General features: G+C 74.9%; 58 protein-coding genes (2 of these 58 cut by a window edge). 26 read left to right on the plus strand and 32 right to left on the minus strand.

Going from position 1 to position 54,028, the window contains the following annotated elements; genetic code table 11:
* The 4 genes in view from IF27_RS17785 to IF27_RS17800 are tightly spaced (at most 54 nt apart) and all read left to right on the plus strand, a layout consistent with a single transcriptional unit that may run on beyond the window.
* A protein-coding gene (locus IF27_RS17785; protein WP_052850571.1) for an ABC transporter permease crosses the window boundary here: on the plus strand, positions 1–255 show its 3' end. The gene continues 681 nt to the left of window position 1, outside the view; the window shows 255 of its 936 coding nt (coding positions 682–936); its start codon lies beyond the left edge, outside the window; it ends in the stop codon at positions 253–255.
* Positions 252–1,055: an ABC transporter permease gene (locus IF27_RS17790; RefSeq protein WP_052850572.1), complete on the plus strand. Its 804-nt coding sequence runs from the start codon at positions 252–254 to the stop codon at positions 1,053–1,055. Before IF27_RS17785 ends, IF27_RS17790 begins: the two co-directional genes overlap by 4 nt.
* Complete coding sequence (locus IF27_RS17795; RefSeq protein ID WP_052850573.1) at positions 1,052–2,509, plus strand: ABC transporter ATP-binding protein; 1,458 nt, start codon at positions 1,052–1,054, stop codon at positions 2,507–2,509. The genes IF27_RS17790 and IF27_RS17795 overlap by 4 nt, the downstream gene beginning before the upstream one ends.
* Positions 2,510–2,563: 54 nt before the next feature.
* Positions 2,564–3,217, plus strand: coding sequence for a hypothetical protein (locus tag IF27_RS17800; RefSeq protein ID WP_223291091.1), 654 nt, complete (start codon positions 2,564–2,566; stop codon positions 3,215–3,217).
* Between the two features lie 27 nt (positions 3,218–3,244).
* On the opposite strand, the gene IF27_RS17805 is transcribed toward IF27_RS17800, so the two are convergent.
* Both IF27_RS17805 and IF27_RS32140 read right to left on the minus strand, forming a co-directional pair.
* Positions 3,245–4,129 (minus strand): glutathione S-transferase C-terminal domain-containing protein, encoded by an 885-nt coding sequence (locus IF27_RS17805; protein ID WP_052850574.1) that lies wholly within the window; start codon positions 4,127–4,129, stop codon positions 3,245–3,247.
* 151 nt (positions 4,130–4,280) lie between these two features.
* On the minus strand, positions 4,281–4,397 hold the full coding sequence (locus IF27_RS32140) for a putative leader peptide (RefSeq protein WP_476713126.1): 117 nt from the start codon (positions 4,395–4,397) through the stop codon (positions 4,281–4,283).
* A 224-nt stretch (positions 4,398–4,621) separates the two neighbouring features.
* On the opposite strand from IF27_RS32140, the gene fdhD reads away from it, so the two are divergent.
* The gene (gene fdhD, locus IF27_RS17810; protein ID WP_052850575.1) at positions 4,622–5,476 is read left to right on the plus strand and encodes a formate dehydrogenase accessory sulfurtransferase FdhD; all 855 of its coding nucleotides are present in this window, start codon (positions 4,622–4,624) and stop codon (positions 5,474–5,476) included.
* A 9-nt stretch (positions 5,477–5,485) separates the two neighbouring features.
* Here fdhD and IF27_RS17815 read toward each other — a convergent pair whose 3' ends face one another.
* A complete protein-coding gene (locus tag IF27_RS17815; RefSeq protein WP_052850576.1) occupies positions 5,486–6,502 on the minus strand; it encodes a bile acid:sodium symporter family protein in 1,017 nt (338 codons plus the stop codon).
* A gap of 178 nt (positions 6,503–6,680) precedes the next feature.
* On the opposite strand from IF27_RS17815, the gene IF27_RS17820 reads away from it, so the two are divergent.
* A complete protein-coding gene (locus IF27_RS17820; RefSeq protein WP_052850577.1) occupies positions 6,681–7,481 on the plus strand; it encodes an aldo/keto reductase in 801 nt (266 codons plus the stop codon).
* 54 nt (positions 7,482–7,535) lie between these two features.
* Here IF27_RS17820 and IF27_RS17825 read toward each other — a convergent pair whose 3' ends face one another.
* Both IF27_RS17825 and IF27_RS17830 read right to left on the minus strand, forming a co-directional pair.
* Positions 7,536–8,363 (minus strand): hypothetical protein, encoded by an 828-nt coding sequence (locus tag IF27_RS17825; RefSeq protein ID WP_052850578.1) that lies wholly within the window; start codon positions 8,361–8,363, stop codon positions 7,536–7,538.
* A 459-nt stretch (positions 8,364–8,822) separates the two neighbouring features.
* A complete protein-coding gene (locus IF27_RS17830; protein ID WP_052850579.1) occupies positions 8,823–10,925 on the minus strand; it encodes a phage holin family protein in 2,103 nt (700 codons plus the stop codon).
* A 138-nt stretch (positions 10,926–11,063) separates the two neighbouring features.
* Here IF27_RS17830 and IF27_RS17835 point away from each other — a divergent pair, with 138 nt between their 5' ends.
* Positions 11,064–11,840, plus strand: a complete 777-nt coding sequence (locus IF27_RS17835; RefSeq protein WP_052850580.1) for an MBL fold metallo-hydrolase — start codon at positions 11,064–11,066, stop codon at positions 11,838–11,840.
* On the plus strand, positions 11,837–12,520 hold the full coding sequence (locus IF27_RS17840) for a DedA family protein (protein WP_052850581.1): 684 nt from the start codon (positions 11,837–11,839) through the stop codon (positions 12,518–12,520). The genes IF27_RS17835 and IF27_RS17840 overlap by 4 nt, the downstream gene beginning before the upstream one ends.
* A gap of 24 nt (positions 12,521–12,544) precedes the next feature.
* Here IF27_RS17840 and IF27_RS17845 read toward each other — a convergent pair whose 3' ends face one another.
* Positions 12,545–13,552: an MBL fold metallo-hydrolase gene (locus tag IF27_RS17845; protein WP_052850582.1), complete on the minus strand. Its 1,008-nt coding sequence runs from the start codon at positions 13,550–13,552 to the stop codon at positions 12,545–12,547.
* Between the two features lie 179 nt (positions 13,553–13,731).
* On the opposite strand from IF27_RS17845, the gene IF27_RS17850 reads away from it, so the two are divergent.
* Positions 13,732–14,535, plus strand: coding sequence for a methyltransferase domain-containing protein (locus IF27_RS17850; RefSeq protein WP_052850583.1), 804 nt, complete (start codon positions 13,732–13,734; stop codon positions 14,533–14,535).
* A gap of 13 nt (positions 14,536–14,548) precedes the next feature.
* On the opposite strand, the gene IF27_RS17855 is transcribed toward IF27_RS17850, so the two are convergent.
* Together IF27_RS17855 and IF27_RS17860 are read right to left on the minus strand one after the other, a co-directional pair.
* Positions 14,549–15,031 carry an anthrone oxygenase family protein gene (locus IF27_RS17855; RefSeq protein ID WP_052850584.1) on the minus strand — a complete coding sequence of 161 codons (483 nt, stop codon included), beginning with the start codon at positions 15,029–15,031 and terminating at the stop codon, positions 14,549–14,551.
* Positions 15,032–15,155: 124 nt separating this feature from the next.
* Positions 15,156–15,896 (minus strand): CPBP family intramembrane glutamic endopeptidase, encoded by a 741-nt coding sequence (locus IF27_RS17860; RefSeq protein WP_052850585.1) that lies wholly within the window; start codon positions 15,894–15,896, stop codon positions 15,156–15,158.
* A gap of 146 nt (positions 15,897–16,042) precedes the next feature.
* On the opposite strand from IF27_RS17860, the gene IF27_RS17865 reads away from it, so the two are divergent.
* The gene (locus IF27_RS17865) at positions 16,043–16,654 is read left to right on the plus strand and encodes a TetR/AcrR family transcriptional regulator (RefSeq protein WP_052850586.1); all 612 of its coding nucleotides are present in this window, start codon (positions 16,043–16,045) and stop codon (positions 16,652–16,654) included.
* Positions 16,655–17,172: 518 nt separating this feature from the next.
* Here the strand turns inward: IF27_RS17865 and IF27_RS17870 are convergent.
* From IF27_RS17870 to IF27_RS17900, 7 genes are all read right to left on the minus strand, one after another.
* Positions 17,173–17,427 carry a hypothetical protein gene (locus IF27_RS17870; protein WP_052850587.1) on the minus strand — a complete coding sequence of 85 codons (255 nt, stop codon included), beginning with the start codon at positions 17,425–17,427 and terminating at the stop codon, positions 17,173–17,175.
* On the minus strand, positions 17,424–17,783 hold the full coding sequence (locus IF27_RS17875) for a hypothetical protein (RefSeq protein ID WP_052850588.1): 360 nt from the start codon (positions 17,781–17,783) through the stop codon (positions 17,424–17,426). Before IF27_RS17875 ends, IF27_RS17870 begins: the two co-directional genes overlap by 4 nt.
* 653 nt (positions 17,784–18,436) lie before the next feature.
* A complete protein-coding gene (locus tag IF27_RS17880; RefSeq protein WP_052850589.1) occupies positions 18,437–19,153 on the minus strand; it encodes an HAD family hydrolase in 717 nt (238 codons plus the stop codon).
* Positions 19,154–19,213: 60 nt separating this feature from the next.
* Positions 19,214–19,453 (minus strand): DUF1049 domain-containing protein, encoded by a 240-nt coding sequence (locus IF27_RS17885; protein WP_052850590.1) that lies wholly within the window; start codon positions 19,451–19,453, stop codon positions 19,214–19,216.
* Between the two features lie 114 nt (positions 19,454–19,567).
* Positions 19,568–19,984 (minus strand): CBS domain-containing protein, encoded by a 417-nt coding sequence (locus tag IF27_RS17890; RefSeq protein WP_052850591.1) that lies wholly within the window; start codon positions 19,982–19,984, stop codon positions 19,568–19,570.
* Positions 19,985–20,183: 199 nt separating this feature from the next.
* On the minus strand, positions 20,184–20,741 hold the full coding sequence (locus tag IF27_RS17895) for a DinB family protein (protein ID WP_052850592.1): 558 nt from the start codon (positions 20,739–20,741) through the stop codon (positions 20,184–20,186).
* 72 nt (positions 20,742–20,813) lie between these two features.
* A complete protein-coding gene (locus IF27_RS17900; RefSeq protein ID WP_223291092.1) occupies positions 20,814–21,317 on the minus strand; it encodes a hypothetical protein in 504 nt (167 codons plus the stop codon).
* Between the two features lie 280 nt (positions 21,318–21,597).
* Between IF27_RS17900 and IF27_RS17905 the strand changes: the two genes are divergently transcribed.
* Positions 21,598–22,011 carry an SRPBCC family protein gene (locus tag IF27_RS17905; RefSeq protein WP_052850593.1) on the plus strand — a complete coding sequence of 138 codons (414 nt, stop codon included), beginning with the start codon at positions 21,598–21,600 and terminating at the stop codon, positions 22,009–22,011.
* Here the strand turns inward: IF27_RS17905 and IF27_RS17910 are convergent.
* The 5 genes from IF27_RS17910 to IF27_RS17930 all read right to left on the minus strand — a co-directional run bounded on the left by IF27_RS17910 (position 21,983) and on the right by IF27_RS17930 (position 29,145).
* Positions 21,983–24,025, minus strand: a complete 2,043-nt coding sequence (locus IF27_RS17910) for a prolyl oligopeptidase family serine peptidase (RefSeq protein ID WP_052850594.1) — start codon at positions 24,023–24,025, stop codon at positions 21,983–21,985. The two genes, IF27_RS17905 and IF27_RS17910, sit on opposite strands and share 29 nt — an antisense overlap.
* A gap of 13 nt (positions 24,026–24,038) precedes the next feature.
* Positions 24,039–25,385, minus strand: a complete 1,347-nt coding sequence (locus tag IF27_RS17915; RefSeq protein ID WP_052850595.1) for a M20/M25/M40 family metallo-hydrolase — start codon at positions 25,383–25,385, stop codon at positions 24,039–24,041.
* On the minus strand, positions 25,378–26,214 hold the full coding sequence (locus IF27_RS17920) for a M55 family metallopeptidase (RefSeq protein ID WP_052850596.1): 837 nt from the start codon (positions 26,212–26,214) through the stop codon (positions 25,378–25,380). The genes IF27_RS17915 and IF27_RS17920 overlap by 8 nt, the downstream gene beginning before the upstream one ends.
* 40 nt (positions 26,215–26,254) lie before the next feature.
* Positions 26,255–28,621, minus strand: coding sequence for an ATP-binding SpoIIE family protein phosphatase (locus tag IF27_RS17925; protein WP_052850597.1), 2,367 nt, complete (start codon positions 28,619–28,621; stop codon positions 26,255–26,257).
* 77 nt (positions 28,622–28,698) lie between these two features.
* Positions 28,699–29,145, minus strand: a complete 447-nt coding sequence (locus IF27_RS17930) for an SRPBCC family protein (RefSeq protein ID WP_052850598.1) — start codon at positions 29,143–29,145, stop codon at positions 28,699–28,701.
* A gap of 252 nt (positions 29,146–29,397) precedes the next feature.
* Here IF27_RS17930 and IF27_RS17935 point away from each other — a divergent pair, with 252 nt between their 5' ends.
* Positions 29,398–30,417 carry an Rv2578c family radical SAM protein gene (locus IF27_RS17935; RefSeq protein ID WP_052850599.1) on the plus strand — a complete coding sequence of 340 codons (1,020 nt, stop codon included), beginning with the start codon at positions 29,398–29,400 and terminating at the stop codon, positions 30,415–30,417.
* A gap of 9 nt (positions 30,418–30,426) precedes the next feature.
* On the opposite strand, the gene IF27_RS17940 is transcribed toward IF27_RS17935, so the two are convergent.
* The 3 genes from IF27_RS17940 to IF27_RS17950 all read right to left on the minus strand — a co-directional run bounded on the left by IF27_RS17940 (position 30,427) and on the right by IF27_RS17950 (position 32,130).
* The gene (locus tag IF27_RS17940; RefSeq protein WP_052850690.1) at positions 30,427–30,804 is read right to left on the minus strand and encodes a VOC family protein; all 378 of its coding nucleotides are present in this window, start codon (positions 30,802–30,804) and stop codon (positions 30,427–30,429) included.
* Between the two features lie 106 nt (positions 30,805–30,910).
* Positions 30,911–31,444, minus strand: coding sequence for a hypothetical protein (locus IF27_RS17945; RefSeq protein WP_052850600.1), 534 nt, complete (start codon positions 31,442–31,444; stop codon positions 30,911–30,913).
* On the minus strand, positions 31,444–32,130 hold the full coding sequence (locus IF27_RS17950; protein ID WP_190233005.1) for a hypothetical protein: 687 nt from the start codon (positions 32,128–32,130) through the stop codon (positions 31,444–31,446). The genes IF27_RS17945 and IF27_RS17950 overlap by 1 nt, the downstream gene beginning before the upstream one ends.
* A gap of 195 nt (positions 32,131–32,325) precedes the next feature.
* Between IF27_RS17950 and IF27_RS17955 the strand changes: the two genes are divergently transcribed.
* A complete protein-coding gene (locus IF27_RS17955) occupies positions 32,326–32,634 on the plus strand; it encodes a hypothetical protein (RefSeq protein WP_190233006.1) in 309 nt (102 codons plus the stop codon).
* A 50-nt stretch (positions 32,635–32,684) separates the two neighbouring features.
* Here the strand turns inward: IF27_RS17955 and IF27_RS31960 are convergent, their stop codons facing one another.
* The 3 genes from IF27_RS31960 to IF27_RS17975 form a co-directional block, all read right to left on the minus strand.
* The gene (locus IF27_RS31960; RefSeq protein WP_338058211.1) at positions 32,685–34,979 is read right to left on the minus strand and encodes a hypothetical protein; all 2,295 of its coding nucleotides are present in this window, start codon (positions 34,977–34,979) and stop codon (positions 32,685–32,687) included.
* A 225-nt stretch (positions 34,980–35,204) separates the two neighbouring features.
* A complete protein-coding gene (locus IF27_RS17970; protein WP_052850603.1) occupies positions 35,205–38,360 on the minus strand; it encodes an ATP-binding protein in 3,156 nt (1,051 codons plus the stop codon).
* 21 nt (positions 38,361–38,381) lie between these two features.
* The gene (locus IF27_RS17975; protein WP_052850604.1) at positions 38,382–39,329 is read right to left on the minus strand and encodes a LysR family transcriptional regulator; all 948 of its coding nucleotides are present in this window, start codon (positions 39,327–39,329) and stop codon (positions 38,382–38,384) included.
* A 72-nt stretch (positions 39,330–39,401) separates the two neighbouring features.
* Between IF27_RS17975 and IF27_RS17980 the strand changes: the two genes are divergently transcribed.
* Complete coding sequence (locus IF27_RS17980) at positions 39,402–39,620, plus strand: hypothetical protein (protein WP_052850605.1); 219 nt, start codon at positions 39,402–39,404, stop codon at positions 39,618–39,620.
* A 23-nt stretch (positions 39,621–39,643) separates the two neighbouring features.
* Here IF27_RS17980 and IF27_RS17985 read toward each other — a convergent pair whose 3' ends face one another.
* Entirely contained in the window at positions 39,644–40,351 is a 708-nt protein-coding gene (locus IF27_RS17985) for an HAD family hydrolase (protein ID WP_052850606.1), read from the minus strand.
* Positions 40,352–40,374: 23 nt separating this feature from the next.
* Here IF27_RS17985 and IF27_RS17990 point away from each other — a divergent pair, with 23 nt between their 5' ends.
* A complete protein-coding gene (locus IF27_RS17990) occupies positions 40,375–41,172 on the plus strand; it encodes an endonuclease/exonuclease/phosphatase family protein (protein WP_052850607.1) in 798 nt (265 codons plus the stop codon).
* Between the two features lie 19 nt (positions 41,173–41,191).
* Here IF27_RS17990 and prcB read toward each other — a convergent pair whose 3' ends face one another.
* Positions 41,192–42,037, minus strand: coding sequence for a proteasome subunit beta (gene prcB, locus IF27_RS17995; RefSeq protein WP_052850608.1), 846 nt, complete (start codon positions 42,035–42,037; stop codon positions 41,192–41,194).
* A 144-nt stretch (positions 42,038–42,181) separates the two neighbouring features.
* On the opposite strand from prcB, the gene IF27_RS18000 reads away from it, so the two are divergent.
* The 8 genes from IF27_RS18000 to IF27_RS18035 all read left to right on the plus strand — a co-directional run bounded on the left by IF27_RS18000 (position 42,182) and on the right by IF27_RS18035 (position 48,626).
* Complete coding sequence (locus IF27_RS18000) at positions 42,182–42,709, plus strand: GNAT family N-acetyltransferase (RefSeq protein ID WP_223291093.1); 528 nt, start codon at positions 42,182–42,184, stop codon at positions 42,707–42,709.
* Positions 42,710–42,783: 74 nt separating this feature from the next.
* The gene (locus tag IF27_RS18005; protein ID WP_190233007.1) at positions 42,784–43,560 is read left to right on the plus strand and encodes a TetR family transcriptional regulator; all 777 of its coding nucleotides are present in this window, start codon (positions 42,784–42,786) and stop codon (positions 43,558–43,560) included.
* Positions 43,561–43,614: 54 nt separating this feature from the next.
* Positions 43,615–44,583 carry an HpcH/HpaI aldolase/citrate lyase family protein gene (locus IF27_RS18010; protein ID WP_052850609.1) on the plus strand — a complete coding sequence of 323 codons (969 nt, stop codon included), beginning with the start codon at positions 43,615–43,617 and terminating at the stop codon, positions 44,581–44,583.
* Positions 44,584–45,113: 530 nt separating this feature from the next.
* The gene (locus IF27_RS18015) at positions 45,114–45,761 is read left to right on the plus strand and encodes a phosphatidylserine decarboxylase (protein WP_052850610.1); all 648 of its coding nucleotides are present in this window, start codon (positions 45,114–45,116) and stop codon (positions 45,759–45,761) included.
* Positions 45,762–45,831: 70 nt separating this feature from the next.
* The gene (gene pssA, locus IF27_RS18020; RefSeq protein ID WP_223291098.1) at positions 45,832–46,602 is read left to right on the plus strand and encodes a CDP-diacylglycerol--serine O-phosphatidyltransferase; all 771 of its coding nucleotides are present in this window, start codon (positions 45,832–45,834) and stop codon (positions 46,600–46,602) included.
* 50 nt (positions 46,603–46,652) lie between these two features.
* Positions 46,653–47,297 (plus strand): MBL fold metallo-hydrolase, encoded by a 645-nt coding sequence (locus IF27_RS18025; RefSeq protein WP_052850694.1) that lies wholly within the window; start codon positions 46,653–46,655, stop codon positions 47,295–47,297.
* Between the two features lie 49 nt (positions 47,298–47,346).
* Complete coding sequence (locus IF27_RS18030; RefSeq protein ID WP_052850612.1) at positions 47,347–48,126, plus strand: exodeoxyribonuclease III; 780 nt, start codon at positions 47,347–47,349, stop codon at positions 48,124–48,126.
* 74 nt (positions 48,127–48,200) lie between these two features.
* Positions 48,201–48,626 carry a DUF6278 family protein gene (locus tag IF27_RS18035; RefSeq protein WP_052850613.1) on the plus strand — a complete coding sequence of 142 codons (426 nt, stop codon included), beginning with the start codon at positions 48,201–48,203 and terminating at the stop codon, positions 48,624–48,626.
* A gap of 8 nt (positions 48,627–48,634) precedes the next feature.
* On the opposite strand, the gene IF27_RS18040 is transcribed toward IF27_RS18035, so the two are convergent.
* On the minus strand, positions 48,635–49,399 hold the full coding sequence (locus IF27_RS18040) for a GntR family transcriptional regulator (RefSeq protein WP_052850614.1): 765 nt from the start codon (positions 49,397–49,399) through the stop codon (positions 48,635–48,637).
* Between the two features lie 71 nt (positions 49,400–49,470).
* Positions 49,471–50,214: a hypothetical protein gene (locus tag IF27_RS18045; RefSeq protein WP_052850615.1), complete on the minus strand. Its 744-nt coding sequence runs from the start codon at positions 50,212–50,214 to the stop codon at positions 49,471–49,473.
* A 235-nt stretch (positions 50,215–50,449) separates the two neighbouring features.
* Between IF27_RS18045 and IF27_RS18050 the strand changes: the two genes are divergently transcribed.
* From IF27_RS18050 to IF27_RS18060, 3 genes are all read left to right on the plus strand, one after another.
* A complete protein-coding gene (locus IF27_RS18050; protein ID WP_052850616.1) occupies positions 50,450–51,292 on the plus strand; it encodes a nitrilase-related carbon-nitrogen hydrolase in 843 nt (280 codons plus the stop codon).
* Positions 51,289–52,599, plus strand: coding sequence for an aspartate aminotransferase family protein (locus IF27_RS18055; RefSeq protein WP_052850617.1), 1,311 nt, complete (start codon positions 51,289–51,291; stop codon positions 52,597–52,599). Before IF27_RS18050 ends, IF27_RS18055 begins: the two co-directional genes overlap by 4 nt.
* A 139-nt stretch (positions 52,600–52,738) precedes the next feature.
* A complete protein-coding gene (locus IF27_RS18060) occupies positions 52,739–53,188 on the plus strand; it encodes a MarR family winged helix-turn-helix transcriptional regulator (protein WP_052850695.1) in 450 nt (149 codons plus the stop codon).
* Positions 53,189–53,215: 27 nt separating this feature from the next.
* Here the strand turns inward: IF27_RS18060 and IF27_RS18065 are convergent, their stop codons facing one another.
* Positions 53,216–53,797: a DUF305 domain-containing protein gene (locus IF27_RS18065; RefSeq protein WP_052850618.1), complete on the minus strand. Its 582-nt coding sequence runs from the start codon at positions 53,795–53,797 to the stop codon at positions 53,216–53,218.
* A 144-nt stretch (positions 53,798–53,941) separates the two neighbouring features.
* On the minus strand, positions 53,942–54,028 hold the 3' end of the coding sequence (locus IF27_RS18070) for an NmrA family NAD(P)-binding protein (protein ID WP_052850619.1). 765 nt of this gene lie beyond the right edge of the window; only the last 87 of its 852 coding nucleotides appear in the window; its start codon lies beyond the right edge, outside the window — the gene reads right to left on this strand; its stop codon occupies positions 53,942–53,944.

Below are 54,028 nucleotides of genomic sequence, written 5' to 3' on the forward strand. Positions count from 1 at the left end.
GCCGGGTTCCTGACGGTGCTGGGCATGACGGTGGGTGGGCTGCTCGCGGGGGCGGCCGTCTCCGAGGTGCTGTTCACCTGGCCGGGGATCGGCCGGGAGCTGATCGCGGCGATCGAGGCGCGGGACGTGCCGGTGATCCAGGGGATCGTGCTGCTGGCCGTGGCGGCGTACGTGGTGACGGGCGCGCTCGCCGCACCCGCCGCCGCCGCGATCGATCCGCGGCTGCGCGGGACGCGGGCGCGGGACGCCGCGTGAGGCGCCCCGGCACGCTCGCCGGGCTAGCACTGCTCGGCCTCCTGCTGCTGCTCGCCGGTCCAGCGCCGCTACTGTTGCCCGATCCCGATCTGCCCGATTACACCGACAAGCTGGCGCCGCCGGGCGACGGGCATCTCCTCGGCACCGACCAGGCGGGCCGCGACCTGGCGGCCAGGATCGCCGCCGGGGCGCGCGTGTCACTGGGGGCGGCAGGTCTGGTGTGGACGGCGTCGGTGCTCGTCGGCATGGCGGTCGGCCTGGCCGCCGCGCTCGGCGGCCGGTGGGCGGGCGCGGCGTGCGGGCGGCTGACGGACCTGGCGCTCGCGCTGCCGCACACGCTGGTCGCACTGGCCGTCGCCGGGGCGCTCGGCCCCGGGCTCGGCAACCTCGTGCTGGCCCTGTCCGTCACCGCCTGGGCGGGCACGGCCCGGCTCGCGGCGGCATACGCGCGCGGGGCACTCGCCCGCCCCGACGTGACGGCCGCCCTGATGGCGGGCGTCGGCCGCGTACGGGCGGTGCTGGGACATGTGGTGCCGGGCGCGGGCGTACGGGTGCTGGCGGTCGCGACGCTCGACCTCGGGCAGGTGCTGCTGGGCCTCGCCGGCCTGTCGTTCCTCGGCCTGGGCGCGCAGCCGCCGACCGCCGAGTGGGGCCAGATGCTGGCCGAGAGCCGCCACGACCTGATGACGGCGCCCTGGGTCGCCGCCGCGCCCGCCGTCGCCGTGTTCCTGACGGTCTGCACGGCCGCGCTGCTCGGCGACGCGCTGCGGGCGCGCGTGGAGCGGGGGGCCGCCGGATGACGCCGCGCGCAGAACGGGCCACGGTGCTCGACGTCCGTGGCCTCGGGGTCGAACGGCCGGGCGGCGTGCGGCCGTTGCGCTCGGTCGAGCTGCGGGTGCGCGCGGGCGAGTGCGTCGTCGTGGTGGGCTCGTCCGGCTCAGGCAAGACGACGCTGCTGCGCGCGCTGCTCGGCCTGCTGCCGCGCTCGGCGCGGGTGACGGGCAGCGCGCTCGTCGGCGGCACCGAGGTGGTGGGCGCCCAGGAGCGGACGTTGCGGCGGCTGCGCGGCGGGACGGTCGGGTACGTGGGCCAGGACCCGTTCGCGTCGTTCGACCCGCTGCGGTCGGTGGGCCACCACGTCGCCGAGGCGTGGCGCGCCCGGGGCGGCGCGCCGCCGGACGGGGCGGCCGTGGCGCGCCTCGCGGCCCTCGGCATCGCGGACGCGGCCGTGCGCGCCCGGCACCGTCCGCACGCCTGGTCGGGCGGCATGCTGCAACGGGCGTCGATCGCGGCGGCCGGGGCGCACGGGCCGCTGCTGACCCTGGCCGACGAGCCGACGAGCGCGCTGGACGCCGAGCTGGCCGACGACGTCCTCGCCGCGCTGCGGCGCGACAGCGGCGCGCTGCTGATGGTCAGCCACGACCTGCGGCTCGCGCGGACGGTGGCCGACCGCATCGCCGTGCTGCACGAAGGCCGGATCGTCGAGGACGGCCCGGCCGCCGACGTCCTGGGGCGGCCCGCGCACCCTGCGACGGTGGCGCTGGTGGAGGCGCTGCCCCGCCCGCGCGCCGCCGCACGCCGCACGCCGCCAGGCGGCCCGCCCGTCCTGTCGGCGCGCGGGCTGACCAGGCGCTACCCGGGCGCGGGGACGGTGCTGGCGGGGCTCGATCTGGACGTGCGGGCAGGGGAGTTCGTCGCGCTCACGGGCCCGTCGGGCGTGGGCAAGTCCACCGCGCTGCGGCTGCTGGCGGGCGTCGAGCGCCCCGACGCGGGCGAGCTGCGGCACGCGGGCGGGCCGGTCTGGCGGGACGGCCGCCGCTGGTCGCCGCGCGGCGGGTGGGTCATGCCCGTCCACCAGGACCCGCGCGCGGGCCTCGACCCGCGCTGGCCGGTGTGGCGGACGCTCGCCGAGCCGGGCGGCCCTCGCCGCCGCGCCGACGCGCTGGCCGCCGCCCGTGCCGCCCTGGACGCGGCGGGCCTGACCGGCGTCGATCCGCGCGCACGCCCCGGCGAGCTGTCCACCGGCCAGTGTCAGCGCGTCGCGATCCTGCGCGCCCTGGCGGCGCGGCCCGCGCTGATCGTGGCCGACGAACCGACCTCGGCCCTGGACACCGTGACGGCGGCGGCGGTGCTGCGGCTGCTGCGCGCGGCGGCCGACGCGGGCGCGGCGCTGCTCGTCGTCAGCCACGACACGGCGCTGATGTCCCGGGCCGCCGACCGCGTCGTCCGCCTGCCGGTCAGGACGCCGGACTGACCGGCGGGGCACGGAGGGAGGGCACGGGAGGAGGGCACGGCCGTCTCCCGGGGTATGCCGAGGACGACCGTCGGACACAGGGGGGTGCTCGTGCTGGCCGTGGTGATCTCCGTCGTGGCCGTGCTCGTCTCGGCCGGATCGCTGGGTCTGGCGTACGCGTCGGACCGCCGGTCCCACATGCCGGTGCTCCAGTTCCAGTGGGAGCACGCGCGGGAGCCGGACGGGGAGCCGCGCTGGTGGCTCGTCAACGTCGGGACGGGGCCCGCCACCAACATCGTCGTCGCGCAGACCCGGCGCACCTCGCTCACGCGCGGGCTGAACGGCGAGCTGTGGTTCAACCCGGTGCTCGTGCCGTCGATCCCGGCGGGCGGCAGGCTCGCCCTGGCGTGGCTGGGCGGCACCATGGAGCTCTCGCACGGTCTCGGCGCCAGCTACACGGACACCGGGCGGTACTTCTACACGACGAAATGCGGGGACGACGTGTCGATGTTCTTCGTCGGACTGCACGTGCCGCGCTGGCCGCTGCTGCGGGTGAACGGGGCGAAGGCCGTGCGGACGTGGTGGGGCGTCGAGGACCTGTCGGGTCCGCCGTGGTCGGCCGTCGGCGCGCGGCACGTCCGCAGGCGCCGGTGGCTTCCCGCGCGGTTCGGGATCAGCCGGCGGCTCGGCGGCTGGGCGGACCCCGTCCGCTCCTACCGGCCGAGGTGACTTGGCGGACGGCGCCGCGCCGCGCGGTCAGCGGCCCCGTGGCGCGTGGACCAGGTCGCCCGTGTCGCTCCAGTCGATGATCTGCACGGCGGCGCCCGCCGCTTCGAGCCCCGCGCACTGGTGGTGGTGCCGCCGCGTGATCTCCTCGGGCCGCAGCCGCCCGCCGAACGCGGGGTGGGCCAGGAGCCGCCGCGCGTAGGCCCACACGCGCGGGTGCGCGGCGACGCGGTGCACGGCGTCCGCGTCCAGGTGCCAGCGGTGCACCAGGTCGAGCTGCACCAGCGTCACCCACAGGTGCACGTCGGCCGCCGTCGGCGCGTCGCCCAGCAGCCAGGGCCCGTCCGCGAGCCACCGCTCCACCTGGTCGAGCGCGTCCATCAGCCGTTCACGGGCGGCCTCGCAGCCCGGTTCTGGGCCCACCTCCCCGGCGCGCTGCGCCGCCGCCGTGATGTCCTCGTCGCACAGCGCGGCGACGGAGGCGATCCGCGTCTCGCTCCCGCACGGGCGCAGCCCGGGGCCGTCGCCGGGGAAGCGGACGGCGAGGTCGTACGCGATGTCGGGCGCGTGGTTGCTGACGACACGGCCGGTCCAGCGGTCCACGAGCGCCGGGGCGGCGGACGGCCCGACGGACGGGTGGCTCGTCGCCGCGTACGCGTCGCGCAGCGCGCGGTAGCCGCCGTCGCGCATGTCGGGCACGGCGGGCAGGTGGGTGACGGGCAGCCGGTCGTCGAGGCCGAGCAGTGTGTGGGTGATCGCGACGCGCAGGCACTCCGGACAGGAGAGCGCCAGATAGAGGTGGTAGCGGTGCGGCGCGGGGTGGAATCCGTGGTCGGCGTCGGGTCCGATCCGGCCCCTGATGGCCTGCGGTTCGGCGCACGGCGGGACGGAACGGGCGGACGGGTGCTCGGACATGACACTCCCTCGGAGCTGCTGCGGACGGGACGGGGGCCGTGCGCGGTGGGGACGCGCGGCGGGCCGGGAGGGCGGCGCCGGGGCGTGCCGGGACGCCGGGGGAGGTGTGCGGAAGGGGGAACGCGCCCGTGGGGCCGCGTGCCGGGGCCGCTCAGCGGCGGGGACTGCCCGTGCTGCACACACGCAGCAGGTCGATGTGACGGCGGGAGGTCAGCAGCGGGAGCCGGGGCAGCGGGGAGTGGGCGGCCGACGGTTCTGTGCGGCTCATGGAACCCCCGTCCCCCTCCCTGTGCGTTCCGAGCCCGGTGTCCACCGGGGTCCGCGACGGATTGTCCGGTGGTGCCGCCGGGGCGTCAAGGGCGCGTCCCCGGGAGCATGTCCACTCCGGCGCCCGGCTAATCCGCCGGGCGCCCACCGGTTCGGCGCGGCCGGGATCGGCCGGACCGGCCCCCGTTCCGCGCCGTCCGTGCCGGGCGCGGGCATGATGGCGGCATGGGAAGGGTCACCGAACGCCGCCGCGTCGTCCGCATCAGGGACGGCGCCCTCTCCGAACGCGCCGACACCCTGGTGGGTGAGGAGCCGCTGGAGATCCGGGTGAACGGCCGCCCGATCGCCGTCACGATGCGCACGCCGGGCGACGACTTCGCGCTCGCGGCGGGCTTCCTCGTCTCCGAGGGCGTGCTCGCCGCGCGCGGGGAGGCGGCGCGCATCACCTACTGCGCGGGCGCGACGGGCGAGGACGGCGCCAACTCGTACAACGTGGTGGACGTGCGGCTCGCCGACGGTGTGCCGCTGCCCGACATCTCGCTCGAACGGAACGTGTACACGACCTCGTCGTGCGGCCTGTGCGGCAAGGCGAGCCTGGAGGCCGTGCGGACCACCGCGCGCTGGCCGCTGCCGCTGACCGGCGGGCCGCGCGTGCCGCACACCGTGCTCGCCGGGCTGCCCGACCGGCTGCGGGAGGCGCAGCGGGTGTTCGCCCGCACGGGCGGTCTGCACGCGGCGGCGCTGTTCACGGGCGACGGGCGGCTGCTCGACGTGCGGGAGGACGTCGGGCGGCACAACGCGGTGGACAAGATCGTCGGCCGGGCGCTGGAGGCGGGCCTGCTGCCGCTGACGGACGCGGTGCTGCTGGTCTCGGGCCGCGCGTCGTTCGAGCTGGCGCAGAAGGCGGTGATGGCGGGCGTGACGGTGCTGGCGGCGGTGTCGGCGCCGTCGTCGCTGGCCGTGGACCTGGCGGACGAGGCGGGGCTGACGCTGGTCGGCTTCCTGCGCGGCGCGTCGATGAACGTGTACACGGGCGCCGAGCGCCTGGTGCTGCCGTCGCCCCGGCTCGCCGGGCACTGACCCGTACGGTCAGCCGGGCGGCGTGGGGCTGTCCGTCGGCTCGCGCCGCTCCGCGTCCCGCGCCTCGGGGTCGCGGGCCCAGCGGCGGGCCAGGACGGCGCAGACGAGAAGCTGCATCTGGTGGAACATCATCAGTGGCAGCACAGCGAGCGCCGCTTGCGAACCGAAGATCACACTGGCCATCGGCAGTCCGGCGGCCAGGGACTTCTTGGACCCGGCGAAGACGAGGGCGATCCGGTCGCCGCGCCCGAAGCCGAGTCTGCGCCCGCCCCAGCGGGTGAGGGTCAGCATGAGGGCGAGGAGGACGGCCTCGACGCCGAGGAGCGCGAGCAGCCGGGGCCAGCTGACCTCGTGCCACACCCCCGCATTCACGCCCTCGCTGAACGCGGCGTAGACGACGACGAGGATCGAGCCGCGATCGACCAGCGACAGCACGGCGCGGTGCCGCCGCACGAAGCCGCCGATCCAGCGGCGCAGCAGCTGGCCGAGGAGGAACGGCAGCAGGAGCTGACCGGCGATGCCGAGCAGGGAGTCGCCGGAGAAGCCGCCGCTCGCGCCGATCAGCACGGCGGCCAGCAGCGGCGTGAGGAGCACGCCGATGATGCTGGAGAACGATCCGGCCGCGATGGCGGCGGCGACGTTCCCCCTGGCTATCGAGGTGAAGGCGATCGAGGACTGTACGGTCGAGGGCACGAGGCAGAGGAAGAGCAGCCCCTCGTACAGGTCGTGCGGCAGCAGCCAGGGGACGAGCCCTCTGGCGGCCAGCCCGGCCAGCGGGAAGAGGAGGAAGGTGCAGCCGATGATAGTGAGATGCAGGCGCCAGTGCCGGAGACCGGCCACCGCTTCCTGAGGGGACAGCCGGGCGCCGTACAGGAAGAACAGCAGCGCGATGAAGCCGGTGGCGGCGCCGTCCGCCGCGTCGGCCGCCGTCCCGCTCGCCGGGAGCAGCGCGGCGAGCCCCACCGTGCCGAGGAGCAGCACGACGTAGGGGTCGATGAACCGGGCCAGTCTGCGCACGGCGGACATTCTCTCCTCATGGCCTGGACCGGCGTACCGGCGGGCCTCGTCTGCTGGGTCTCCTGCGAACGATAGAAGAAAAACACCAAACGATTGTTTTCTGATCGGATGCGATCAGAGAGAGGCAGATGCGCACGTGAGCAGCCCTACTCCCATCCCGCTCCTCAGCCTCGCGGAAGGCGTCAGGATGCCGCAGCTCGGCTTCGGCGTCTTCCAGGTCCCGGACGACGAGGCCCAGGAGGCGGTCACCACCGCCCTCACCGCGGGCTACCGGAGCATCGACACGGCACAGGCGTACGGCAACGAGGCGGGCGTCGGCCGTGCGCTCGCGGCCTCGGGCGTACCGCGTGAGGAGCTGTTCATCACGACGAAGCTGTGGAACAGCGCCTCGGAGACATGGACGCGCGACGCCGTGCTGCGCGAGTTCGACGCCTCGCTCGACCGGCTCGGCCTCGACCACCTCGACCTCTACCTGATCCACTGGCCGCGCCCGATGCGGGACGACTACCTGACCATCGTGCGGGTCTTCGAGGAGATCCACGCCACGGACCGCCTGCGCGCCTTCGGCGTCTCCAACTTCGGCCCCGCCCACCTGCGCCGCCTGCGGGACGAGACCGGCATCGTCCCGGCGATCAACCAGATCGAGCTGCACCCCTACTTCCAGCAGTCGGAGGCGCGCGCCGTCCACGCCGAGCTGGACATCGTCACCGAGGCGTGGTCGCCGCTCGGGCAGGGGCAGGGGCTGCTCAACGACCCGGGCATCGGGGCGGTCGCCGCCAAGCACGGCGTGTCCCCGGCCCAGGCGGTGCTGCGCTGGCACCTCCAGCTCGGGAACGTCGTCATCCCCAAGTCGGTGACGCCCTCCCGCATCCGCGAGAACCTCGACGTCTTCGGCTTCGCGCTGGACGAGGCGGACCTGCGGGCCTTCGCCGCGCTGGAGCGCGGGGGCCGCGTCGGCCCGGACCCGGACGAGTTCGACGCGGGCTGACCTCCGTCCCCGGCGGCGCTCGGGTTGCCGAGGCCGCCGCCGGGCCCGGTCGTCTCAGCGGCGAGCCGGGCGCAGGCGCTCGACGCGGCCGAGGTCGCCGGTGAGCAGGTCGCGGTGGCTGAGGGTGAAGTCGCCGTTGGGCAGCGTCTGCCAGGGGCCGTAGTGCCGACCGACGACGGCGGTGGGGAGGAACGCGCGCAGGCTGTGGCGCGTGTCCCCGGGGTACGCGACGGGCGCGCCCCAGGTGGCGGGGGCCTCGTCGGTGGAGAACAGGACCCAGTGGTCCACGGGCACGGCGGCGTCGAGGTCGGGCGCCCCGCCGGTGTGGCTGTCCAGGGCGGGCACGGTCAGCCGGTCGGGGTCGAGGGGCGCGTACCACAGCAGGAGGGGCTTGGCGCGCTGCGAGTCGGCGTTGTCGAAGCAGCACACGGCGACGGTGTGGTCGGGGAAGTGGTCGGCGTAAAACCGCAGGAGGTCGGGGTCGAGGGCGGGGCGCCGGTGCGGCGGCACCTGCCCCAGGGCGGCGGGGATCGCGGTGGGGTCGTCGGCCAGGAGCACCGTGTAGACGTCGTGGTCGAAGACCTGCACGGCCCCCCGCGGTGCCGCGCCCATCCAGTCGATGCCGCCGGACGCGGCGGCGACGGGCCGCACGGCGGCCACCATGCGGTTCAGGACGTCGTCGGCGTGCCCGACGGGCAGGAATTGCCTGGGGGTGAGCTGCCTCGTGGGCAGGTGCAACAACATGGCGTTCGGGCCGCCCGCCAGGTTGACGGCCGTGTTCTGGTAGCCGAGGACGTGCACGAGGCCGTGCTCCGGGTGGTTCAGGCGCCCGCAGTAGGCGATCGTGCCGGAGAACGCGGCCTCACCCGTCGATATGCACATGGCGGCACGGTACCGCCCCGTCCGGCGCGCGCCGCGGGAGTCCGGGGTGGGAGCTGCTCCGCAGGTTCGGCTTCTCCTGCCGATGCATGCGGGACATGGCTGAGGTGCGGGCGAGGAAGGCAACAAGTGCCATGCGCAGAAAGCGCGTTCCGGACAACCGCCGACAACGGACAGGGGCCACACACTGCACCACCACTCCACCTGCTCCCGCCCGGACAAGGGAGTCGGTGAAGGTAAAATAAGCAAAATCACGACCGGCCCCGAGAAACCCGCAGGTCACTTACTCTCCTCCCCGCACGCGCGGGGCTGTTCCCCTCCCGCCCGCGAGCGCGCGTTCGACGCGGACCTCCTCCCCGCACGCGCGGGGTTGTTCCCGGACCGTGCTGGCGTACAACGGGGACTACGACCTCCTCCCCGCACCCGCCGGGCCGGGGGCCGCCCGCGACGGGCGGTGCCGCGCTAGCGCGCCGCTCGTGCCGGGGTGGTCGTGCGGCCCGGTGAGTGGGCCATCGCCTCGTGCAGCCAGCGCCGCAGCACCCGGTGCACGGCCTCGGCGCCGACCAGTTCCCCCGCCGGTTCCTGGCCCACCGCCGGGACCGGCGCCGAGAGCGCCAGCGGCGACAGCAGGAACGCACGGCTCTGCTCGCCCCCGAGTCCCCCGTGGCAGCCGAGCTGCTGCTCGAAGGCGTGCACGTCGCCCGTGTCGGGATCGACCGACGAGTTGATCATCAGATCGGCCGTGTGCGGGAACGACGCCGCCCGCCGTACGGCCGCCGCCGCGCCGGGCCCGAACGGCGCCAGCGGGTCGGCGCCCCGCACCTCGCCCGAGTCGAGCCGGAACTCCGCGCCGTCCGCCCCCAGCACCACCGGGCCGTAGGCCGCGCTGCGCACCAGCACGAAGCCGATCCCCGGATGCCCGGTAAGCGTCGGCAGCAGCGCCGGGTAGTGCGCGTCGATCGCCTCACGGTCGGCGCGCCCGGCCAGGTCGGGGAAGGAGACGAGCCCCAGGTTCCCCGAGCCGAGGACCACGGGCGCCGAGCGCCGGTCGGGGCCCGGTTCCACCACCACGGGCGGGAGCGGCTGCGGCTCGCGCCGCCGCAGCGCGGCCCGCGCCGTGCCGCGCGCCTCGGCCCCCGCCTCGGGGCGCCGCGCGGGCCTGGCCCCCTCCCCCGCCGCCACCGGCCTTCCGCAGCCGTCACGGACCAGGCTCTCCAGCGTGCGCCCGTAGGCGGCCTGGAACGTCAGGCCCTGGCTCTGCCCGTGGTCGGACAGGAGCACGAGGTGGTACGGACGCGGCGCGTACACCATGGCCTCGGCCACCGCCGCGACGCAGCGGTCCAGGCCGCGCAGGACCTGCCGCGTGTCCCGGCCGCGCGGCCCCGAGTGGTGCGCCACCTCGTCGTAGGCGATGAGGTCGGCGTAGACGGCGGTGCGCCCGTTCAGCACGTCGCCGACCACGGCGGCCGTCACGACGTCCCGCTGCACGACCGTCGCGAACGCCCGGATCAGCGGGTAGAGGCCGCCGCGCCCGACGCGCGGACGGACGCCCCGCAGCCGCGCCCGCAGCGCCTGGCACGGCTCACGCACCAGCTCGACGAGGAACGACGCGGCCGTCCTCGCGGCGTGCGCCGGGTCGGAGAAGTAGGCGAAGTACCCGGCGCGCGACCGCTGCCCGCGCGCCCGCCGCGCCGCCACGGACAGGACGAGCGCGACCTGCTCGGCGCCGCCGGTGAACAGGTTCCCCCGGCTCGCGCCGTCGTAGGCGAGCAGCCCGGGGTCGCCACTGCGGGTGACGGCGCGGCGCTGCAACTCGGCGGCGCTGGACGGCCGGTTGGTGACGACGACCTCGCCCGTCTCCTTCTCGTACCAGCGGAAGGCGGGCACGTCGTAGTTGCTGCCGTGCAGGATGGCGAGCTGCGCGGCGCCCGTCTGGCTGGACCAGTCGGTGCGCCACGGGGTCAGCCGGTGCGTGGTGGCGCACATCGCGGCCAGCGTCGGCATGACGGGGCGCGGCCCGCTCACGGCGTCGGCCAGCACGTCGTAGCCGATGCCGTCGAGCTGGAGGAACACCGTCCCGGCGGCCCGCGTGCGCGGCGGGGTGCCCCGGGTCGCGCGCCAGCCCGCCAGCCGCCGCATCCGGCGGCGCTGCTGGTCGCGGACGCGGACGGCCAGGAACGTGCTGGTCGCCGACGACACGATGGACATCACCGCCGCGATGACGACGGCCGTGCCCGTCGGCGGCCCCCCGCGCCCGGCCGGGACCACGCTCAGCGCGAAGACGAGGAACCAGCCGTTCAGCAGGAACACCAGCAGCCCCAGCGCGATCGCCGGAGCCAGCAGCAGCGCCCGTACCAGCCAGGGCCAGACGAGCGCGTTGAGCAGGCCGAAGAGCCCCGCGCCCGCCGCAGCCGTCACCCCCACCTTGGTGAAGCTCTCCCCGTCAGCCGACTGGAGCGAGAAGGAAGGCATCACCCAGGCGAGCAGCACCAGCGTCACCGTGCTGGCCGCCCACACGACGAGCACCCGCAGCAGGACCGCCCCGCCGTTCCGCCACCCTCTCACCCGTACCCGCCTCTCCTCGGTGCACCGATTCTCCACATCGCTCCCCCTCCGTCCGGACCCGCGTGCCCCCTGCTGGCATCCTGGACGCGTACGACGCGCCTGGTCGGCGGACGCGCGCCACGGCGGAAGGGGCAGCAGGTGCCGGTGGAGATCACCTGGTGGGGACACGCCACCGTCACCATCCGCGACTCCGGCACCACCGTGCTGACCGACCCGCTGTTCACCCGCCGCCTCGCCCATCTGCGCAGGCGGCGCGGCGCCCTTCCACCGCCCGGCGCGCACCGGCCCGACGTCGCCGTGATCTCGCACCTCCACGCCGACCACCTGCACCTGCGCTCCCTCGCGCGGCTCGCCCCCGGCACGCCGCTGCTCGTCCCGCGCGGCGCGCGCCGGGCCGTGCCGGGACTGCGGCGGCTGGCGCGGCGGCTTGAGGTGTGCGAGGTGGCAGAAGGGGACAGGGTGGGGGTGGGCGGTGTGTCCGTGCGGGCCGTGCCCGCGGCGCACGACGGGCGGCGGCTGCCGTTCGGCCCGGGACGCGTCCCGGCGCTGGGCTACGTGGTGGAGGGGGAAGCGAGAACGTACTACGCGGGCGATACCGATCTGTTCGACACGATGGCACGGGAGACCGGGCCGGTGGACATGGCACTGCTGCCGGTCGGCGGCTGGGGCCCGGGGCTGGGCCACGGCCACCTGAACGCCGAGCGGGCCGCCGAGGCGCTGGCCAGGCTGCGCCCGCGCGACGCCGTGCCCGTGCACTACGGGACGTACTGGCCACTCGGGATGACGTGTGTGCGGCCCCACGAGTTCCATGCGCCGGGCGACGAGTTCGTGCGGCAGGCGGCCCGGCTGGCGCCGGAGGTGCGGGTGCACCGGCTGGGGCACGGCGAGAGCGTGCGCGCCGAGGTGGCCGGATGACGGCGGCGGCGCTCGGCCCGGCCGCCGTGGGGCTCGCGGCGTCCGGCTCGGTGTCGCCGGAGACGACGCAGCAGGCGACCGGGTATCCGTCGCTGTTCCTGCTGGTGCTGCTGGGGGCGCTGGTGCCCGTGGTGCCGACGGGCGCGGTCGTCAGCTCGGCGGCGGCGGTGGCGTTCCACCACCCGGAGCCGGTCCTGTCGTCCCTCGGCGTCTTCCTGACGGCGGCGGTCGCCGCGTTCCTCGGTGACGCCACGCTGTTCTGGCTGGGGCGGCGCGGCGTGCGTTCGCGGAACGGGTCGCGGTGGCTCGACCGGATGCACGACCAGGTGGCGCCGGAGCGGCTGCGCCGGGCCGAGGAACGGCTCGCGCACGGCAGCGCGACCGTGCTCCTCGTCTCCCGGCTGGTGCCCGCCGGGCGCATCCCCGTGATGCTGGCCTGTCTGCTGGCGCGGATGCCGATGCGGACCTACCTGCGCGGCAACCTGCCCGCCACCCTCGCGTGGGCGGCGACGTACCAGCTGCTCGGCATGCTCGGCGGGGCGCTCTTCCCGCATCCGTGGCAGGGCGTGGTCGCGGCGGTGTCGCTGACCGTGCTGATCGGCGTGGCCCCCGCGCTGTGGCGCCGCCTGCGCGGCCCCGGGGGCGACGGCCCGGACGGCGGGCACGCGGCGCGCGCCTGAGCGCGGCGGTCACCGGCACGGCGCTCACTCGTCGGGGCCGAGCACGCGCGAGCCGCCCACCGGCAGGTCCCACAGCTCGGCGGCGGGACGTCCGGTGGCGCGCCAGGCGGTGCGCAGTCGCCGCCCCGGTTCGAGCGGCGGCTCGGAGGAGAGCAGGAACGTCGCCCAGTGCATGGGCGCCATCCGGCGGGCCCCCACGTCGGCGCAGGCGCGGACCGCCGCCTCTGGGTCGGTGTGAACGGGGCCGAGCAGCCACGGCGGGTCGTAGGCGCCGATGGGCAGGAGCGCGAGGTCCACGGGGCCGAACCGCGCGCCGATGTCCAGCAGGAACGGGCCGTAGCCGGTGTCCCCGGCGAAGTAGACGCGCCGCCCGCGCGGGTCGGTCAGCACCCAGCCGCCCCACAGCGAGCGGCAGGTGTCGAGCAGGGTGCGCTTGGACCAGTGGTCGGCCGGCACGAAATCGAACCGGACGGTGCCGCCGCCGCGCGCGGGCAGTTCGGCGGCCTCCCACCAGTCCAGGTCCGTGACGCGCCGGAAGCCGCGTCGGCGGCACCAGGCGCCGAGCCCGGCGGGCACGAACAGCGGCGTGTCGCGGGGCAGTCGGCGCAGGGTGGGCAGGTCGAGGTGGTCGTAGTGGTTGTGCGAGATGACGACGGCGTCCACGGGCGGCAGCCGGTCCCAGGGCACGCCGACCGGGGTGATGCGGGGCGGGGTCGCGAGGATCTTGTCCGACCACACGGGGTCGGTCAGCACGGTGAGGCCGCCCGTGCGGACGACCCAGCTGGCGTGCCCGGCCCACGTCACGGCGATGCTCCCCGGCGGCGCGTCGGGCAGCGGGGCGGGGGCGTACGGCAGGCCCGCCGTGCCGCCGACGGTCTCGGGGGTGGGCCGCAGGGCGCCGCGGCGGGCGGCGCGCACGAGGGTGCGCAGGCCGGGCAGGGGGGCGGTCAGCCGGTCGGCGAAGTCGCGCGGCCAGCGGCGGCGCTCGTAGAGCGGGCGCAGCGCGGCGTCACGTCGCGTCCGGTCCGGCATGGGGCCTCCCTCCGCCGGTTCGTCCCTCTTCCCAGGCTGAAGACGCGTCCGTCTCCATGGACCGGCACGGGCCGGGCGCGTGCCATTCCGGCGGGCGGGACGCGGGGCCGATCGGGTGAACGTGTCCATATTCCGGAACAGAATTGCTCAGCATGCGAGACAGGAGGAGAGTGCGTGCCATGACGGAAGCCACGTACACCCATGGACATCACGAGTCGGTGCTGCGCTCGCACCGCTGGCGTACCGCCGAGAACTCGGCCGGGTACCTGCTGGCGGAGCTGCGGCCGGGACAGGCGCTGCTTGACCTCGGCTGCGGCCCGGGGACCATCACCGCCGACCTGGCGGAGCGCGTCGCCCCCGGGCAGGTCACGGCCGTGGACAGGACGGCGTCGGTGCTCGCCGCCGCGCGCGAGGCGGTGGAGGCGCGGGGGGTCACCTCCGTGCGGTTCGCCGTGGGCGACGCGCACGCGCTGGACTTCCCCGACGACTCGTTCGACGTGGTGCACGCCCACCAGGTGCTCCAGCACGTGACGGACCCGGTGCGGGTGCTGCGGGAGATGCGGCGCGTGTGCCGACCGGGCGGCGTGGTCGCCGTGCGGGACGTGGACTACGCGGCGATGACCTGGTTCCCCGAGGTGCCGGTCCTGGACGAGTGGCTGGCGCTGTACCGCCGCGTGGCGCGGGCGAACGGGGGCGAGCCGGACGCCGGGCGCCGCCTGCTGGCGTGGGCGCGGGAGGCGGGCTTCACCGACGTCACGGCGACCGCGTCCACCTGGTGTCACGCGACGCCCGACGAGCGGCGGTGGTGGAGCGGGCTGTGGGCCGACCGGACGACGGCCTCCGCCTACGCGGAGCACGCCGTCTCGGGCGGCCACGCGACGCCGGGGACGCTGGAGTCGATCGCCGCCGCGTGGCGCGCCTGGGGTGAGGAGGAGGACGGGTGGTTCGCCTCGCTGCACGGCGAGGTGCTGTGCCGGGTGTGACGCCGGGGCGACGTCACCGGCCGCCGTGCCACACGTGGATGCCGAGCGCGGCGAGGACGACCGTGAGCGTGCTCGCGACGGTCCGCAGCGCGTTCCACCTGGCCCAGCGCGCGGAGAAGTCGGCCCACGCCTCGGGCGACGGGGTGGCGGCGGCCAGCACGTCGTTCATCGGCACGTTGACCGCGCCCGTGGGCAGGAAGACGCCGAGGACGTAGACGGCCGCCGCCACCAGGAACAGCACGCCCGCGGCGCGGTGGCCGAGCGCGAGCAGCAGCGACCCGGCCCCGGCCGCCGCGAGCGGCACGCCGACGAACGCGGTGAGGAACAGGGGGTTGAGGATCTTCTCGTTCATGCTCTGCATCGCCCGCACGGCTTCCGTGGGGTCGATGGCGTCGAGCCCGGGGATGACGGAGACCGAGAAGCCGAAGAAGGTCCCGGCCATCAGGCAGCCGAGGGCGATGGTGAGGAGGACGGCGGCGAGCGCAAGGAGTGTCATGCCGCCAAGTCAAGCGAACGGCGCGCGGCGCGGACATCGTTCAGACGCTCACCCTCATGCGTGGGCGTCCAGCGGCCCGCGCCGCGCGTGCTGCGCGTGCCACGTCCCGCGTCCGACGCGCGGGTCAGAGCAGGGCGCTGCCGAGCAGGAAGATCGCGAGGGCGTGGGCCGTCGCGGCGGCTGCCACGCCCCGCCTGTTGCGCAGAAACGCGCAGATCAGCCCCTCGTGGAGGGTGAAGAGCAGCAGCGGCCAACCGGCGTCGGTCACCGTGGAGGCCAGGAAGGCGTGACAGGCCGCGAAGGCCACGGCGGACAGCACGGCCGCGCGGCGCGGGCCCACGTCCTGTTCCAGGCGGCCCTGGAGGAAGCCGCGGAAGAGGACTTCCTCGGCCAGGTTGCCCGCCGCCGCGAAGAAGGCCAGCGCGGGCAGCACGGCGGACGCGACCGCCCCGCCCCGCTCGTCCAGCGGCGTCGCGGCGGACAGGGCCAGCACGGGGGCGGCGGCCAGCAGCCCGCCACCGACGCCCCACGCGAACGTCGCCAGATCGGGCCGCCCCCAACGCACGAGCGCCGCCAGGCCGCGATCGGCGCGCAGGATCAGCACGGTGGCCGCCAGCGTCGTCGCGGCGAAGACGGTCAACAGGGCGGCGTCGGGGGTGAATCGCAGCCACGGCACGGCACCGGCGGAACCGACGCGCCACAGGCCCGCCGGGGTCATCGCGTCCCTGATCAGGACGAAGCCGAGGATCAGCAGCACGATCCGCGGCAGCGGATCACGGACGGGGCGGAGCAGCAGGTAGCAGGCGGCTATCAGGAGGAGGCCGGGCAGGACACGGGCGGAGTAGGACAGCAGGTCGGACAGCACGCGCAGAGGTCTCCGGGAGAGAGGGGGGATGACGGGTGCGGGCCCGCCCCTCCATAATGCGAGCAATCCTCAGCTTTGTGTACTCGCATGGGAGCCCCGTGGCCGTACCGCGCAAAACCCCACGTCAGCAGCGTTCCCGGGAGACCGTGGAGGCGATCTGCGAGGCGGCGGCTCAGCTTTTCCAACGCCTCGGCTACAGCGGGACGACGACGAACAAGGTCGCCGAGCGGGCCGGGGTCTCCATCGGCTCGCTCTACCAGTACTTCCCGAACAAGGACGCGCTGCTGACCGCCCTGGCCCGGCAGCATCTGGACGCCGCGGCTGCGGAGTTGGACGCGATCCTTGAGCGGGCCGCCGGGCGGCGGCTGCCGCTGCGCCCGCTCCTGGAGGAACTGGTCGGCGGCGTCGCGGCGTTGCACACCGAACGTCCCGGCCTGCACCGGCTGCTGTTCGACCACACGCCGCGCACGGCGGACCTGGTCGCGGAACTGCGCGCCTTCGAACACCACGCCGCCGCCGCGCTCGCGTCCCACCTGCGCCGCCTGGGCGCGGGCGGCAGCGACCCGGAGACGTCGGCGCTGCTGGCCGTCCAGGGCATCGAGGCACAGATCCACGGCGCGGTCCTCGACCCGGCCGACGACCGGACGACGGACGACCGCGTACGGGCGGTGGTCGATCTGTGGCACCGCGCCCTCACACCCCCGGCCACCCCGACGCGCGATGACGACGACGGCGGGACCGGTCCAACCGCGCGCTAGACAATGGGACATGGCTAAGGAGCGGACGAGGCGAGGAGGCAACGCCCGTGCGGCGACGGCAGCTTCAAGAATCACCGCACCACAACTGCAATGGCCGCCGGACGAACGCCGGAGTCGCCCGGGGTAAAGTGAAGCAAAATCACGCCCGGCCCGGATAAACCCGCAGGTCACTTAGTCTCCTCCCCGCACACGCGGGGATGTTCCCACCGGCATCGACGGCATGGGCTGCTGCTGCCACTCCTCCCCGCACGCGCAGGGGTGTTCCCTCGGGCCGCCGCCGGATCGACCCGCCCTTGGTCTCCTCCCCGCACACGCGGGGTTGTTGCGCGGCGTTGCCCGATGGGAGCGCCTTGCTCTGAGTTGCGCGCGACGAGGGACTGCGATGTGCCGGTCACGCGGACCAGCAGTCTCGGACGATTACGGGCGCCAACTAGCTGGCGGCGGAACCGGGAGGGGCGCCGCCTTCGGTGGGAGCGCGGCGCACGTCTCGCCCTCCCCGATGGCGGCTCGCGGCACAGCTACGGGGAGGCGATAAGCCACACCACCTCAACCATGACCGCCCGGTCCCGCACGCGGTACTGGATGGACACCTCGACCGGCTTCAGCTCCCATTGCCGCAGCGCCTCCGGTCCTGACCCGGTGTGGACCCGCCCCACCTCGGTCGGTCGCCGGGCGAGGACATCCAGCGCGTCGTGCACGGCCCGGCGCTGAGGTGGCAGCAACCCGCCCAGGGCCACCTGCGCCCCGGCGGCCAGGATCACCTTGTACCTCACCGGCCCGGTTCCTCCCCTTCGGCCTGTCCCGGCGCCGGGCGCAGCTCGAAGTTCTCGTCGTACTCGGCCCACACCACGTCGGCCGGAATGCCGTCCGGGAGCGGCCCGTCGGGCAGATCGGCGAGCATCTGTTGGATCACGGGGTGGGTCCGCAGCACCCACGTCCGGCGCGCCGTGCCGATCGTCTGACTCCGCCGCTCCTCGTCCCCGGCCGCCCGCTCCAACCCGGCGTGCAGCTCCGCCACGTCGTCCGGCCACGGCGCCAGCGCCACCTCCAGATCCTCGACGGTCTGCGGACCCTCGTCCGGCTCGATCCGGTACGGCGATCTCGTCGGCGGCCATTCCCTCGCGCGCACGGCCCTCAACTCCTCAGCTCCGCGACCCAGTTCCCCACGTCCACAGCCAGGCACGCAGCCGCGCCCCCGGCAACACGTGGCCCCAGGGCGCACGCTACGCACCCCGCGGCCACCGCCGCGATGCGCACGCGAGTGAACCGGGAGCGCGGACACCGGCGTACGCCCCCAGCGCCGCGAACGTCACCCACCACGCGGCGCGAGAAGGGGGCGGCTGGCAACAACTACCGTGTTGGGCAACACGGAAAGGCAAGCGCGTAAGCGCATGGCCGCACAAAGAGGGCTGGGACCTGCCGGGCGGCATGGTGGAGGAGAAAGAAGCCCCGGAAAGAGGCCGCCGCACGTGAACTGCACGAGGAACTCGGGATACACGTCGGGCCGCGCGGCGTCCCTTGCGTTGCCTGGGACCCTCCCCACGGCCCGTGGGACGACCAGATCGTCGTCGTCTTCGACGGTGGAGAGCTTTCACCTTCCGAGGCCGATCGGCTACGACCGTGCGACGGCGGGATCTCCGAAGTGAGCGTTCTTGACGCCCACGGATGCGCTGACCGCTCTTCCTTCCCGTGTGCGGCGCCGTCTCGCGTCCGCGATCGAGGCCCTGTCCGCCGACAGCCCCCGGTACGTGGAGGCGGGAGAGTCCCCCTGGTAGTCCAGGCTCAGCCGGAGGTGAGCAGAGCCAGGACCAGGCGCCGCAGTGCGGCGCTTTCCGTCAGGTCGTTCAGCACCAGGTGGGCTCCGCAGCTCCTCAGTTCGTCGGCGCTGCTGGCACCGCGCGCCACTCCGACGGGGACAGCGCCGGAGTCCGTCGCGCCTTTCACGTCGTGCGGCGAATCCCCGATGACCACGACGTGGTCCGGCGCGAACTCCACTGCGTGCTTCTCGCTCGCCCGATCGCGCGCCAGCTGAACCAGCCGTGCCCTCTCGCTCCCGTCGTCGCCGTACCCTCCCACCGATCGGTCGAGCCCGGAGAACTCGAAGGCCCGCAGTTTCACCTGTGCGACAGAGGCGATGTTTCCCGTCACCAGCGACTGCACGACCCGTTCGTGGCGTAGCTCCTCGATGGCGTTCATCGCACCGGCTAGCGCCGCTCCGGATTCGGTCATCCGCGTTTCCAGCGAGCGCGCGGCACTCCCGAGAGCGGCGTAGAAGTCTCGGAGCAATGACAGGGTGGGGTCAACGTCATGCAGCTTCAAGGTCGCGCGGATGATCGCGTGTTCCGTGCGTCCGGTCATCGGCGGCAGATTCCGCAGCGGGAAACCCACGGCGTCCAGGAATGCCCGGGCGTAGATCTCCCGGCTCACGTCGCCGACGGTCACCAGCGTGTGGTCCACGTCCCACAGCACGAGCACGGATTCCCGCTGCCTCCTGGCCATCCCGGCACTGTCCCACGCGTCGCCACGGGGCCGGAAGTACGGCGGGACGCCGGGCCCGGGTCAGCGGTCGCGGGTGCGCATGTGGGTCCAGTACATGCCGCAGATGACGCCGATCAGGGCGGTGGCGGCCAGCGCCAGCCACAGCGGCATCGTCACCTCGGGGATCAGCAGCCTGATCCTGGTGCGGCGGGTGTTCTCGAAGATGAAGACGAGCGTCAGGACGGCGACGACCGCGATGACGATGCGGCCCCGCGTCCAGAACGCCCGGGGTGTGGTGCTGCTGCGCGGGCTGGACGTCATGGCACCAGGATGCGAGCGCGCGCGCCTTCCCGCCCGGTGAGAGCGTCCGGGTCGGGGACCGGGCCGTGCCCGGTCCCCTCGTCGGACGGCGGTGCCGGTTGTCCGGCCGCCGCGTCAGGCGTAGACGCTGGAGACGAAGTCGGCCAGCTGGTCGTCGGTCAGCTCACGGGCGAGATCCGACTCGCTGATGATGCCGACGAGCTGCTTGTCACCGTCGAGGACGGGCAGACGGCGGATCTGGTGGTCGCTCATCTGCTGCAGGACCTCGGTGAGGTCGGCGTCGGCGGTGATCGTGTGCGGAGCGCCGAGCGAGAGCTCACCGGCGGTGACGGCGGCGGGGTCGAGCCCGTCGGCGACGCAGCGCAGCACGATGTCGCGGTCGGTGAGAATGCTCGACATACGGCCCTTGGAGTCGCTCACCGGAAGCGCGCCCACGTCCAGCTCGCGCATGAGCTGCGCGGCCCGGTAGAGGGTGTCCTCCTCGGAGATCCACTGGGGGCCCGGCGTCATGATGTCGGCCGCTGTGGTCATCGGATTTCCTCCAGTTCGTCGGCTGCGGGGGATTCCCCCCCTCGGTCGCGCCGGTCGGCCGCTCGTGCCGCCACGGCCTGACGGTGACGCGGAGGCCCGTGTACCCATTCGTCCGGGTTCTCATCACTTCTCGGCATATACGCTGTTCAGGCGACATCTCCCCCGTCCTGCGGTCTCCCCCCACCCGCGTCACGGGCCGCTACACGCCGTTCTCACCCGTCCTGCCGTCGGCGAGTTCGCGGACGATGTCGAGGTGGCCCGCGTGCCGGGCGTACTCCTGGAGGAGGTGGTGGAGTATCCAGCCGAGCGTCGGCGCCTCCTCCTCGCGCTGGTAGCGGCCACGGCCCCCTGCCGGGGCGACGTCGGCGAGGTCGGCCGCCGTGACGATCGCGTGCGTGCGTGCGGCCTGCTCGCGGAACAGCCGGGTCACCTCCGCGACGGTCAGCCCCTCGGGGACGGTCCACCGGCCGTCCTTCAGGTGGTCGTCCCACGGGTCGGGCACGTCCTCGGAGAGGAACCCCCAGATCATCAGGCGGCGTTCGACGCGCTGGAGGTGCCAGAGCAGTTGGAGGGGTGTCCAGCCGGACGGCAGCCGTGAGCTGCCGAGCTGTTCCTCCGTCAGCCCGGCCACCTTCGCGAGCAGCACGCCGCGGTAGTGGTCGAGGTAGCCGAGTAACAGCTCCTTGGGGTCACTGAGCCGGGGCGAGGGCTCCGCCGCGACGCCTGGTGTCCTGTCGGATGTCCTGTCGGATGTCATGTTCGGAGCATGCCCGCGGCACCGGACGTCGGCACGTCCCACGACCGCCGGGCCCGTGGGCGGACGCACGGCTCACGGCTCGGTGCGCCGCCTGGCGCGGGCGCGCTGGTAGGCGTCCCAGTCGTCGGGCGGGTACGTGGCCTGCGGGGCGGCGAGGCAGACGTCGATCTCGACGCCGAGTTCCGGCGCGAACCAGGACAGGTCGCGGATGATGCCCAGCGCCTCGACGGTCCGCCGCCCCAGCGGGCGTGCCATCCGGTCGAGCCCGCCAGGCAGCCCGGCGGGCCTGGCCGTCGCCTGGGCCTCGGCCCGCGCCGCCGCCCGGTCGAGCCCCGCGACGCGGTAACCGAGGGCTCGCGCCAGCGCCTCCGCCGCCCGCGCGGCGGCGGCGTGCAGCTCCCGCGCGCCGTTCTGCGTCTGGTGGGGGCCGCCCGCGGCGCGGTCGCCCGGGGCGGGGCGGCCGTACAGCTCGTCCAGACGGGTCTGCTCCTCCGCCAGCATCCGGACGACGCGCTCCAGCGCGCGCAGCGCCCGCGTCATGTGTTCGACGTCAGCCCCGCGTTCGACGTCAGCCATGCGTTCCCTCCGACTCTCACGGGCGGGCGCCGGAGGACACCGGCCGCCGCACACCCTGCGTGTCCGTCCGGTGACGGTATCGGCACGGATGGGGTGGGCGGGCCGCGTGGCAGGGCGGGGCGGGGCGAGGCCCGCCGTACGGACGGGCAGCGGCGCGGGGGGCGTCGATCAGTTCGACGGGTGGCCGGGCGGGCGCTCGGCTGCCGCGTCGCGCGACGCCCGCCGCGGATGGCCGTTTCGTGCAAGAGCGCGGCGGGGGTGGCGGCCTACTGTCGGCGCCATGAACGGCACCACGAGGGAATCGCGCCACATCAGCATCCGTATCGACCGTCCCGTCCAGGACGTGTACGCCTACGCGTCCGACCCCGTCAACCTCCCCGTCTGGGCTCATGGCCTGGGGGATTCCGTCGAGAAGATCTACGGCGAGTGGGTCGCGCCGTCCTCGCCCATGGGGCGCGTCGTGGTCGCGTTCGCGCCCCGGAACACGCTGGGCGTGTTCGACCACGACGTCACGCTCCCCTCGGGCGAGAAGGTCTACAACCCGGTCCGCGTGATCGCCGAAGGACCGGGGAGCGAGGTGGTGTTCACCCTGCGGCGGCGGCCGGGGATGAGCGACGCCGACTTCACGCGCGACGCCGACACGGTCGCCGCCGACCTCGCCAGGCTCAAGGGGCTGCTGGAGTCGGCGGGTTGACCCCCTCCGGCGTCCCGCCGCGCAGGACGAGCGGCGGGACGTCGGGGCGCGTCACGCCGAACACCGTCAGGTAGAGGCCGAGTTCGGCCTCCAGCGCACGCCGGATGGTCGCCTCGGCGCGGAAGCCGTGCCCCTCGCCCTCGAACGTCAGGTACGCGTGCGGCACGCCGTGCACGGCCGCCTCGGCGACGAACCGTTCGGCCTGCGCGGGCGGGCAGATGACGTCGTCCAGGCCCTGGAGGAGCAGGAACGGCGCGGTGACGCGGTCGGCGTGCCCGGCGGGCGAGCGGTCCCGGTACCGCTCGGGCACCTCGGCGAGGGGCCCGACCAGGGATTCGAGGTAGTGCGACTCGAAGTCGTGCGTCTCGTCCTGGGCCCAGGCCGTGAGGTCGAGGACGGGGTAGCTGATCGCGCCGCACGCGTACCGGCCCGCGAGCGCCGGGGCGGCCAGCGAGGCGGCCGTCGTCCAGCCGCCCGCGCTGCCGCCCCTGACGGCGAGCCGCGCGGGGTCGGCGGCGCCCTCGGCGGCGAGCGCGGCGGCCACGGCGGCGCAGTCCTCGACGTCCACGACGCCCCACGCGCCGCGCAGCCGCTCCCGGTAGGCGCGCCCGTGGCCCGTGGAGCCGCCGTAGTTGACCTCGGCGACGCCGATGCCGCGCGAGGTGAAGTAGGCGATCTCCAGGTCGAGGACGAGCGGGGCGCGGGAGGTCGGGCCGCCGTGGGCCCGGATGACGTACGGGGGGCGCGTGCCGTCCTCGCCCGCCGCGTCGGGGTGCCGGGGCGGGTACACCTGGGCGTGCACCTCGGCGCCGTCCTCGCGGGTGACGGTCACGGCGCGCGGCTGCGGCAGGTACGCGGGATCCACCGCGTCGCGGTGCGCCCGCGCGACGACGACGCAGTGGCCCGTGCTGGTGTCGAGGCGGACGATCTCGTGGTGGCGGCCCGGACCGGCCGCGATGCCGGTGACGCGGGTGCCGTGCACGGCGAGCGTCGGGGACCACTCGGTCCAGGGTCCTGGCACGTCGGCCAGGTCGCCGGTGGCGGGGTCCAGGACGCCGAGCCTGGCCTCGCCCCGGCCGTGGAGGACGGCGACGGTGCCGTCCGCGAGGGGCGCGAACCAGCGGTACCCGATGTGCCACAGCGCGTCGGCGAACTCCTCCTCGCGCGGGCACAGGGCGACGGCCTCGCCCGTCGCGGGATCGAGGCGGTACGGGTTCCACCAGCCGCCGCGGTCGCTGACGGCGAGGAGGGCGCCGTCCGGCGTCCACTCGGCCTGGGCGACGGACTCGGCGGGGCCGCCCGCGAGGACGCGGACGCCGGTGAGCCGACGGCCGCCGGGGCCTTCCGTGACGTCGGCGAGCAGCAGCTCCGTGCCGTCCCAGGGCATGCGCGGGTGGTCCCAGCCGAGCCAGACGGCGCGGCGGCCGTCGGGCGAGAGCCGGGGCGTGGTGACGAACCGGTGCCGCTCGTCCGTCAGTTCGCGCAGGGCGGAGCGGTCCTCGGCGGCCGAGCCGTCCAGCGGGACGGCGACCGGCACCCGGCGTACGTCGCCCGGGCCCTCGCCGGTGAACTCCTCCAGCACGCACCACACCTCGTCGCCCTCGACGGCGAGATCGCCGAAGCGCAGCCCGCCGCCGACCGGCGACAGCGGCGTCAGCGGGCGCGGCTGCGCGCCGCCCGGCGCGTCGGGCTCGAAGGCGCGCAGCCGCTGGTCGGCGAAGTGCGCGAAGACGACGAGGGGCCCGCCGGACGCGCGCGGCGTCGCGGCCCAGGGGACGCCGCCGTACTCGACGAGGCGGCTGCGGACGTTCCACGGCTCGGGGAGCACGCTCACGGGCGCCTCGGCGTCCGGGAGGAGCCGCAGCAGGGCGCGTCTGCCGCCCTCGGCGGGCCGGGGCTCGGTCCACCACAGCTCGTCGCCGACGGCGCCGAGGTACTCGGGTTTCCCGTCGTGCGCCGCGACCATGGCGGCGTCGATGGGTGAGGTCCAACTGCCGTACGGTGCGCGGTGCATGGGAGGGGTCTCCTTAGAGGGCGCGCAGGGCGCGGTCGAGCACGCGGGTGCCGAAGTGGAGGGCGTCCACCGGTACCCGTTCGTCCACGCCGTGGAACATCGCCTGGTAGTCGAAGCCTTCCGGCATCCGCAGGGGCATGAAGCCGTAGCCCTTGATGCCGAGGCGGGAGAACTGCTTGGCGTCCGTGCCGCCCGACATGCAGTACGGGATGACGTGCGCGCCGGGGTCGAAGTGCCGCAGGGCCTCGGCGAGGACGGCGAACGTCGGCCCGTCCACGGGGGCTTCGAGGGGGATCTCGTGGTGCAGGTAGGACCACGAGACGTCGGGGCCGGTCAGCGCGTCCATCGTGGCGGTGAACTCGTCGTCCCAGCCGGGGAGTACGCGGCCGTCCACGTGCGCCGTGGCGCTGCCCGGGATGACGTTCACCTTGTAACCGGCGCTGAGCATCGTGGGGTTGGCGCTGTTGCGCAGGGTGGGGGTGACGAGGGCGGCGGCCGGGCCGATGGCGGCGACGAGGTCGTCGAGCGTACGGGCCAGGGCGGCGGTGTCCTGCTGGTCGAGGTCGGGCAGCGGCACGCCGTGGAGGGCGGCCAGTTCGGTGAGGGCGGCCCTGACGGTGGCGGTGAGGCGCGGCGGCCAGGTGTGCTCGCCGATGCGCTGGACGGCGGCGGCGAGGCGCGTGACAGCGTTCTCGCGGTTGACGCGGGAGCCGTGCCCGGCGCGGCCGGTGGCGGTGAGGGAGAGCCAGGCCGTGCCGCGTTCTCCGGCGGCGACGGGGTAGATGCGGCGGCCGTCCCCGGGGTGGAAGGTGTACGCGCCGGACTCGCCGATGGCCTCGGTGCAGCCGTCGAACAGGTCGCGGTGCTCGCTCACGAGGTAGCCGGAGCCGTAGTCGGCGGTGTCCTCCTCGTCGGCGGTGAAGGCGAGGACGATGTCGCGGCGCGGCCTGACACCGGCGCGGGCCCAGGCGCGGACGACGGCGAGGACCATGGCGTCGGCGTCCTTCATGTCCACGGCGCCCCGGCCCCAGACGACGCCGTCGCGCACCTCGCCGGCGAACGGCGGCACGCTCCACTCCGACGCGTCGGCGGGCACGACGTCCAGATGGCCGTGGACGAGGAGGGCGTCGGCGCCCGGGTCGCTGCCCGCCACGCGGGCGACGACGTTGGTGCGTCCCGGCGCCTTCTCCAGCAGCCGCGGGCTGAGCCCGGCCTCGGCGAGGCGTGCGGCGACGTACTCGGCGGCGGGCCGCTCACCGCCGTCACCCCCGCCCCGGTTGGTGGTGTCGAGGCGGATGAGATCGGCGGTGAAGCGGACCGCCTCCTCAAGCGCCGTGCCGTCGATGTGCTGCTCAGCCATACCATTCCTCCACCGCGGCGGACACCACGGTCGTGACCGCCTTGAAACACCTGATTCCGTCGTACATCGTCGCCGCGCGGTACGCCACGCGGCGGGGGCCCGTCTGCTCGACGCCGGGGACCACAGTGGCGGAGCCCGCGAGGTGTTCGGCGTCGAACTCGATCTCGACGAGGCGCTCGCGCGGCGGCGGCGGGGCGTGGCGCGTGGCGAGCGCGACGGCCTTCGCGGCGGCGGCGCGGATGTCCGCGGCGGTGCGGGCCGGGGTGCGGCAGACGGCCGCGTAGCGCGAGACGTAGTCCTTGACGGCGACGCCGACCGCGTCGGGGGCCCAGCGGCGGGCGTCGTCGCAGGTGCGGTCGTCGCCGGTGACGAGGATCACCGGGGTGCCGAACTCGGCGGCCACCAGGGCGTTCAGCAGGCCCTCGCTCGCGCGGGCGCCGTCCACGAAGACGCCGGTGAGGGAGTTGCCGAGGTAGGTGTGGGCGAGGACGCCCTCGTCGCCCGCGCCGGTGTGGTAGCCGACGAACGCGATGCCGTCCACGTCGCCGTGCTGGACGCCCTCCACCATGCTGAGGGCCTTGTGCCGCCCGGTGAGGAGCTGGGCGCGGTCGTCCAGCTGTTCGAGCAGCAGGTTGCGCATCGTCATGTGCGCCTCGTTGACGACGACCTCGGTGGCGCCGCCGTCGTGGAACCCGGCGACGGCGGCGTTCACGTCCGAGGTGAACAGCGGGCGGCAGCGCTGCCACTCGGGCGTGCCCGGCAGGCAGTCGGCGGGCCAGGTGACGCCGGTGGCCCCCTCCATGTCGGCCGAGACAAGGATCTTCGTCATGCCGCGTCACGTTACCGGCCGTCACCGGTGATCAGCCAGATCAGGGGCGGTGCGGCAGGTCCTGTTCGCACCAGACGGTGGTGCCGTGGTCGGTGTGCCCGCTGCCCCAGCTGCGCGCCAGGCGGCTGACGACCTGGAGGCCGCGGCCTGACTCGTCCGTCGGTGACGGGTCGAGCAGGAGGGGGCGCTCGTGTCCGTCGTCGGTGACCTCGCACAGCAGCGTGTCGGCGCGGACGAGGCGCAGCTCGACGGGGCCGCGGCGCGCGTGGCTCAGGGCGTTGGTGACCAGCTCGCTGACCAGGAGCGTCGCGGTGTCGGCGACGGCTTCAAGGCCCCAGTCGCGCAGCTGCATGCGGACGAGGCTCCGCGCGTGGGGCACGTAGGAGGCGTCGAGCCCGAGGCGCCAGAACGCCGTGTCGCGCGGGGCGACGCGGCCGAGGCGCGCGGTGAGGAGCGTCGTCCCGGCGTCGCGTGCTCCGGCCGGGGTGACGGCGGCCAGGGCGCGGGCGACGGCGTCGCACAGGTCGTCGGCCGGGTCCTGGCCGCGGACGGCGGCGTCGCACAGGGCGGCGAGGCGGACGCCCGGGTGTCGGCCGCGTACCTCGGCGAGGCCGTCCGTGCACAGGACGAGGCGGTCACCGGCGGTGACGGGAACGGTCACGGTGGTGAAGGGGACGCCGCCGACGCCGACCGGGGCGCCCACGGGCAGGTCGAGCGCGCGGGCGGCGCCGTGCGCCGGGATGAGGACGGGCGGGAGGTGACCGGCCGTGGCGACGCGCAGCTCGGAGCGGATCGGGTCGTGGACGGCGAACAGGCAGGTGGCGAGGGGGAGGCCGCCGAGCCGGTGGACGAGGTCGTCGAGGCTGCGCAGCAGGTGTGCGGGGTCGGGCTCCTGGGCGGCGAGGGTCTGGACGACGGTGCGTAAGCGGTGCGCGGGGGCGTGCCCGAGGGCGCGTCCGGCGACGAGGGCCGTGCGGCAGCCGGGCAGACGGATGGCGTCGGACCAGTCGGCCGTGGCGCCGCCGATGCGGGCGCCGGGCAGGAGACGGCTGGCCGTCTCGCAGGCGAACAGGGGCGCGGGAGGCGGGCCGGGGGGTTCCGCGTGGAGGGCGCGCAGGCGGGCGTTGTCGAGGAGGGGCCCGGCGCGGTCGGCGATGTCGGCGGCGGCCGTGAGGTCGGCGCGGGTGAAGCCGGGGCGCTCGGGGTGGCGGAGCAGCACGAGGAAGCCGAAGACGGAGCGTCCCGCCATGAGCGGCACGGTGAGCAGCGAGCGGCGGGTGAGCGGCGGCATGGCGTCGCGCGCGCCGAGCGGGGCGGCGACGGCGCGTGCGTCGGCCTCGGTGAGGCGTGGCACGAGGACGGGCCGCCCGGTCGTCACGCATTCGGCGAACGGTGTCCCGGCGGGCAGGGCCGTGGGGCGGTCGGCGCGCCCGGCGGCGCGTACGCCGTCGTGGGAGTGGGCGAGGGCGACGCGGAGCCAGCGCGTCGTGGCGTCGGTCGGTCCGGCGGGGAACGGGGCGCCGGTGACGGCCTGTTCGCGCAGATACGTTCCGGCGATGTCGGCGAAGCGGGGCACGAGGGAGCGGCCGAGTGCCTCGACGGCGCCCGCGAGGTCGGTGCCCGCACCGCCGCCTATCGCGCGGAGCAGGTCGAGCAGTTCGGGCGGCGCGAGCGGCGCGGCGGGCGGCGGCGGCGCCTCGGGGGCGGGGGTATCGGCGGCGGGATCGGGGTCGGGGGCGGCCGTGCCCCAGTCGGGGGTGACGGGCTCCCAGCGCGCCTCGTCGCGGAGTTCGAGGTACGGGTAGCCGTACGCGACGACCTGCCGCGCGATGTGTCCGGCGTCCTCCTCGCGCATCCCGAGGAGCAGCCCGGCGAGGCTGCCGTGCAGGCGTGCCGGGTCGTCCGGGGGGCCGTCGTGCGCCCCGAGCGCGGGGGCGAACGCGTCGCGGCCGGTGCGGCGGACGGCGGCGCTGTCCACGGCGAGGAGGAGCACGCGGGCGGTGCCGGGCCCGCGCAGGGGGTACGCCCACCACAGCAGGTCGCGGCGGTACGGCCGCGCGCCGCTGCCCCGGGTGGAGAACATGCCCGCCGTGGCGGCGGCGAAGGTCGTCATGTCCGTGCCGAAGATGGTCTCGCGGCGGTGTGCCGGGTCCAGCGGCCCGCCGTCGTCGGGGACGGCCGTGTGCGCGGGGCCGCTGTCCCTGACGGACGCGACGGGCATGACGTCCACGGCCCGGCGGCCGACGGCCGCCGCGCGCGGCACGTCGAAGAGCCCGGCCGCGCCGGTGTTCCAGTGGGCGATGACGGCGGCGCCGTCGAGGACGACCACGGCGACGGGGATGCCGTCGCCCGGTGTGTCCCCGGCACGGGGGCGGCGCGGGTGCGGAGGGTCCTGTTCGGCGGCCACCGGCTTCTCCTTCGAAGCGGAAAACGGTCGCGGGCGCGCTCCCGGCCCCGAGGCGCGGCCGGGAGGGGGGTCCCGGGTCAGACGGCCGCCATGTGGGCGGCCAGGTTGTCGAGGACGCGGTCGTGGGCGGCGCCGAGGGAGCGCGGCGCGAAGGTCCGTTCGAAGAAGCCGCCGATGCCTCCGGCGCCCTCCCAGGTGGTGCGCAGCGTCACGCGGGCGCGCTTGTCGCCGATGCGTTCGACGGTGAACTCGGTGACGAGCGTGGAGTTGCGGTCGGTCTCGACGATGCGGCCCTCGCCCGGCTCGCTGATCTCCAGCACGCAGTCGCGCACGCGCTTGGAGGTGGCGTGGAACCGCAGGCGCACCACGGTGCCCGCGCCGTCGCCGCCCTCCTCGACGGCGTAGTCCGTGTACTGCTCGGGCAGCAGCTTGGGGTGGACGTCGCGGTAGTCGGCGAGCGCGTCCAGGACGTCCTCGTGGTCCGCCGGGATCTCTCGCTGCCTGACGACCTCGATCTGCGCCACGCCTGCTCCTGCCGTCGTACGGGATGTGGCGGTCAGCCAACCATCCGTGCACGGCGATACCCAAATCCGCAGGCCCCGGCGCGGGTTGACGTCCGGCCCGACGGCCGCCGCGTTCGAATCCCGTGTCGAACGGGGGCACGCCCCGGCGTATCGGCTTGACACCCGAGATTCGAACATGTGTCCTAGATGCAGACAAACGAATACCTGTTCGAATCGTGCGTCGGTGGAGAACCGGCGGTGAGGAGGCCCGCGATGCGCTGGAACAACCTGGGCGACGACACCCCCGCCGCCCCGCCCGCCCTGTTCGGGACCGACGTCGTCACCACGACGATCGACACCCCCGAGTTCCGCGGCATCACGTTCCACGAGGTGCGCGCGCGGTCGATCATCAACCGGGTCCCCGGCGCGTCACGCATGCCGTTCGTCTGGACGGTGAACCCCTACCGGGGCTGCTCGCACGCCTGTGTGTACTGCTTCGCGCGCAAGACCCACAGTTACCTGGACCTCGACACCGGCGCGGACTTCGACTCGCAGATCATCGTCAAGGTCAACGCGCCGCAGCTCCTCGCCCGCGAACTGGCGGGCCGCCGGTGGCAGGGCGAGCACATCGCGATGGGCACCAACGTGGACCCGTACCAGCGTGCGGAGGGCCGCTACCGGCTCATGCCGGGCATCATCGCCGCGCTGCGCGACCACGCCAACCCGTTCTCCGTCCTCACCAAGGGGACGCTGATCCTGCGCGACCTGGAGCTGCTGCGCCAGGCGGCGGACGTCACGGACGTCGGCGTGTCCGTCTCGGTCGGGTTCACGGACCGCGAGCTGTGGCGCACCGTCGAGCCCGGCACCCCGGCGCCCGACCGGCGGCTCGGCGTCGTCCGGGCCCTGAGCGACATCGGCATCCCCTGCGGCGTCCTGATGGCGCCGATCCTGCCGTACCTGACCGACTCCCCCGCCCAGCTCCGCGAGACGGTCCGCGCGATCGCGGCGGCCGGGGCGTCGTCCGTGACGCCGCTCGTCCTGCACCTGCGGCCCGGCGCGCGCGAGTGGTACATGGCCTGGCTCGCGCGGCACCGCTCCGACCTGGTGCGGCGCTACGAGGTGATGTACGCGGGCGGCGCCTACGCGCCCAAGTGGTACCAGCGGCGCGTCACGCGGGAGGTCCACGAGCTGGCGACCGCGTACGGCATAGGCCCGGCCAGGCGGGGCGACCACCGGGCAGTGCCGCAGCCCGCGCCCCGGCAGGAGCCGGGCACGCAGCTGACGCTGCTGTGAGGGGCCCGCTCAGCCGCCGCCGGGGGGCGGCCCCGCGAGGACGATGCCGTTGCCGTCCGGGTCGTCGAGGGTGAGGAACCGGCCCCAGGGGGCGTCCTGCGGCCCCTCGACGGCGACCCCGGCGGCACGCAGCCGCGCCGCGTCCGCCTCCACGTCGCCCGTCCGCAGGACCAGCCCCTTCAGGCTGCCGGGCGGCATGGTCGGGAACCAGGTGACGAGCGTGATGCCCGTCGGTGAGCCGGGCGGCGCGACCTCGACCCAGCGGCGGCCGGGCTCCATCGGGTTGTCCCGCACCAGGCGGAGGCCGAGGACGTCCACGTAGAAGCTCTTGGCCCGCTCCTGGTCGGAGACCGGCACGGAGACGATCTGGATGCTGTCGATGCCCATGTACCGCATCGTCGCGCAGGGCGCCGGGGACCGCCTCCCGTCCGGACACGCGTGACGGCCCCGAGGCGTGGGACACCCGGGGCCGTCGGCTCGTGGGACGCGTGGATCAGGCGCTGAGCAGCCGCTCCATCGTGTCGCGGTAGTCCAGCATGATCACGCGCCACTTCTCCGTGTCGAGACCGTCGGCGTCGTGGTGCGCGCCGTCGCCGTTCCCGTTGCCGCCGTTGCCGTTCCCGTCCCAGGTCGTCCGCATCGCGCGGCGGCGCTCGTCCAGCGAGGCGGCGATCCGGGCGACGGCCGCTTCGAGCACCGTGTCCGCCTCGGCGACGGACTGCTTCGGGCTGTCAACGAACGCCCCGACCGCGTGCTGGAGTTCGGCCCGCAGCCGCGCCGCCTCCGGGGCGGGGATCAGCCCGTCGGCGAGCTCGCCCGCCAGGAACTGGCCGTCCCCGTAGGTGCTCCCGCCCTCGGGCGGGGTGTCGCCGAACCTGCCGTCGCCGAAGCCGTCCGCGCCCTGCGGCGCGTAGGGCGTGTCGCCGTAGACCGGGGCGGTCTCGGTGGCAGGGCCTGTCGTCGTGTACGTGGTGTCCCGCGCGCCCTCGGCGCCCTTGTTCCTGTCGTTGTCCTCCGGCTTGTGCATCACGCACCACCCTTCGTCGCTGTACCGGCCGCGCCGCCCTGCGGCGCGGTGCCGGCGGTCCGCTGGTGTGCGGCGCCCCGGCCCGTCCGGTCGGTCCTGCTGCGCACGATCGTGGCCATGCGCCGGCCCTTGTGGTGCTGCTCGTCCGCCGCCTGGGCGTTCAGCAGGTCGTTGAACAGGTCACGCGCCCGGACGAGGCCCTCCCGCAGCTCCTCCGTCACCGTGCCGTCCGCCGGTTCACGCCCGGCGAGGGCGTGCACCGTGCGGTAGCCCTCGACCTGCCGCGGGTGGTGCACGGACAGTGCGGCCACCTGGTCGTCGTACGCGTGCGAGGGGTAGCCCCGGTCATGGATGAGCTGGGTGAGGAGGTGGTCGGCCTCGGCGACCGCGCCCGAGGGGGACTCGACGAACTTCTCCTGCACACGCGCCCAGCGCAGCCGGTACCGTTCGCGGTCCTCCGCGGACAGCGCCCGCTGGCGCAGTCCGCCGTGCTCCTTGAGCCGGGCGGCCAGTTCCTTCCGCGCGGCCTTGGTGTCGCCGTGGTGGCGGGCGACCGCCCGGTCGTACTCGGGCCCGAATCGACGTTGCAGTCTCCCCGTGCCCGCGGGCCCCGCAGACGGCGCCAGGACGAGCGCCAGCAGTGCGAGGACGACCACGGCCAGGATGATGATCACTACTGTGGACATGACTTCCCTTTCGCAGGATCCTCTTGCGCGAGGTTGTCGTCACCCTCCGGTTACCCGAGCGCGGTCTCCCAAACGTGTCATTCGGCGGCCCTGTTGACGGGATGCGCCGTCGATCCCCCGGCGCGCGGCGCCCGTTGTCCCCCGCACCCCGCCGACCGGCGCCGGGCCCCGGCGCGCAGGGCGCACAATGCACTGGTGACCATCTCGTCCCAGGACCGGCCCGCCTCCGGGCGAGGGCGTGTCGTGTCCGACATCCTGCTCGCCCTCGCGCTGTGCGTGTTCGAGGCGCTGGCCCTCGTGTTCGCCGTCTTCCTCCTACTGGTGGACAACTGGGGCGAGGCGGCGGACGACGGCCCGGCCATCACGTTGTTCGCCGTGGCCGCCGCGCTGGCCGGTGGCTGCTCCGCGCTCCTGCTGCGGGCCCGCAGGCCGGTCTCGGGGGTGACGCAGGGGCTGGTCGCGGTGGGGCTGGCCTGCCTGGCGCTCGTCGGCCTGACCGCCTGACGGCGGCCGGTTCCGGCGGACGGCCGCGCGGCCGTCCGCCGGAGCGCGCCTCACTGGATCAGTTCGAGGTGCGGATGGTCGGGGGACACCGGGCAGGCGTACAGCTGGAGGTCGTAGCCCCGGGCGAGGTCGAGCATGGCCGGGTTCCGCGCCGGGGGCTCGGTGAGGGACGCCAAGGACTCGGCCCGGTCCTCCTCGGGTATCCAGCTCTCCGTGCCGGAGCTCCATTCGCGCGAGGCGAGGGTCAGCAGCGCGTCCATCTCGGTGCCGCACGCGGCGCAGAGCCGGGGTTGGGGGTCGGTGAGGGCCCAGCGGGTCCATCCGCCGACCTTCCAGCCGGGAGCGACGGACAACGTGCCCGTGTAGAGATCGACGTAGAACCCCTTCGACCAGGGCGGGTCTGAGCCGACCACCGCACCCCCGACCGTCCGCCACGTGCTCCGGTCCTCAAGCCGCCTGCGCGACTCCTTGCCCAGCTCGGCCAGGCTCGGGTACTCGGTCGTCCGCTCAGGCGCGAGCAGGCACGGCTCGGGCAGGTAGCCGGGGAACTGGATGACAGGCGGCTCGGGCGGCGCGGCGAGGATGTCGGTGACCGTGGCGGCGGACCGCCAGAACAGCGCGGTCCCGGGCGGCTCCGAGTGGTCGAAGGGGCACGACAGGACCTGGAGCACGTCCGCCCCCGACCCGCCGGGCACGCGCAGGCCGGGCACGTCGCGTACGTACAACTGCGCCACGGGCAGCAGGGGCACGGGGCCCTCGGGCCATGCGGGACGGGCGTCGGCCCGCTTCCCGAACGCGTGCTTGTCCGGCGTGTGCAAGGACGTGTCGGCTGTCTCGTGCGCCCCGCCCGCCGCTGCCGACAGGCCGCGCCGCCGCAACCGTTCGTCCCGCAGTGCGACGGGGTCGTTCACCCCGTCCCACACGTGCGGCCCCTCGCAGTGCGGCCACGGCTCGTCGGCGGGCCACAGCAGCGGCCCACCGATGGAACTGTCGTGCGGTGAAGGGACTCCGGGGCGGGGGTGAAGCCGCGTCGCCGTGCGTGCCAGCGGGGCCAGTTCAGGGACGACGGCGGTGACGTCCAGCGGCCTCGGCGGCGTGGTGCGGGCACGGAGCACGGCGGCGATGCCCCCCACCCGCCCGGCGCAGGCCGACCGGATCTCGTCCAGCAGTTCGGGGTGGTGCTCGCCGTAGGTGTGCAGTGCGTGCCACACCGCGTCGAGCGCCGCTATGAGCGGGTCGGGCCCGGCGGCGGCGAGCACGGCGGGGAGGGCGAAGTGCGGCTGTGAGATCCGACCGGGGATCTGCGGCGGGGCGGTGGGACACACGACCTCGACGTAGGCGTGCCCTCGGGCCGCCGACGGTGGGGGAACGTAGGGCGGGCGCTCGGGAGGTATCGCCGCGAGCACGGGCCTTCCCGGCGCGGGAGGGTCGGAGCGCAGCGTCGCCCACATCAGGGTCGTGTCGTCGAAGGGCGGCGGCAGCGGGCGTCCGCCCGCCAGTTCGGTGAGCGCCCGGGCGGCCCAGGGCACGGCGGCCAGGCCGGACACCTCGCAGGCCCGGCGCGCGGCCAGGAGCGCCACCGCGCGCTGGACCTCGGGCCCCACGGCGTCGAGGACGTGCACCAGGTCGCTGTCGAACTGGAGCAGACCGAGGACGTTGCTCTTCCTGGCACCGCGCAGCCGCTCGCTCGGCAGCCGTCCGCCCCACTCCCACTTCTCGTGGTGGAGCCGTCGCTCCTCGGCGGCGCGTTCGGCCCGCTCCTCGGCGGCCCGCGCGAACACCTCGCGGGTGGCGCGCGCGGCCTCGGCGAGCTGCTCGGGCGTCCGCGTCGTCGCGCGCGCGTAATCGTGCATGCCCTGGGCGGCCCACGTGGTCCGGCGTATCACCCGGTCGGGGGCGGGTGGGGCGGGCCAGAACTGGAGGAGATAGCTGTGCAGGTCCGCCTTCTCGGCGCTCCCGGAGGGGAGTTCCGCCGCCTCGTCCATCCCCCGGGCGCAGTACCGGACCCGGTAGTCGGTCCGTGCGAGACCCAGGTCCCACGCCGCCTCGCCGTCCCCCTGCACCAGCCGCGTGCGCCCCGACGCGGGACGGAAGGACGCCTCGACCACGTCCTCCCAGACCTCGTCCAGCGCGGGGGCTTCGTCGTGGACCTCCACGACGAGGCCGACGTCGCCCGCGTACAGGCCGACGGACAGGAGGATGGCGCCCGGGACCGCGACCCCGCACAACCCCACGTTCTGGCTTGCGAACGCCGCGGACAGCCCCGGTCTGACGCCGCCAGGATCGCTCTCGACGTAGAGCGCGCGGTCGTCCGCACGCACCTCTCCCGCGATTGGTCTGCGCATGGCAGGCCCCCTCCCTCAGGACGGCCTCGGAAGCCAGGTCGGGCAGGCCGTCACGTACCCCGATCATGCCGCAGGCCACTGACAACACCGACATGTCGGGCCGCTCCGGGGCGCGATGGCCGCGTCCGGAGGGGCGGCGCGCGACGAGATCGCGCGCGGCGGGACGAGGCGTCCGACGAGCCGTTGCCTCTTCGCAGTCGCACTGCCCCCGGCCCGTCGCCCCGCCTACGTACCGGGAGGCGCCGACGACGCCTGGGGGGCGGCGGGCGTGTCCGGCGCGAGCCTCTCGGCCGCCGCTTCGAGCCGCCGCAGCAGCGGCGCCAGGCGCTCCCCGTCCAGGCCGAGGACGCGCGCCACGTCCCCCAGGTCGCCGCGCACGTCGTGCACGTGCCGCGGCAGGCGTGCGGCGTCCAACAGCCGGTCGAGGGCGGCACCGGCGGCCGTCCACTCGCCGCGCGCGCAGTGGACGACGAGCAGTTCCCCCCAGGCGTCCGGCTCCCCGGCGGCGCCCGCGTCCCCCGCCGTCCCGGCCGCGCACAGCGCCGTCAGCCGCTCGTCGGCGGCGTCGGCCTCCACGGCCTCGCCCTCACCGGCCCTGCGCAGCGCGATCACGAGGCCGAGGACGGCCAGGGCGCGTCCCGGGTGCCGCTCCACGTTCTCCCGGCACGCGGCGACGGCCTCCGGATGCCTGCCGAGGGCCCCGAGCGCCATGCCCAGGTGACCGAGCGCCCAGGCGACGTCGCCACCGCCCACAGCCGCGGACCGGTCGAACGCCTCGACGGCCTCCTCGTCCCGGCCCAGGCAGTGCAGCACGTAGCCCCGGTCGGCGTGGTGACCGGCGTGGCCCGGGGCGAGGCCGACGGCGCGGTCCAGGTCGGCGAGCGCGGCGCCGAGGTCGCCGCGCAGGCGGTGGATCTCGCCGCGCTGCGCGAACGCCCAGGCGTAGTCGGGCCGGATGGCGAGGGCGCGGTCGAGGTCGGCCAAGGCCGCCGCGTAGCGCCCCAGTTCGGTGGCGAGGCGGCCACGGTCGGCGTGGGCCCAGGCGTACTCCGGGTCCAGCTCGACGGCCCGCGCGTAGTCGGCGTACGCCGACGCCCAGTGCCCGAGGTACGTCCTGACGCGGGCGCGCTCGCCGAACGCCCAGGCGTACTCGGGCTCGTGCCGGATGGCGCGGTCGAGGTCGGCGAGGGCCGCCGCGTGGTCGCCACGGGCGCTGTGCACGCGGCTGCGCTCGCCGAACGCCCAGCTGTAGTCGGGCTGGATGGCGATGGCGCGGTCGAGGTCGGCCAGGGCCCGCGTGTCGTCGCCGAGGGAGCGGTGCGAGCGGCTGCGTTCCGCGTACGCCCAGGCGTAGCCGGGGTCAAGCTCGACGGCCCTGGTGTGGTCGGCGACGGCCTCCGCGTAGTGGCCGAGGCAGCGGTGGGCCTGGCCGCGTTCGGCGACGGCCCAGGCGTCGCGCGGGTCGAGGGTGACGGCGCGGTCCAGGTCGGCGAGCGCCTCCTCGAACCGGCTGAGGTAGACGAGGAGATGGCCGCGGCGGGCGTACACCGTGGCGTCGTCGCGGCCCAGGGCCATGGCGCGCTCGACGTCGGCGTGGGCCTCGCTGTAGTCGCCGAGCGCGAGCCGGGTCGCGCTCGACCCGAGCCAGGCGCGCGCCAGTCCTGGATCGAGCGTGAGCGCCGCGCTGTGGTCGGCGAGCGCGCGCCCGAGGTCGCGGGCGAAGCGGTACGCGTCGCCGCGCACGGTGTGGGTGAGCGCGCGGCCCGTGGCGTCGAGGCCTGGCGCGTCGAGGAGGAGGGTGAGGGCGGCGGCCGTGCCGCTCTCCTGCCCGGCGGCGCGGGCGAGGCGGCGGGCCCAGCCGCCGATGGGCGCCGAGTCGGTGTCGGCGGCGGCCCAGCCGAGCATCTCGACCCAGCGGTGCAGCGTGGAGGGGCCGTGGTCGCAGGCGAGGACGGTCTCCAGCAGCGCTCCGGGGAGGGCGCGCGGCGGGTCGGCGCAGAGCTGGTGGTAGGTCTCGTTGAGCCGGTGGCCGCGCCAGTCGGGGTCGGCCCAGCGCTCCTCGGGGTCGGGGACGCGCTCCTCCAGTTCCTCGCGGCGGCGGCGGAACTCGTCGGCCAGCAGGGTGTGTCCGCGCCGCCACCGCTCGGGCGAGCGGACGCGCTGGAGCCGCAGCATCGGGGCGCGGACGACGTCGTGGTAGCGGTGGCGGCCCGCGCGGTCGCTGACGAACGGCAGGGCCCGCAGCCACGCGTACTCCCCCGGCCCCGCGCCGGGCACGAGCGTGCGGTGGACGTCCTCGTCGAGGTCGCGGGAGAGCGCGCAGGCGAGGACGGCGGCGCGCCGGTCGAGGTCGGGCTCCCACTTGAGGAAGCGCTCCACCGCCGTCTCGGAGGGGTCGGCGACGGCCTCGGGCCCGGCCGGGCGGGTCTGGGCCAGCATGTCGAGGAGGACGGGCAGCCTGCCGGACAGCCGTAACACGGCCTCGACGGTGCGCTGTTCGGTGACGCCCTTGGCGGTGAGGAGGGTGCGCGCCTCCTCCTCGGTGAAGACGTCGAGCGGCGTCGCGGCGATCTGGTCGAGCCAGTCGCCCCAGCAGGCGGTGGCGAGACGGCCCTGTCCCGACAGGACGACCAGGACGTTGAGCGGCACGTCGCCGAAGCCGTCGCCGAGCAGCAGGTCGCGCAGCCAGACGTCGAGGACGGGCCCGGTGCGCTCGTACGTGTCGAAGAACAGCACGATCCAGCGGTGCTGCGCGGCGACCTCGCCGAGGTCGGCGGCGAACACGGGCGTGAGGACGGGGACGGGCGTCATGACGAGTTGCACGTCCTCGTGGTCGCGCAGCCGTGAGCTGAGCTGGGCGCGCAGCCGGTCGAGGCCCTGGGCGACCTGCTGCGGATCGACCGCGGCCGTGAGCGCGCCGACGCCGGGGAGGAAGGACGCGGCGCCGAGGCCGAGTTGCGCGGCGAGCCCGGCGCCGGGGGACGCGTCGGCGGGCGCGGGCCCGGCGGGGGCCGGGGCGGCGGCCTCGTGGCGGCGCTGCCGGTAGACGGCGAGGCGCTTCTCGAACGTCTTCAGCCGCCGGTCCTTGGCGGCGAGTTGGTGCGCGATGCTCTCCATCGCCTCGACCGGGCTGTGCACGTCGTCGCCGATGTAGGCGGTGACGGCGTCGTGTTCGCGGGCCAGCTTCTCCCACTGGCGGACCAGCGACGTCTTGCCGACGCCCGCGTGCCCGTGCACGTGGAAGAGGAACTGGTAGTCGGGATCGGCGACGTCGCGCGTCAGGTTGTCGCGGAACACGGCGAGTTCGCCGCGCCGCCCGACGAATCCGGCCTCCCGCCGCTGCCGGATGAGGTCCTGCCGCGACAGACGACGCGCCGTCATCTCACCACCCCCGGCCGCACATTATGGCGCAACGGCCTCCCGGTCCCGGCCGGGGAGCGAGGTGTGCGCGGCGACGGCCTCGGCGAGCGCGTCCAGCCCGCGCCGCACGAGCGGGTGCTGACGGCTCCCGCGCCGGACGCAGGTGAGGAGGCGCCGGGAGAGCGGCGGGCCGCCCGTGACGGGCACCCGGACGACGGCGGGTTCCGCGGGCGGCGTGACCAGGCGCGGGAACAGCGTGACGCCGAGGCCGTGGCCGACGAGCGCCGCCATGGCCGACCACTCCTGCACGTGGTGCGCGACGCGCGGGCTGAAGCCCGCCATGCCGCAGAAGACGGAGACCCGCCGGTGGTGGTCGCAGCTGTCGGGGAAGGGCAGGACCCAGTCGTGGTCCGCCGTCTCCTCAAGGCGGACGTCGGCGCGCCCGGCGAGGGGGTGCCCGGCGGGGACCAGGAGGTCGAGGGGCTCCTCCACCAGCGACTCCTGGTCGAAGCGGGAGTCCCCCGGGTGGGGGAAGCCGTCGGGGGGCGCGAGGACGGCGATGTCGGCGTCGGTGGACATCAGCATGTCGAAGCCCTGGGGCGCCTCGCACTGGGCGATCTCGACGGTGAGCCCGGGGTGGCGGGCGCGCAGGATCGCGGTGGCGGGGGCGAGGAGGCTGGTCACGGCGCTGGGGAAGGCGCACATCCGCAGCAGCCCGGCCTCACCCGCGCGGTAGGACTCAAGGGCGGACTCGGCCTCCTCCCAGCGGGCCATGAGGGCGTCGCCGTGCTGGACGACGAGGTGCGCGGCGCCCGTCAGCCGTATGCCGCGCCCCTGCGGTTCGACGAGGGGGACCTTCAGTTCGCGCGCCATCTCGCGCAGGTGGTGGGAGACGGCGGAGGGCGTGAGGTGGAGGGCCGCCGCGGCGGCGGTGACCGTGCCGTGCTGGTGGACGGCGCGCAGGACGTGCAGGCGACGCGGATCAATCATGCAGCCATACTGCACGGTCGGGTACGAAAACATGCAATGGACGTGAACGGTCGGCTGTTCAAGACTGGTCGCATGTCCCTCATCGACCACACACCGCTGACCGACCGACCGGCCGCCCCCTCGGCGGGGAACGGCCCCGCCGAGCTGTCCCGGCACACGACCGCCGAGGGCACCACCGTCTGGCTGCGCTGCTCCTGCGGGCGGCTGCGCATGGTGTTCACCCCAGAATCGCCGCTCGGCACACCGCTGTTCGCGGGCGGCCGGACGGCGGGCTGCCCCGACTGCGGGTGAGCCCCGGCCCGTTCAGGCCCGGCTCAGTCCGGCAGGGCGAGCAGCGCGGGCAGTTCGCCCAGGCCCGTGATCCGGCGGAGCGGCACGGACCCCGCGCCGGTCAGGCCGCCGCTCCCCCGCCGGTCGAGCCATATCCCGCGCAGCCCCGCCGCATCGGCGCCCTCGGCGTCGAGATCGGGACGGTCGCCGACGTACGCCACCTCGCGCGGCGCCAGCCGCAGCGCCGCGCACACCGCGTGGAACGCCTCGGGCGCGGGCTTGGCGTGGCCCAGCTCGTCGGAGCAGAGCAGCACCTCGAAGCGCTCCCGCACACCGAGGGCCGTCAGCTTGCGGTGCTGCGCCGCCACGCCCGAGTTGGACAGCAGGCCGTGCCGGTACGCGGGCGTCAGCGCGTCGAGCGCGGGCAGCACGTCGGGGAACAGCGCCCAGGCGCCCTCGTAGTGGCGGCGGTACCCCTCGAACCAGGCGTCGGCCGCGGCGTCGTCCAGCTCACGGTCCAGGAAGTCCCGCACGCGCTCGCGCCGTTGCCCGGCGAACGTCAGCTCGCGGCTGGTGAAGCGGCGGTAGTGGACGTCCGTCGCCTCCTCCCAGCGCGCCAGCGCGGCCTCGTGCGACGGGAAACGGCGCAGCAGCCCCGTCTCGCCGAAGTACGCCAGCGCCCCCGTGCGCGCCGCGCCCGAGTGGTCGAAAACGGTGTCGTCGATGTCCCACACAACAGCCCGGATCGCCATGTCCCGGACCGTAGCATCGGCCCGTGCGCATCCTGACCTGGAACCTGTGGTGGCGCTTCGGCCCCTGGGAGCGGCGGCACGACGCCGTCCTCGCGTGGCTGCGCCGGGAGCGGCCCGACGTCTGCGGCCTCCAGGAGGTGTGGGCGGCGGGCGACGCGAACCTGGCGGCCCGGCTGGCGGACGAGCTGGGCATGCACTGGGCGTTCACGCCGGGCGAGGTGATGCCGCACTGGCGGGAACGCGGGCCGACTCCCGCGCTGCGCACCGGCGTCGGGGTGGCCGTGCTGAGCCGCTGGCCGATCGCGGCGACGGCGGTGGCGCGCCTGCCCACGGGCGAGGGGCCCGAGCGGCTGCGGCCCGCGCTGTTCGCGCTGCTCGACGCGGGCCCCTACCGCGTGCCGTTCTTCACGACGCACCTGCACTCCTCGGGCGACGGCTCGGCCGTGCGGCAGGCGCAGGCCGCCGCGCTCGCGCGCTTCGTGGCGCACCGGCGCGGCGACGGTGCGTTCCCGCCCGTCGTCACCGGCGACCTCAACGCCGAGCCCGACACGCCCGAGGTGCGGCTGCTCGGCACGGCGGCCGGGCTCGTGGACGCGTGGACGCACGCCGCGCCGGGCGACCCCGGCGCGACGCGGCTGGCGCGCAACCCGTACCGGCCGGGCCCGGGCGTGCGGGACGGGCGGATCGACTACATCCACACCGGCACGCCGCAGGCCGGAGGCCCCGGGCGCGTGACGGCCGTGCGGCGCACGGGCGACGGGCCGGTGGGCGGCGTGTGGCCCTCGGACCACGCGGCGGTCGTGGCGGACCTCACCGACTGACGGCCGGGCCCGCGGCCCGTCACAGCGGCGCGGCGTACGGCCCGTCAGGACGCTCCATGCGCTGCGCCAGGACCGCGCGCGACCGCTCGACGACGTCCTCGGCGGGCAGCCGCCGGAAACCGTCCGCCGTGACGAGGGTGACGAGCGGGTGCGCACGCCGCACCGGGTCGGGGCCGCCCGTCGCCGAGTCCTCGTCCGCCGCGTCCCACAGCGCCTGGAGGGCGACCGTGACGGCCTCGTCCTCCGCCAGTCCTGGCCGGTACAGCTTCTTCAACGCGCCGCGCGCGAACAGCGACCCCGACCCGGTGGACGCGTAACCGTGCTCCTCGGTGCAGCCGCCCGCCATGTCGTAGGAGAAGAGGCGCCCGCGCCCCGCCGCCACGTCCCAGCCCACGAACAGCGGGATCACGGCGAGGCCCTGCATGGCGAGGCCGAGGTTGCCGCGGATCATCGTGCTCAGCCGGTTGGCCTTGCCCGACAGGGAGAGGGGGACGCCCTCGACCTTCTCGTAGTGCTCAAGCTCCAGTTGGAAGAGCCGCACCATCTCGACGGCGGGGCCGACCGTGCCGGAGATGCCGACGGCGGAGAACTCGTCGGCGGGGAAGACCTTCTCCGCGTCGTGGTGCGCGATCATGTTGCCCGCCGTGATGCGGCGGTCCCCGGCGAGCAGGACGCCGTCCTCGTACGCGGCGGCGACGATGGTCGTGCCGTGCGGGACGGCCCCCGCGTCCCGCACCACGGGCACGGGGCGGGCGCCCGGCAGCAGCGCCGGGGCGTGGTCGGACAGGAAGTCGAGGAACGAGGACGACCCGGGGGCCAGGAAGGCCGGGGGCAGTTCTCCCAGGCCGGAGACATCGGCGGACACGGTTCTCCCCTTTCCGTAGCGCGGACGCCCGACGATCTTCGCCCATCCACGGCTCCCGGGGAAACCCCGCCGCGCGCCCGGGGACCCCGCCCGCCGCCAGGAAACGGATGGCCGCCCGCGTGAGCGCTCGCTACGTTACGTCATGTGGATTACTTCATAAGGGAGTTGACGGAGGCCGACGCCGAGGGTGTCGCACGGGTGCGCGTCGCGGGCTGGCGGTACGCGTACCGGGGCATCATGCCGCAGTCCCACCTGGACGCGCTCGACCCCGCCGCGTTCGCCGCCCGGCTGCGCGCCGGGCTCCCCCGCCCGGACGGCCGGGCCGACCTCGTCGCCGACGCGGGCGCCGCGGGAGTCATCGGCTGGGCCGCCCTCGGCCCCTACCGGCCCGACCCACGCCTCGACCCGCCGGACGAGGACCCCTGCGGCGAGCTGTACGCCCTGTACGTGCGGCCCGACGTCGTCGGCACGGGCCTGGGCCGCGCCCTCACCGACACCGCCCTGCGCCTGCTGGACGGCCTGGGCCACCGGCGCGTCCGCGTCTGGGCCGTGGCGGACAACGCCCGCGCCCGCCGCTTCTACGAGCGCGCCGGGTTCGGGGCCGAGCCAGTCACGCGCACCGAGGACGTCGGCGGGCGGCCCGTCGCGGAGGTCCGCCACACGCGGCCGTGACGGCCCCGCCGGGCCCGCCGGGGCGGCGCGGAACGCACGCGCACCCCGGCCTGGCCATGGAGTACGTTCAGTTCATGGCTCTTCCCGTGAAGCCCGCCCGTCAGCCGAGCACGCCCCAGCGCCTCAAGGTGCGGCGGCGGCTCGCCGACGCCGCCATGGAACTCTTCGCGACGAAGGGCTACGAGGCGACCACGGTGGACGAGATCGCCGCGACCGCAGGAGTGGCGCGCAGGACGTTCTTCCGGCACTTCCGCTCCAAGGAAGAGGCCATCTTCCCCGACCACGACGACACCCTGGTCCGCGCCGAGACCGTCCTCGGCGCCGCGCCCGCGCACGAGCACCCGATCGACACCGTGTGCCGCGGCATCAAAGAGGTCATGAAGATGTACGCCGCCTCCCCCGCCGTGTCGGTGCAGCGCTACCGGCTCACGCGCGAGGTACCGGCGCTGCGCGAGCGGGAGATCGCCTCCGTCGCCCGGTACGAGCGGCTGTTCACGCGCTACCTGCTCAGCCAGTTCGACGAGAACTCCCACAACGGCGACGAGCCGCTGCTCGCCGAGGTCGCCGCCGCCGCCGTCGTGACGGCCCACAACCACGTGCTGCGCCGCTGGCTGCGCAGGGACGGCGAGGGCGACGTCGAGGCCGAGCTGGACCACGCGTTCGCCATCGTGCGCCGCACCTTCGCGTCCCTGCCGGTGATCGCGGCGGCGGGCGGCCACCCGCCGGTCGCCGCCTCGACGCAGGGCGAGGTCCTGGTCACGGTCGCGCGCACGGACGCGCCGCTGAGCGAGGTCATGCGCACGATCGAACGGGCGCTCGCCGGTCCGGGACGCGGCCCCGCGCGCCCCTGAGCCGTCTCGTCGGCCCCCGAGCACCGTCCCGCACCCCCACCGGAGGTCCCGCACGTGACCGCGTACCGCCCGCAGCGCCCCCAGCGCCCGCGCCGCTCCAGCCTGGCCGTGCCGGGCAGCAGCCAGCGGTTCATCGACAAGGCGAGGACGCTCCCCGCCGACCTGGTCTTCCTCGACCTGGAGGACGCCTGCGCGCCCTCGGCGAAGGAGGAGGCACGGCACCGGGTCGTCGCCGCGCTCAACGAGGGCAGCTGGGACGGCAGGACGCGCGTGGTCCGGGTCAACGACTGGACGACCGAGTGGACCTACCGCGACGTGATCACCGTCGTCGAGGGCGCGGGCGCCGAACTCGACTGCCTGCTGCTGCCGAAGGTCGCCGACGCGCAGCAGGTGCGGGCCCTCGACCTGCTGCTGACCCAGGTCGAGCGCGCGAACGGGCTCGACGTGGGGCGCATCGGCATCGAGGCGCAGATCGAGAGCGCCGAGGGCCTGGTGAACGTGGACGCGATCGCGGGCGCGTCACCGCGTCTGGAGACGCTGGTCCTCGGGCCCGCCGACCTCATGGCCTCCCTCAACATGAAGTCGCTCACCGTCGGCAAACAGCCGCCTGGTTACCCTGCGGACGCGTACCACTACATCCTGATGCGCATCCTGCTCGCCGCGCGCACGCACGGCCTCCAGGCCATCGACGGCCCGTACCTGCTCATCCGCGACGCCGAGGGCTTCGACGAGGTGGCGCGGCGGGCGGCGGCGCTGGGCTTCGACGGCAAGTGGGTGCTGCACCCGGACCAGATCGCGGCGTGCAACGCGATCTTCTCGCCCGCGCAGGAGGACTACGACCACGCCGAACTCGTCCTCGACGCCTACGCGTACGCCACCTCGGAGGCGGGCGGCGCCAGGGGCGCGGCGATGCTGGGCGACGAGATGATCGACGAGGCGAGCCGGAAGATGGCGCTCGTCGTCGCGGGCAAGGGGCGTGCCGCCGGGCTGCGGCGCACGTCCGCCTTCACCCCGCCCGCCTGACACGCCCCACGCGCCCCGCAGGCCCGCCCCGGAACGGTCCCGGCGCAGGTCACGGCGGGGGCGCGGGCCCCGGCGCCCGAATGCGCGGCGGCAGCGGCGACTTCCGGCCAGAGAAATGTCTCGCAAAATCTCGGGCACACGTTCTTTGCCCTGCACGGGAAGTCACCGGCGACCGGCGCGCCGAAAACCTCCCGGTCGCAGACCCGGACGGGTGTTACGGAACGCGCCCGCGCCCCCTCCGGCCAATTGCCGGGAAATGCGCGGTCACGGCCCTCTCGCACGGACGGCCACGCGCGCGCCGTGTGACGGCCTCGTGAAGTCCCGTGCCCCCGGGCGGAGATGAGGACGGGAGGGAAAACGCCTGTTCCACGCCGCGCGCGGGCGTGATCTCCCCCACGAAGGACCCGGGCGGACGGGACATCCGGCCGCGACCGGCCCGCTGGCTTGCCGAGTTACCGCCCGGGACCTATAGCATCGAACCAGCCGCGCCACTTCGGAAAGGCGTGGTTTCCCCGCTACGAAGGTCTCGCATGCCTTACCGCTCTTCTCCCCAACCAGGTCGCTCCGTGCGACTGGCGCGCGGTGCGTCCCCGTGGCTGCTGCCCACCGTGGCAGCGGCGGGCGTCAGCCTGGTGAAGGCCCGCCGTTCCGGCCGGTGGGCCGCGGCGGCCGTGCCGGTCACCGCGCTGGCCGCCGGAATGCTGTGGTTCTTCCGCGACCCGGAGCGGGAGATCGGCGAGGGACGGGTCATCTGTCCCGCGGACGGTGTGGTGCAGAGCATCATGCCGTGGCCCGACGGCAGGACGCGGGTGGCGATCTTCATGAGCCCGCTGAACGTCCACGTGAACCGCGCGCCGGTCGCCGGGACCGTGAAGTCCGTCGAGCACATCCCGGGCGGCTACGTCCCGGCGTTCGACAAGGAGAGCGAGAACAACGAACGCGTGGTCTGGCGTTTCGACAGCGAGCTGGGCGACCTGGAGATGATCCAGATCGCGGGCGCCGTCGCGCGGCGGATCGTGCCGTACGTGCCGCAGGGCTGCAAGGTCGAGCAGGGCGACCGCGTGGGGCTGATCCGTTTCGGGTCACGCGTGGACGTCTACCTGCCCGAGGGGATCGATCCCGCCGTCGAGGTGGGCCAGCACACCATCGCGGGAGTGACACGTCTTGACCGTGACTGACCGGAACGCCCCGGCGCGCTGGACGGCCGTCGAGGACGACGAGGACACCGACGACGGGCTGCCGCTGTCCATGCGGCTGTCGATAGCGGACACGCTCACCCTGTCCAACGCCACCTGCGGTTTTCTGGCGGTCTACTTCACGACCACGGGTGTGCTGATCCCGCACCTCACCAACAGCGGGGACGCGGGCGTCGTCCGGAACAACGCGGCGACCGCCGTCCTGCTCATGCTCCTCGCCTCGGTCTTCGACCTGTGCGACGGCCTGGTCGCGCGCAAGCTGCGCGCCTCGCCGATGGGCGCCGAGCTGGACAACCTGTCCGACCTGATCAGCTTCGGTCTCGCCCCGGCCTACTTCGTGCTGGTGTGGGGCATGGTCGTCGGCGACATCCACGAACCGCTGTCGGCGCTCGCGGCGACGGTGGTGCTGCTCGCGGTGGTGCTGCGGCTGGCCAGATTCAGCTGCGTGACCATGCCGGACGGCGTGTTCCAGGGCATGCCGAGCCCCTTCGGGGCGCTGACCGTCGTCTCCATCGTGCTGCTGGAACTGCCGTTCACGCCGACGCTGCTGGCCATCGTCGGGGTCGCCTGGCTGATGGTGAGCCGCGTCGAGTACCCGAAGCCGCGCGGCCCGCTGGCCGCCGCGATGCTGGCGTGGATCGTGCTGAGCATGGCGCTGCTCACGGGCTGGGCGTTCGACGCACCGGGCGGCCTGCTCATGCTCCAGACCGGCTGCGCGCTCCAGCTGGTGCTGGGCGCCGTGATCCCCCTGTTCGCGATGGCGCGCCGCGTGTACGCGTTCCGGGACAACCGCCGCGAGGCGCGCGCCGGAATCGAGCCCTGACCGCCGGGCGTTACGGGCCACTGTCGGTGGCCCGTAGCACAATGGCGCGCATGCAGCTCACCAAGAAGGGCCACGCCTGCGTCCGGCTCACCAAGGACGGGCGCACGCTCGTCATCGACCCGGGCGGCTTCAGCGAGCCGGACGCGGCGGTGGGCGCCGACGCCGTGCTCGTCACGCACGAGCATCCCGACCATTTCGACGAGGGCCGCCTGCGGGCCGCCCTGGACGCGTCGCCCGGCGCGGAGATCTGGAGCCCGCTCAGCGTCGCCGACCAGATCTCCGCCGCCTTCCCCGGCCGTGTCCACACCGTGGGCGACGGCGACACGTTCGAGGCCGCCGGATTCGCCGTCGAGGCGCACGGCACGTGGCACGCGGTCATCCACCCCGATCTGCCGCGCGTGACCAACGTCGGCTACGTCGTGGACGGCGAGGTGTTCCACCCCGGGGACGCGCTGACCGTCCCCGAGCGCCCGGTGCGGACCCTCCTGCTGCCGGTCCACGCGCCGTGGAACAAGGTCGCCGACGTCGTGGACTACCTGCGGGCCGTGGGGCCCGAGCAGGCGTACGCCGTCCACGACAGCCTGCTCAGCGACACCGGCCTCGGCCTGTACCGCAGGCTGCTGGGCCCGGACGGCATCGGTGTCGGGAAGGCCGCGTACGACCGGCTCGCCCCCGGCGCGTCCGTCACCGTCTGAGCAGCAGCCCGCCCCCGCCCGCCCGTCCCCGCCGTCCGGAAGTACTGCCATGCGTATCGCCACCTGGAACGTCAACTCCGTCACCGTCCGCCTGGAGCGCCTGCTGGCCTGGCTGGAGAGCAGCGGCACCGACGTGCTGTGCCTCCAGGAGCTGAAGTGCGACCTGGACGCCTTCCCCGCCGAGGCGCTGCGCGCGGCCGGGTACGAGGCGGCCGTGCACGCCGACGGGCGGTGGAACGGCGTCGCCGTCCTCTCGCGCGTCGGCCTGGACGACGTCACGCACGGCCTGCCGGGCTGCCCCGAGTACGACGGGGTGGCCGAGCGGCGCGCGGTCGCCGCGACGTGCGGGGGCGTGCGGGTGTGGTCCGTCTACGTGCCGAACGGGCGCGAGGTGGGGCATCCGCACTACACGTACAAGCTGGAGTGGCTGGGGGCGCTGCGGACCTCGGTCGCGGCGGACGCGGCCGGTGCCCGCCCGTTCGCGGTGCTCGGCGACTTCAACGTGGCGCCTGAGGACACCGACGTGTGGGACATCACGGTGTTCGAGGGCGCCACGCACGTGACGGAGGCGGAGCGCGCCGCCCTGGCCGCCCTGCGCGCCACCGGACTGACCGACGTGGTGCCGCGTCCGCTCAAGTACGACCGGCCGTTCACCTACTGGGACTACCGGCAACTGGGCTTCCCGAAGAACCGGGGCATGCGGATCGACCTCGTCTACGGGAACCAGGCGTTCGCCTCATCCGTCAAAGATGCGTACGTGGACCGTGAGGAGCGGAAGGGGAAGGGCGCGTCCGACCACGCGCCGGTGGTGATCGATCTGGACGTGTGAACGACCGGATCTGTGAACAAGTGGTGACGCGTGCCTGTGGTGCGGGTGACAGAAGGAGTGGGACCCTGGAAGGCATGAACATCCCTTTCCTGGACAACTGGCGCAAGCAGTCCACCACCACCGTGCGTGACGCCTGGCCGGACCCCGAAGGGGTGGCTGAGCTGCTGTCCGAGTGCGACCTGCTCCGCGACCGGGCGCTGCACGCCGGTGTGGTGCTGGGCGACACGCCCGTCTCCCTCGAAGCGCTGGACCAGTTGCTGCCGCGCTGGCGCGACGACCCCGAGGAGCTGCCCTGGCTCGCCAACGACGCCGGGCTCTACCTCGGGACGGTCCTGGTGCGGACGGTGCCCGGCGCCCGGTGGGTCCCGGGGCCGGGCGGCAGACCGATCGTGGTGATGGCGTCGGGCCGCGAGGTGGACGTCGTCGCCGCGGGCGAGGACTGGGCCGACACGGGCTCGCCCGAACTCTCCCAGGTCTACGCCGAGGTCGCGGGCGACTGAGCCCCCGCTCAGCGGCCGAAGGTGATCGCGTACTCAAGCCGCCAGCGGTCGCCGAGCAGCACGGTGTCGGACGTCTCGACGGGGCGCCCTTCCGCGTCGTAGTGGGTGCGCTCGACGGAGGTGACGCACTGCCCCGGCGTGCAGCCGAGCGCCTCGGCCTCCGGGGTGGTGGCGGGGCGCGAGCCGATCATCTCCTTGGCCTCGACGATCCGGATGCCGATGGCCGCGAACCGGCCGCGTACGCCCCGGCGCGCGTAGGGGCCGCGCTCGGGGAAGACGACGTCGGTGCCCTCGGTGAGGGCCAGCGGCTCCCAGCTGGTGGCGAGTTGCAGCGGGCGCCGGTCGGCCAGGTACTCGTAGGACGTGCGCATGACGCGCTCGCCCGCCGGTATGCGCAGCCGCTGGGCGATGGCGGCCGGGGCGACGGCGGTGGCCGAGTCGGCCTCCCACGCGAGCTGCGGCTCGTCGGCGGGGCCGCGCGCGGGGACGGTGACGCGGGCGGCCAGCGGCGAGTCCACGGTGTCGGTGGAGCGCAGCAGCGCCCCGATCGGCACCCGGTCGCTGACGAAGACCCCCCGGCCGAACTGGCCGCTCACGTACCCGGCCGACTTGAGCACCCGTACCGCGCGGTCCACCGTCTGGTCGCTCGCGCCGTAGGAGCGCTTCAGCTGCGCTCTCGACGGTATGCGCGCCCCGACCGCCAGCCTCCCCTCGTCGATCCGCTGCCGCAGATCGTCGGCGATGCGCTGGTACACGGGCCGGCTCTCACCCATCCCCTGAACTCCCTTCCGCGGGCGGCGTGCGTGCGCCCTGCGTCCCCGGAGCCAGATTACGTCACCGCGCGTCAGTTTTCCTCACTGGTCGTGAGCTTCGGTCGCGCGGTGGTGGCGCTGCGTGTGACGTCGGCGACCAGTTCGACCACATCCGGGCCGTAGGCCTGGGAGTTGACGACGCGCAGCAGCAGCACGAAGCTGCCGCCCGAGCCGTGCTTGCGCGCCAGCCGCACGTGGTGCCTGGCGAGGTAACGGACGGCGGCCTGCCCGGCTATGGAGCGCTGGCCGCAGGCGAGGAAGACGGGACGGCCCTCCTCGCCCGCCGTGAGCCGGGCCAGCAGGACGTGCTCGACCGAGCCGTTCTCCAGCCGGTAGCGCTCGCTGCCGACGGTGAACGCGCCACGGTCGGGGCCGGGTTCGCTGTCGGTGTTGACCCGCACGCCGGGCAGCAGACTGTGCAGGTGGGCGGCCATGCGCCGGTTGCTCATGGGCCCGCCGAGGCAGAACTCCGTGCGCTCGCCGAAGCCTTGGCGCGTGCTCTCGCCCGAGACCACCTCGGCCTTGGCGCCGCAGTTCTTCACGACGGCGGCCAGCTCCAGCAGGGCGAAGACGTCGTTCCTGGCGACGGCCCCGTCCGTGCCGGTGTCCCTGCTGACGACGAGCAGGCATTCGGAGTTGTCGGGGAGCCCGAAGAACCGCTGCTGCCTGCGCCTGGCCCGTGCGGTCAGCCGTGCGCGCACGGCCCAGCCCACGACGAACGCGGCCAGGGCGGCGACGGCGACGGCGGTCAGGAGGGTGAGCGCGTCCTCGTCCATGGGCGGGGACTCTACCGGCGCGCGCGCCGGGGGACGAGGGGCCGTGGGGAACGAGTACGCCGGGGGGCGGCCCCGGTACGCCCCCGTGTGCTCCGGGCGGACGCCGGGGGTCGGCGGGGCGGACACGGCCGCGACGCTCCGCCGATGCCCTTGCCACCGTGCGTGACGACTTCTAGCGTCGAGCCCGGAACGCGCCGGTCGCGGTGTGCGCGGCGGCGGCAGACGGGAGCGGTGGATGGCGGACGTGGTGAGGGCCGCGCTGGTGCAGGCGGCGTGGACGGGCGACACGGAGTCGATGCTCGCGAAGCACGAGGCGTACGCGCGGGAGGCGGCCGGGCGCGGGGCGCGGGTGATCGGTTTCCAGGAGGTGTTCAACGCGCCGTACTTCTGCCAGGTGCAGGAGGCGGAGCACTACCGCTGGGCGGAGCCGGTGCCTGACGGGCCGACGGTGCGCCGGATGCGGGACCTGGCCCGTGAGACGGGCATGGTGGTGGTGGCGCCGGTCTTCGAGGTGGAGGCGCCAGGGCTGTACTACAACTCGGCGGCGGTCATCGACGCGGACGGCTCGTACCTGGGCAGGTACCGCAAGCACCACATCCCGCAGCTCCCCGGCTTCTGGGAGAAGTACTACTTCCGCCCGGGGAACGCGGGCTGGCCCGTGTTCGAGACGGCGGTGGGCCGGATCGGCGTGTCCATCTGCTACGACCGGCACTTCCCCGAGGGCTGGCGGGCGCTGGGGCTCGCCGGGGCGCAGCTGGTGTACAACCCGTCGGCGACGTCGCGCGGCCTCTCGTCGCACCTGTGGCGGCTGGAGCAGCCTGCCGCGGCGGTGGCGAACCAGTACTTCGTCGCGGCGATCAACCGGGTCGGCGTCGAGCCGTACGGGGACGACGACTTCTACGGCACCAGCTACTTCGTGGACCCGCGCGGCCGTCTCGTCGGCGAGGCGGCCGACGACCACGCGGACGAACTGGTCGTGCGCGACCTGGACTTCGGGCTGATCGGGACGGTGCGCCAGGAGTGGGCGTTCTACCGGGACCGCAGGCCGGACGCCTACGGGGAGCTGGTGCGGCCATGAGCGGCGACGACCTGTGGGCGCGGCACCGCGCCGTGCTGCCGTCGTGGCTGTCGCTGTACTACGGGCGGCCGATGGAGATCACGCGGGGCGAGGGCCGTCACGTGTGGGACGCGGACGGCCGCCGCTACCTCGACTTCTTCGGCGGCATCCTCACCACGATGACGGAGCACGCGCTGCCCGCCGTCGCTGAGGCCGTCGCCGGGCAGGCCACGCGCGTCCTGCACACCTCGACGCTCTACCTGAACCGGCCGATGGTCGAGCTGGCGGAGCGGATCGCGGAGCTGTCCGGCATCGAGGACGCGCGGGTCTTCTTCACCTCGTCGGGCACGGAGGCCACCGACACGGCGCTCCTCCTGGCGACGTCCCACCGGCGCTCGAACCAGATCCTGGCGATGCGCAACAGCTACCACGGCAGGTCGTTCTCCAGCGTGGCGGTCACGGGGAACACGAGCTGGTCGCCGACGACGCTCTCGCCGCTCCAGACGCTGTACGTGCACGGCTCGGTGCGCACGCGCGGGCCGTTCGCGGCGCTGTCGGACGCGGACTTCACGGCGGCCTGCGTCGCGGACCTGCGGGACGTGCTGGACCAGGCGGGCGGGCAGGTCGCCGCGCTGATCGCCGAGCCGGTGCAGGGCGTGGGCGGCTTCACGTCGGGCCCCGACGGGCTGTTCGCGGCGTTCCGCGAGGTGCTGGCGGAGCGGGGCATCCTGTGGATCAGCGACGAGGTGCAGACGGGCTGGGGCCGCACCGGCGACCACTTCTGGGGCTGGCAGGCGCACGCGGCGAGCGGCCCGCCCGACATGCTGACGTTCGCCAAGGGCCTGGGCAACGGCATGTCGATCGGCGGCGTCGTGGCCCGCGCCGAGGTGATGGACGGCCTGTCGGCCAACTCGATCTCCACCTTCGGCGGCAGCCCGGTCACGATGGTCGCCGGGCTGGCCAACCTGCGGCACCTCCTCGACCACGACCTGCCGGGGAACGCGCGCCGCGTCGGCGGCCCGCTGCTGGCCCGGCTGCGGGCGTCCTGCGCGGGCCTCGACCACGTGCGGGAGGTGCGGGGGCGCGGGCTGATGATCGGCGTCGAGCTGGTGCGGCCGGGCACCGACCGGCCGTGGCCCGAGGCGGCGTCGCTGGCGCTTGAGGCGGCCAGGGAGGAGGGGCTGCTCATCGGGAAGGGCGGCGCCCCCGGCGGGAGCGTGCTGCGGATCGCGCCGCCGCTGTCGCTCACGGAGGCGGAGGCCGAGGAGGGCGCGGGGATGCTGGAACGGGCGCTGGCGCGGGCCGGTTCGGCGGCCGAGGGCGGCTGAGGCGGGCCGGGGCCGCCGTCGCGAGGGCTCCGGTACGGTGAACCGGGACGGGACGTGGACGGCGGCGCGAGGGCGGCGGTGACGGGTGAGGGCGGACGACGGCCAGGAGGCGCTCAGCTCCGACCAGGCGGTCCGGGCGATGCTGCTCCAGATGCCCCGGGTCGTCGGACGGCTGAAGCGGACGCCGCTGCCCGAGCGCCTGCGGTCCCTCAGCCTGGCGCCCCGGCACCTGTCGCTCCTCGCGTACCTGCTGTTCGACGGCCCGCTGCGGGTGGGCGAGCTGGCGGAACGCCTGGAGGTCGCGCCGACCACCGTCAGCCTCATGGTGAGCGACCTCAGCCGCCAGGGTGTGCTGGACCGCCGCGCCGACCCGGCCGACCGGCGGCGCACCATCGTCACGATCACGGAGGACGCGGAGACCCGCACCGCGATCGAACGGTGGCTGGCCAACGGCGCGGTGGCGTGGCGCAAGGCGTTCGAGCCGCTGTCCCCGGCAGAACGGGCGCTGTTCGTCCGGACGATGCTGACGTACGAGGCGGAGGCACAGCGCGCGGACGGCCCGGCGGGCGGCCCGGCGGACGACGGCTGACGCCGCCGCGTCCCGCCGCTGCCGCCGTCAGCCCTCGGCCAGCAGCGCGTTCATCTCGCCGATCTCCGCCGTCCTCGTCGTGACGACCGCGCGGGCCAGTTCGCGGGCCGGGCGGTGGACGCCCTCGGCGAGTTCGGCCCCCGCCAGCTCCACGGCCGTCTCGTGCCACCGGATCATCTCGGTGAGGAAGGCCCGGTCGAGGGCCGCGCCCTGCGCGTCGGCGAGCCCGGGCGGGAGGTCGTCGGCGGCGTCGGGCGCGGGGCCGTCCCACGCCGTGAGCCAGCCGGTCATCGTCGTGATGTCGGGGCGCTGGGAGGCGGCGATCCGCTCGGCGAGCGCGCGGACCTCGGGGGAGCCGGAGCCGTCCGCGACCAGTCCGGCGAGTGCGACGGCCTGCCGGTGACGGGGGATCATCGCGCGGACGAAGGCCAGGTCCGCGGCGTTGTGCTCCTCGTCCACCGCGCGCGCCGTGCCCCGTGGCGCGGCGTCGGCCGTGGCGGCCGTGTCACCCCCCGAGCAGGCGGCCAGCGGGGCCGTCAGCAGGACGAGGAGCGTGGCCAGGACGGCGGTGCGGGGGGCGCGGCGGGACGGCGGGCGGTGTGCGGTCATGGAGGTGCGGCTCCTGGTGCGGCGCGTGCGGGGCGGGCTGCGGGAAGCGGTCCACCGGTATGCGCCGACGTCGCGTGACGGCCATGCGGCTCATCCTAAGTTCCGCCCGGTCCGCGCCCGCGCGTCCCGGGGGCCGGGGGCGCGTCACGCCGCCCGGTCGCGCAGGAACTCCTCGAAGGTGACGGCCCGGACGCCGGTGAGGTCCCGCACGGCGGTGGTGACCTCGCTCTG

Source organism: Streptomyces avicenniae (genome assembly GCF_000719135.1).
In the GTDB taxonomy this organism is placed as follows: Bacteria; Actinomycetota; Actinomycetes; order Streptomycetales; family Streptomycetaceae; genus Streptomyces; species Streptomyces avicenniae.

What these genes read in the sequence shown, in the direction of transcription:
- IF27_RS17795 (WP_052850573.1), top strand. Translation starts at nt 1,052, where the DNA reads ATGACGCCGCGCGCAGAACGGGCCACGGTGCTCGACGTCCGTGGCCTC.
- IF27_RS17800 (WP_223291091.1), top strand. Translation starts at nt 2,564, where the DNA reads ATGCCGAGGACGACCGTCGGACACAGGGGGGTGCTCGTGCTGGCCGTG.
- IF27_RS17805 (WP_052850574.1), bottom strand. Translation starts at nt 4,129, where the DNA reads ATGTCCGAGCACCCGTCCGCCCGTTCCGTCCCGCCGTGCGCCGAACCG.
- IF27_RS32140 (WP_476713126.1), bottom strand. Translation starts at nt 4,397, where the DNA reads ATGAGCCGCACAGAACCGTCGGCCGCCCACTCCCCGCTGCCCCGGCTC.
- fdhD (WP_052850575.1), top strand. Translation starts at nt 4,622, where the DNA reads ATGGGAAGGGTCACCGAACGCCGCCGCGTCGTCCGCATCAGGGACGGC.
- IF27_RS17815 (WP_052850576.1), bottom strand. Translation starts at nt 6,502, where the DNA reads ATGTCCGCCGTGCGCAGACTGGCCCGGTTCATCGACCCCTACGTCGTG.
- IF27_RS17820 (WP_052850577.1), top strand. Translation starts at nt 6,681, where the DNA reads ATGCCGCAGCTCGGCTTCGGCGTCTTCCAGGTCCCGGACGACGAGGCC.
- IF27_RS17825 (WP_052850578.1), bottom strand. Translation starts at nt 8,363, where the DNA reads ATGTGCATATCGACGGGTGAGGCCGCGTTCTCCGGCACGATCGCCTAC.
- IF27_RS17840 (WP_052850581.1), top strand. Translation starts at nt 11,837, where the DNA reads ATGACGGCGGCGGCGCTCGGCCCGGCCGCCGTGGGGCTCGCGGCGTCC.
- IF27_RS17845 (WP_052850582.1), bottom strand. Translation starts at nt 13,552, where the DNA reads ATGCCGGACCGGACGCGACGTGACGCCGCGCTGCGCCCGCTCTACGAG.
- IF27_RS17850 (WP_052850583.1), top strand. Translation starts at nt 13,732, where the DNA reads ATGACGGAAGCCACGTACACCCATGGACATCACGAGTCGGTGCTGCGC.
- IF27_RS17855 (WP_052850584.1), bottom strand. Translation starts at nt 15,031, where the DNA reads ATGACACTCCTTGCGCTCGCCGCCGTCCTCCTCACCATCGCCCTCGGC.
- IF27_RS17880 (WP_052850589.1), bottom strand. Translation starts at nt 19,153, where the DNA reads ATGGCCAGGAGGCAGCGGGAATCCGTGCTCGTGCTGTGGGACGTGGAC.
- IF27_RS17885 (WP_052850590.1), bottom strand. Translation starts at nt 19,453, where the DNA reads ATGACGTCCAGCCCGCGCAGCAGCACCACACCCCGGGCGTTCTGGACG.
- IF27_RS17890 (WP_052850591.1), bottom strand. Translation starts at nt 19,984, where the DNA reads ATGACCACAGCGGCCGACATCATGACGCCGGGCCCCCAGTGGATCTCC.
- IF27_RS17895 (WP_052850592.1), bottom strand. Translation starts at nt 20,741, where the DNA reads ATGACATCCGACAGGACATCCGACAGGACACCAGGCGTCGCGGCGGAG.
- IF27_RS17900 (WP_223291092.1), bottom strand. Translation starts at nt 21,317, where the DNA reads ATGGCTGACGTCGAACGCGGGGCTGACGTCGAACACATGACGCGGGCG.
- IF27_RS17905 (WP_052850593.1), top strand. Translation starts at nt 21,598, where the DNA reads ATGAACGGCACCACGAGGGAATCGCGCCACATCAGCATCCGTATCGAC.
- IF27_RS17910 (WP_052850594.1), bottom strand. Translation starts at nt 24,025, where the DNA reads ATGCACCGCGCACCGTACGGCAGTTGGACCTCACCCATCGACGCCGCC.
- IF27_RS17915 (WP_052850595.1), bottom strand. Translation starts at nt 25,385, where the DNA reads ATGGCTGAGCAGCACATCGACGGCACGGCGCTTGAGGAGGCGGTCCGC.
- IF27_RS17920 (WP_052850596.1), bottom strand. Translation starts at nt 26,214, where the DNA reads ATGACGAAGATCCTTGTCTCGGCCGACATGGAGGGGGCCACCGGCGTC.
- IF27_RS17935 (WP_052850599.1), top strand. Translation starts at nt 29,398, where the DNA reads ATGCGCTGGAACAACCTGGGCGACGACACCCCCGCCGCCCCGCCCGCC.
- IF27_RS17940 (WP_052850690.1), bottom strand. Translation starts at nt 30,804, where the DNA reads ATGGGCATCGACAGCATCCAGATCGTCTCCGTGCCGGTCTCCGACCAG.
- IF27_RS17945 (WP_052850600.1), bottom strand. Translation starts at nt 31,444, where the DNA reads ATGCACAAGCCGGAGGACAACGACAGGAACAAGGGCGCCGAGGGCGCG.
- IF27_RS17950 (WP_190233005.1), bottom strand. Translation starts at nt 32,130, where the DNA reads ATGTCCACAGTAGTGATCATCATCCTGGCCGTGGTCGTCCTCGCACTG.
- IF27_RS31960 (WP_338058211.1), bottom strand. Translation starts at nt 34,979, where the DNA reads ATGCGCAGACCAATCGCGGGAGAGGTGCGTGCGGACGACCGCGCGCTC.
- IF27_RS17970 (WP_052850603.1), bottom strand. Translation starts at nt 38,360, where the DNA reads ATGACGGCGCGTCGTCTGTCGCGGCAGGACCTCATCCGGCAGCGGCGG.
- IF27_RS17975 (WP_052850604.1), bottom strand. Translation starts at nt 39,329, where the DNA reads ATGATTGATCCGCGTCGCCTGCACGTCCTGCGCGCCGTCCACCAGCAC.
- IF27_RS17980 (WP_052850605.1), top strand. Translation starts at nt 39,402, where the DNA reads ATGTCCCTCATCGACCACACACCGCTGACCGACCGACCGGCCGCCCCC.
- IF27_RS17985 (WP_052850606.1), bottom strand. Translation starts at nt 40,351, where the DNA reads ATGGCGATCCGGGCTGTTGTGTGGGACATCGACGACACCGTTTTCGAC.
- IF27_RS18005 (WP_190233007.1), top strand. Translation starts at nt 42,784, where the DNA reads ATGGCTCTTCCCGTGAAGCCCGCCCGTCAGCCGAGCACGCCCCAGCGC.
- IF27_RS18015 (WP_052850610.1), top strand. Translation starts at nt 45,114, where the DNA reads ATGCCTTACCGCTCTTCTCCCCAACCAGGTCGCTCCGTGCGACTGGCG.
- pssA (WP_223291098.1), top strand. Translation starts at nt 45,832, where the DNA reads ATGCGGCTGTCGATAGCGGACACGCTCACCCTGTCCAACGCCACCTGC.
- IF27_RS18025 (WP_052850694.1), top strand. Translation starts at nt 46,653, where the DNA reads ATGCAGCTCACCAAGAAGGGCCACGCCTGCGTCCGGCTCACCAAGGAC.
- IF27_RS18030 (WP_052850612.1), top strand. Translation starts at nt 47,347, where the DNA reads ATGCGTATCGCCACCTGGAACGTCAACTCCGTCACCGTCCGCCTGGAG.
- IF27_RS18035 (WP_052850613.1), top strand. Translation starts at nt 48,201, where the DNA reads ATGAACATCCCTTTCCTGGACAACTGGCGCAAGCAGTCCACCACCACC.
- IF27_RS18040 (WP_052850614.1), bottom strand. Translation starts at nt 49,399, where the DNA reads ATGGGTGAGAGCCGGCCCGTGTACCAGCGCATCGCCGACGATCTGCGG.
- IF27_RS18045 (WP_052850615.1), bottom strand. Translation starts at nt 50,214, where the DNA reads ATGGACGAGGACGCGCTCACCCTCCTGACCGCCGTCGCCGTCGCCGCC.
- IF27_RS18050 (WP_052850616.1), top strand. Translation starts at nt 50,450, where the DNA reads ATGGCGGACGTGGTGAGGGCCGCGCTGGTGCAGGCGGCGTGGACGGGC.
- IF27_RS18055 (WP_052850617.1), top strand. Translation starts at nt 51,289, where the DNA reads ATGAGCGGCGACGACCTGTGGGCGCGGCACCGCGCCGTGCTGCCGTCG.
- IF27_RS18060 (WP_052850695.1), top strand. Translation starts at nt 52,739, where the DNA reads ATGCTGCTCCAGATGCCCCGGGTCGTCGGACGGCTGAAGCGGACGCCG.
- IF27_RS18065 (WP_052850618.1), bottom strand. Translation starts at nt 53,797, where the DNA reads ATGACCGCACACCGCCCGCCGTCCCGCCGCGCCCCCCGCACCGCCGTC.